52 protein-coding genes (1 of these 52 cut by a window edge) are annotated in these 56,428 nt (G+C 60.3%); 22 read left to right on the top strand and 30 right to left on the bottom strand.

Annotated elements, in window-relative coordinates:
* Positions 1 to 65 precede the first annotated feature (65 nt).
* From ACM6IN_RS21240 to ACM6IN_RS21230, 3 genes are all read left to right on the top strand, one after another.
* Positions 66 to 3,341 carry a DUF2126 domain-containing protein gene (locus ACM6IN_RS21240; RefSeq protein ID WP_414916661.1) on the top strand — a complete coding sequence of 1,092 codons (3,276 nt, stop codon included), beginning with the start codon at positions 66 to 68 and terminating at the stop codon, positions 3,339 to 3,341.
* A gap of 88 nt (positions 3,342 to 3,429) precedes the next feature.
* A complete protein-coding gene (locus tag ACM6IN_RS21235; protein WP_095113507.1) occupies positions 3,430 to 5,916 on the top strand; it encodes a circularly permuted type 2 ATP-grasp protein in 2,487 nt (828 codons plus the stop codon).
* Positions 5,916 to 6,806 carry a transglutaminase family protein gene (locus tag ACM6IN_RS21230; RefSeq protein ID WP_123376906.1) on the top strand — a complete coding sequence of 297 codons (891 nt, stop codon included), beginning with the start codon at positions 5,916 to 5,918 and terminating at the stop codon, positions 6,804 to 6,806. The genes ACM6IN_RS21235 and ACM6IN_RS21230 overlap by 1 nt, the downstream gene beginning before the upstream one ends.
* A 152-nt stretch (positions 6,807 to 6,958) precedes the next feature.
* On the opposite strand, the gene ACM6IN_RS21225 is transcribed toward ACM6IN_RS21230, so the two are convergent.
* Together ACM6IN_RS21225 and ACM6IN_RS21220 are read right to left on the bottom strand one after the other, a co-directional pair.
* Entirely contained in the window at positions 6,959 to 7,156 is a 198-nt protein-coding gene (locus ACM6IN_RS21225) for a hypothetical protein (RefSeq protein WP_095113509.1), read from the bottom strand.
* 68 nt (positions 7,157 to 7,224) lie between these two features.
* Positions 7,225 to 7,812: a TIGR00730 family Rossman fold protein gene (locus ACM6IN_RS21220; protein ID WP_095113510.1), complete on the bottom strand. Its 588-nt coding sequence runs from the start codon at positions 7,810 to 7,812 to the stop codon at positions 7,225 to 7,227.
* Between the two features lie 340 nt (positions 7,813 to 8,152).
* Here ACM6IN_RS21220 and azu point away from each other — a divergent pair, with 340 nt between their 5' ends.
* On the top strand, positions 8,153 to 8,599 hold the full coding sequence (gene azu / locus ACM6IN_RS21215) for an azurin (protein ID WP_007915878.1): 447 nt from the start codon (positions 8,153 to 8,155) through the stop codon (positions 8,597 to 8,599).
* Positions 8,600 to 8,771: 172 nt separating this feature from the next.
* Here azu and nadE read toward each other — a convergent pair whose 3' ends face one another.
* From nadE to ACM6IN_RS21200, 3 genes are all read right to left on the bottom strand, one after another.
* Positions 8,772 to 9,599: an ammonia-dependent NAD(+) synthetase gene (nadE, locus tag ACM6IN_RS21210; RefSeq protein ID WP_007915880.1), complete on the bottom strand. Its 828-nt coding sequence runs from the start codon at positions 9,597 to 9,599 to the stop codon at positions 8,772 to 8,774.
* Between the two features lie 4 nt (positions 9,600 to 9,603).
* Positions 9,604 to 10,827, bottom strand: a complete 1,224-nt coding sequence (gene pncB, locus ACM6IN_RS21205) for a nicotinate phosphoribosyltransferase (protein ID WP_095113512.1) — start codon at positions 10,825 to 10,827, stop codon at positions 9,604 to 9,606.
* A 213-nt stretch (positions 10,828 to 11,040) separates the two neighbouring features.
* The gene (locus tag ACM6IN_RS21200; protein WP_007915885.1) at positions 11,041 to 11,943 is read right to left on the bottom strand and encodes a LysR family transcriptional regulator; all 903 of its coding nucleotides are present in this window, start codon (positions 11,941 to 11,943) and stop codon (positions 11,041 to 11,043) included.
* Between the two features lie 163 nt (positions 11,944 to 12,106).
* On the opposite strand from ACM6IN_RS21200, the gene ACM6IN_RS21195 reads away from it, so the two are divergent.
* The 9 genes from ACM6IN_RS21195 (at position 12,107) to ACM6IN_RS21155 (ending at position 23,295) form a co-directional block, all read left to right on the top strand.
* Positions 12,107 to 13,597 (top strand): aldehyde dehydrogenase family protein, encoded by a 1,491-nt coding sequence (locus ACM6IN_RS21195; protein ID WP_007915887.1) that lies wholly within the window; start codon positions 12,107 to 12,109, stop codon positions 13,595 to 13,597.
* Positions 13,598 to 13,755: 158 nt separating this feature from the next.
* Positions 13,756 to 15,039: an NAD(P)/FAD-dependent oxidoreductase gene (locus tag ACM6IN_RS21190; protein WP_414916660.1), complete on the top strand. Its 1,284-nt coding sequence runs from the start codon at positions 13,756 to 13,758 to the stop codon at positions 15,037 to 15,039.
* Positions 15,040 to 15,407: 368 nt separating this feature from the next.
* Positions 15,408 to 16,541: an ABC transporter substrate-binding protein gene (locus tag ACM6IN_RS21185; RefSeq protein ID WP_007915892.1), complete on the top strand. Its 1,134-nt coding sequence runs from the start codon at positions 15,408 to 15,410 to the stop codon at positions 16,539 to 16,541.
* Between the two features lie 241 nt (positions 16,542 to 16,782).
* Positions 16,783 to 17,697 (top strand): ABC transporter permease subunit, encoded by a 915-nt coding sequence (locus ACM6IN_RS21180; RefSeq protein ID WP_007915894.1) that lies wholly within the window; start codon positions 16,783 to 16,785, stop codon positions 17,695 to 17,697.
* 3 nt (positions 17,698 to 17,700) lie between these two features.
* Entirely contained in the window at positions 17,701 to 19,002 is a 1,302-nt protein-coding gene (gene livM / locus ACM6IN_RS21175) for a high-affinity branched-chain amino acid ABC transporter permease LivM (RefSeq protein ID WP_007915896.1), read from the top strand.
* Entirely contained in the window at positions 18,999 to 19,871 is an 873-nt protein-coding gene (locus ACM6IN_RS21170; RefSeq protein ID WP_007915898.1) for an ABC transporter ATP-binding protein, read from the top strand. The genes livM and ACM6IN_RS21170 overlap by 4 nt, the downstream gene beginning before the upstream one ends.
* A complete protein-coding gene (locus ACM6IN_RS21165; RefSeq protein WP_038360430.1) occupies positions 19,868 to 20,584 on the top strand; it encodes an ABC transporter ATP-binding protein in 717 nt (238 codons plus the stop codon). The genes ACM6IN_RS21170 and ACM6IN_RS21165 overlap by 4 nt, the downstream gene beginning before the upstream one ends.
* Positions 20,585 to 21,424: 840 nt before the next feature.
* Entirely contained in the window at positions 21,425 to 22,189 is a 765-nt protein-coding gene (locus ACM6IN_RS21160; RefSeq protein ID WP_007915905.1) for an SDR family oxidoreductase, read from the top strand.
* Between the two features lie 200 nt (positions 22,190 to 22,389).
* Positions 22,390 to 23,295, top strand: a complete 906-nt coding sequence (locus ACM6IN_RS21155; protein ID WP_414916659.1) for a cation diffusion facilitator family transporter — start codon at positions 22,390 to 22,392, stop codon at positions 23,293 to 23,295.
* 109 nt (positions 23,296 to 23,404) lie between these two features.
* Here ACM6IN_RS21155 and ACM6IN_RS21150 read toward each other — a convergent pair whose 3' ends face one another.
* The 7 genes from ACM6IN_RS21150 to ACM6IN_RS21120 all read right to left on the bottom strand — a co-directional run bounded on the left by ACM6IN_RS21150 (position 23,405) and on the right by ACM6IN_RS21120 (position 28,692).
* Positions 23,405 to 24,538, bottom strand: coding sequence for an AGE family epimerase/isomerase (locus ACM6IN_RS21150; RefSeq protein ID WP_007915908.1), 1,134 nt, complete (start codon positions 24,536 to 24,538; stop codon positions 23,405 to 23,407).
* Positions 24,539 to 24,737: 199 nt separating this feature from the next.
* Entirely contained in the window at positions 24,738 to 25,310 is a 573-nt protein-coding gene (locus tag ACM6IN_RS21145) for a HupE/UreJ family protein (protein WP_007915909.1), read from the bottom strand.
* 27 nt (positions 25,311 to 25,337) lie between these two features.
* Entirely contained in the window at positions 25,338 to 25,952 is a 615-nt protein-coding gene (gene ureG, locus ACM6IN_RS21140; protein ID WP_007915910.1) for an urease accessory protein UreG, read from the bottom strand.
* Between the two features lie 12 nt (positions 25,953 to 25,964).
* Complete coding sequence (locus ACM6IN_RS21135; RefSeq protein ID WP_414916658.1) at positions 25,965 to 26,639, bottom strand: urease accessory protein UreF; 675 nt, start codon at positions 26,637 to 26,639, stop codon at positions 25,965 to 25,967.
* Positions 26,636 to 27,136, bottom strand: a complete 501-nt coding sequence (ureE, locus tag ACM6IN_RS21130) for an urease accessory protein UreE (RefSeq protein ID WP_414916657.1) — start codon at positions 27,134 to 27,136, stop codon at positions 26,636 to 26,638. Before ureE ends, ACM6IN_RS21135 begins: the two co-directional genes overlap by 4 nt.
* Positions 27,137 to 27,436: 300 nt before the next feature.
* Positions 27,437 to 28,069 carry a TetR family transcriptional regulator gene (locus tag ACM6IN_RS21125; RefSeq protein WP_007915913.1) on the bottom strand — a complete coding sequence of 211 codons (633 nt, stop codon included), beginning with the start codon at positions 28,067 to 28,069 and terminating at the stop codon, positions 27,437 to 27,439.
* A 155-nt stretch (positions 28,070 to 28,224) separates the two neighbouring features.
* Complete coding sequence (locus tag ACM6IN_RS21120) at positions 28,225 to 28,692, bottom strand: hypothetical protein (RefSeq protein ID WP_095113518.1); 468 nt, start codon at positions 28,690 to 28,692, stop codon at positions 28,225 to 28,227.
* 384 nt (positions 28,693 to 29,076) lie between these two features.
* Between ACM6IN_RS21120 and ACM6IN_RS21115 the strand changes: the two genes are divergently transcribed.
* Entirely contained in the window at positions 29,077 to 31,152 is a 2,076-nt protein-coding gene (locus ACM6IN_RS21115) for an AsmA family protein (protein WP_414916656.1), read from the top strand.
* 149 nt (positions 31,153 to 31,301) lie between these two features.
* Here ACM6IN_RS21115 and ACM6IN_RS21110 read toward each other — a convergent pair whose 3' ends face one another.
* Together ACM6IN_RS21110 and ACM6IN_RS21105 are read right to left on the bottom strand one after the other, a co-directional pair.
* Positions 31,302 to 31,835, bottom strand: coding sequence for a ferritin-like domain-containing protein (locus ACM6IN_RS21110; protein WP_007915920.1), 534 nt, complete (start codon positions 31,833 to 31,835; stop codon positions 31,302 to 31,304).
* 90 nt (positions 31,836 to 31,925) lie between these two features.
* Positions 31,926 to 32,855 (bottom strand): LysR substrate-binding domain-containing protein, encoded by a 930-nt coding sequence (locus ACM6IN_RS21105; protein WP_176472347.1) that lies wholly within the window; start codon positions 32,853 to 32,855, stop codon positions 31,926 to 31,928.
* Positions 32,856 to 32,963: 108 nt separating this feature from the next.
* On the opposite strand from ACM6IN_RS21105, the gene ACM6IN_RS21100 reads away from it, so the two are divergent.
* From ACM6IN_RS21100 to ACM6IN_RS21090, 3 genes are all read left to right on the top strand, one after another.
* Positions 32,964 to 33,602 carry an FMN-dependent NADH-azoreductase gene (locus tag ACM6IN_RS21100; protein WP_095113521.1) on the top strand — a complete coding sequence of 213 codons (639 nt, stop codon included), beginning with the start codon at positions 32,964 to 32,966 and terminating at the stop codon, positions 33,600 to 33,602.
* Positions 33,603 to 33,908 (top strand): DMT family transporter, encoded by a 306-nt coding sequence (locus tag ACM6IN_RS21095; protein ID WP_095113522.1) that lies wholly within the window; start codon positions 33,603 to 33,605, stop codon positions 33,906 to 33,908.
* A 91-nt stretch (positions 33,909 to 33,999) separates the two neighbouring features.
* Positions 34,000 to 34,878 carry an alpha/beta fold hydrolase gene (locus ACM6IN_RS21090; protein ID WP_414916655.1) on the top strand — a complete coding sequence of 293 codons (879 nt, stop codon included), beginning with the start codon at positions 34,000 to 34,002 and terminating at the stop codon, positions 34,876 to 34,878.
* 109 nt (positions 34,879 to 34,987) lie between these two features.
* On the opposite strand, the gene ACM6IN_RS21085 is transcribed toward ACM6IN_RS21090, so the two are convergent.
* Positions 34,988 to 35,875, bottom strand: coding sequence for a DMT family transporter (locus ACM6IN_RS21085; protein WP_095121883.1), 888 nt, complete (start codon positions 35,873 to 35,875; stop codon positions 34,988 to 34,990).
* 96 nt (positions 35,876 to 35,971) lie between these two features.
* Between ACM6IN_RS21085 and ACM6IN_RS21080 the strand changes: the two genes are divergently transcribed.
* From ACM6IN_RS21080 to ACM6IN_RS21070, 3 genes are all read left to right on the top strand, one after another.
* A complete protein-coding gene (locus tag ACM6IN_RS21080; RefSeq protein ID WP_414916654.1) occupies positions 35,972 to 36,766 on the top strand; it encodes an AraC family transcriptional regulator in 795 nt (264 codons plus the stop codon).
* A 63-nt stretch (positions 36,767 to 36,829) separates the two neighbouring features.
* Complete coding sequence (locus ACM6IN_RS21075; protein WP_007915930.1) at positions 36,830 to 37,135, top strand: PsiF family protein; 306 nt, start codon at positions 36,830 to 36,832, stop codon at positions 37,133 to 37,135.
* A gap of 303 nt (positions 37,136 to 37,438) precedes the next feature.
* Positions 37,439 to 38,452: an AI-2E family transporter gene (locus ACM6IN_RS21070; protein WP_007915933.1), complete on the top strand. Its 1,014-nt coding sequence runs from the start codon at positions 37,439 to 37,441 to the stop codon at positions 38,450 to 38,452.
* A gap of 123 nt (positions 38,453 to 38,575) precedes the next feature.
* Here ACM6IN_RS21070 and ACM6IN_RS21065 read toward each other — a convergent pair whose 3' ends face one another.
* A complete protein-coding gene (locus tag ACM6IN_RS21065) occupies positions 38,576 to 39,850 on the bottom strand; it encodes an Hsp70 family protein (protein ID WP_414916653.1) in 1,275 nt (424 codons plus the stop codon).
* Positions 39,851 to 40,142: 292 nt separating this feature from the next.
* Here ACM6IN_RS21065 and ACM6IN_RS21060 point away from each other — a divergent pair, with 292 nt between their 5' ends.
* Positions 40,143 to 41,093, top strand: coding sequence for a DnaJ C-terminal domain-containing protein (locus tag ACM6IN_RS21060; protein ID WP_007915937.1), 951 nt, complete (start codon positions 40,143 to 40,145; stop codon positions 41,091 to 41,093).
* Between the two features lie 23 nt (positions 41,094 to 41,116).
* On the top strand, positions 41,117 to 41,422 hold the full coding sequence (locus ACM6IN_RS21055; protein ID WP_016984795.1) for a chaperone modulator CbpM: 306 nt from the start codon (positions 41,117 to 41,119) through the stop codon (positions 41,420 to 41,422).
* Positions 41,423 to 41,610: 188 nt separating this feature from the next.
* On the opposite strand, the gene ureC is transcribed toward ACM6IN_RS21055, so the two are convergent.
* The 14 genes from ureC to ACM6IN_RS20985 all read right to left on the bottom strand — a co-directional run.
* Positions 41,611 to 43,311, bottom strand: coding sequence for an urease subunit alpha (gene ureC, locus ACM6IN_RS21050; RefSeq protein WP_007915945.1), 1,701 nt, complete (start codon positions 43,309 to 43,311; stop codon positions 41,611 to 41,613).
* A 202-nt stretch (positions 43,312 to 43,513) separates the two neighbouring features.
* Positions 43,514 to 43,819 (bottom strand): urease subunit beta, encoded by a 306-nt coding sequence (locus ACM6IN_RS21045; protein ID WP_007915947.1) that lies wholly within the window; start codon positions 43,817 to 43,819, stop codon positions 43,514 to 43,516.
* A complete protein-coding gene (locus tag ACM6IN_RS21040) occupies positions 43,819 to 44,352 on the bottom strand; it encodes a GNAT family N-acetyltransferase (protein ID WP_123376915.1) in 534 nt (177 codons plus the stop codon). The genes ACM6IN_RS21045 and ACM6IN_RS21040 overlap by 1 nt, the downstream gene beginning before the upstream one ends.
* Positions 44,353 to 44,357: 5 nt before the next feature.
* Positions 44,358 to 44,891, bottom strand: a complete 534-nt coding sequence (locus tag ACM6IN_RS21035; protein WP_095113525.1) for a GNAT family N-acetyltransferase — start codon at positions 44,889 to 44,891, stop codon at positions 44,358 to 44,360.
* 9 nt (positions 44,892 to 44,900) lie between these two features.
* Positions 44,901 to 45,203: an urease subunit gamma gene (gene ureA, locus ACM6IN_RS21030; protein WP_003221215.1), complete on the bottom strand. Its 303-nt coding sequence runs from the start codon at positions 45,201 to 45,203 to the stop codon at positions 44,901 to 44,903.
* A gap of 437 nt (positions 45,204 to 45,640) precedes the next feature.
* On the bottom strand, positions 45,641 to 46,480 hold the full coding sequence (locus ACM6IN_RS21025) for an urease accessory protein UreD (RefSeq protein ID WP_414916652.1): 840 nt from the start codon (positions 46,478 to 46,480) through the stop codon (positions 45,641 to 45,643).
* 43 nt (positions 46,481 to 46,523) lie between these two features.
* Positions 46,524 to 47,222, bottom strand: coding sequence for an urea ABC transporter ATP-binding subunit UrtE (gene urtE / locus ACM6IN_RS21020; RefSeq protein WP_414916651.1), 699 nt, complete (start codon positions 47,220 to 47,222; stop codon positions 46,524 to 46,526).
* Between the two features lie 143 nt (positions 47,223 to 47,365).
* Positions 47,366 to 48,235, bottom strand: a complete 870-nt coding sequence (gene urtD, locus ACM6IN_RS21015) for an urea ABC transporter ATP-binding protein UrtD (protein ID WP_414916650.1) — start codon at positions 48,233 to 48,235, stop codon at positions 47,366 to 47,368.
* Positions 48,232 to 49,311 (bottom strand): urea ABC transporter permease subunit UrtC, encoded by a 1,080-nt coding sequence (gene urtC, locus ACM6IN_RS21010; protein ID WP_123376917.1) that lies wholly within the window; start codon positions 49,309 to 49,311, stop codon positions 48,232 to 48,234. The genes urtD and urtC overlap by 4 nt, the downstream gene beginning before the upstream one ends.
* Positions 49,311 to 50,813: an urea ABC transporter permease subunit UrtB gene (gene urtB / locus ACM6IN_RS21005; RefSeq protein ID WP_095113528.1), complete on the bottom strand. Its 1,503-nt coding sequence runs from the start codon at positions 50,811 to 50,813 to the stop codon at positions 49,311 to 49,313. Before urtB ends, urtC begins: the two co-directional genes overlap by 1 nt.
* A gap of 331 nt (positions 50,814 to 51,144) precedes the next feature.
* Complete coding sequence (gene urtA / locus ACM6IN_RS21000; protein WP_007914554.1) at positions 51,145 to 52,410, bottom strand: urea ABC transporter substrate-binding protein; 1,266 nt, start codon at positions 52,408 to 52,410, stop codon at positions 51,145 to 51,147.
* Between the two features lie 256 nt (positions 52,411 to 52,666).
* Positions 52,667 to 54,046 carry a PepSY-associated TM helix domain-containing protein gene (locus ACM6IN_RS20995; protein WP_414916649.1) on the bottom strand — a complete coding sequence of 460 codons (1,380 nt, stop codon included), beginning with the start codon at positions 54,044 to 54,046 and terminating at the stop codon, positions 52,667 to 52,669.
* Between the two features lie 101 nt (positions 54,047 to 54,147).
* Entirely contained in the window at positions 54,148 to 56,268 is a 2,121-nt protein-coding gene (locus ACM6IN_RS20990) for a TonB-dependent copper receptor (protein WP_414916648.1), read from the bottom strand.
* A gap of 84 nt (positions 56,269 to 56,352) precedes the next feature.
* On the bottom strand, positions 56,353 to 56,428 hold the final stretch of the coding sequence (locus ACM6IN_RS20985; RefSeq protein WP_414916647.1) for a DUF2946 domain-containing protein. It continues 371 nt past the right edge of the window; 76 of the gene's 447 nt are visible here — the last part of the coding sequence; the start codon falls outside the window, past its right edge; the stop codon is at positions 56,353 to 56,355.

The following is a 56,428-nucleotide window of genomic DNA, read 5'->3' as shown; positions in this document are numbered from 1 at the left end:
CAAGCCACTGCATGGCATAAGTCTTGCGCGCTTTCGAATACGCTTAGGCTCGCAGGAGGCACGCCGTGTCGATTCATGTCGCATTGCATCACGTCACGCATTACCGCTACGACCGCGCTGTCGAACTCGGCCCGCAGATCGTTCGCCTGCGCCCGGCCGCCCACAGCCGCACGCGGATTCTGTCGTATGCGCTGAAAGTTTCGCCCGAGCAGCATTTCATCAACTGGCAGCAGGATCCGCAGGGCAACTACCTCGCCCGATTGGTGTTCCCCGAGAAGACCAATGAGTTGCGTATTGAAGTCGATCTGCTCGCCGAAATGGCCGTGTTCAATCCGTTCGACTTCTTCCTCGAACCCTACGCCGAGAAAATCCCCTTCGCCTACGCCGCCGATGAGCGCAAGGAGCTGGCGCCGTACCTCGAAACCTTGCCGCTGACGCCGAAATTCAAGGCCTATCTGGACGGAATCGACCGCACGCCGTTGCCGGCGGTGGATTTTCTGGTGGCGCTCAACCAGCGCCTGAGCGAAGACATCGGCTATCTGATTCGCATGGAACCGGGCGTGCAAACCCCGGAACACACTCTCGAACATGCCTCTGGCTCCTGCCGGGATTCGGCGTGGTTGCTGGTGCAGTTGTTGCGCAACCTCGGGTTGGCGGCACGTTTTGTCTCCGGCTACCTGATTCAACTGACCGCCGATGTGAAGAGCCTCGACGGCCCGTCCGGTACGGACGTCGACTTCACCGATCTGCACGCCTGGTGCGAGGTGTATTTGCCGGGTGCCGGCTGGATCGGCCTGGATGCGACCTCCGGGCTGTTTGCTGGTGAAGGGCATATCCCGTTGGCCTGCAGTCCCGATCCGTCCTCGGCGGCACCGATCAGTGGCTTGGTCGAGCCGTGCGAATGTGTGTTCAGCCATGAGATGTCGGTGGAACGGATCTGGGAGGCGCCGCGCGTCACCAAGCCCTACACCGATGAGCAGTGGCTGGCAATTCAGGCGCTGGGCCGGCAGATCGATGCTGACCTGCTGGCGGATGACGTGCGCCTGACCATGGGCGGCGAGCCGACCTTCGTTTCCATCGATGACCCGGATGGCGCCGAGTGGAACACCGCTGCGCTGGGGCCGGCCAAGCGTCAGCTCTCCGCCGAACTGTTCCAGCGCATGCGCAAACACTACGCGCCGAATGGTCTGGTGCATTTCGGTCAGGGCAAGTGGTACCCGGGCGAGCAACTGCCGCGCTGGTCGCTCAATTGCTATTGGCGCCGCGACGGCGTGCCGATCTGGCGCAACGGCGCGCTGATCGCCGACGAACAGCAGGATTACGGCGCCAATGGCGAATTGGCTGGGCGCTTTCTCGCAAGCGTTGCCGAACGCCTGAAATTGCCTACACGCTTTGTCTTCCCGGCCTACGAGGACAATTTCTATTACCTCTGGCGCGAAGGCACATTACCGAGCAATGTCAGCGCCGAAGACTCGCGTCTAGAGGAGCCGCTGGAGCGCGCGCGACTGCGCAAGGTCTTCAGTCAGGGCCTGAACAAAGTGATCGGCCAGGTGTTGCCGCTGGCGCGTACAGCCAAGGGCGATCAATGGCAGAGCGGGCGCTGGTATCTGCGCGACGAACATTGCCGTTTGGTGCCGGGCGATTCGCCGCTGGGTTATCGCTTGCCGCTGGGTTCGCAGCCGTGGGTGAAGGCGGCCGAGTATCCGTTTATTCATCCACAGGATCCGAATCAGGACTTCGCCGCGTTGCCAGACACCGCGCAGCTCAACAGTCCGGGAGAAGTGGCGGCGCCTGACGAACGCGCGCCGAAAATCGACGAGTCCGCCGACTGGCTGACCCGCACCGCGTTCTGCGCCGAAGCGCGCGAGGGACGTTTGTACCTGTTCATGCCGCCGCTGGAACGGGTCGAGGATTACCTGGAACTGGTGGCCGCCATCGAAGCGACGGCTGAAGAACTGCATTGCCCGGTGTTGCTGGAAGGCTACGAGCCGCCAAGCGATCCGCGCCTGAGCAACTTCCGCATCACCCCGGATCCCGGTGTGATCGAGGTCAATGTGCAGCCGTCGGCGACCTGGGACGAATTGGTCGAACGCACTGAGTTTCTCTATGAAGAGGCACGGCAAACCCGACTGACCACCGAGAAATTCATGATCGATGGTCGCCACACTGGCACCGGCGGCGGTAACCATTTTGTGCTCGGTGGTGCGACGCCGGCGGATTCACCGTTTCTGCGTCGCCCGGATCTGCTGCGCAGCCTGATCAGCTACTGGCAAAACCATCCGTCGCTGTCGTATCTGTTTTCCGGATTGTTCATCGGCCCGACGTCGCAGGCGCCGCGTGTCGACGAGGCGCGCAATGATGCACTGTACGAACTGGAAATCGCTTTCGCGCAGATGCCCGAGCCGGGTGAGGAGTGCGCGCCGTGGCTGGTGGATCGTCTGCTGCGCAACCTGCTGATCGACGTCACCGGCAACACGCACCGTGCCGAGTTCTGTATCGACAAACTGTATTCGCCGGATGGCGCCACCGGACGTCTTGGCTTGTTGGAACTGCGCGCCTTTGAAATGCCGCCCCATGCGCGCATGAGCCTGGCCCAGCAGCTGTTGCTGCGGGCGCTGGTCGCACGTTTCTGGCGCGAGCCTTATGCGCCGCCGAAACTGGCGCGTTGGGGCACCGAGCTGCACGACCGTTTCTTGCTGCCGCACTTTATCGAGCAGGACTTCGCCGACGTCATCGTGGAGCTGAACAACGCCGGTTATCCGCTGCGCGCGGAATGGTTTGCCGCGCATCTGGAGTTTCGTTTTCCCAAGGTCGGCGATTATGCCGTCAACGGCATCGAACTGGAGCTGCGTCAGGCGCTGGAGCCTTGGCATGTGCTGGGCGAGGAGGGCGCGGCAGGCGGCACGGTGCGTTACGTCGACTCATCTCTGGAGCGTCTGCAGGTCAAGCTCAAAGGGCTGCCGCCGCAGCGTTATTTGCTGACCTGTAATAGCATCGCGGTGCCGTTGCACCCGACCGGGCGCGTGGGCGAGTTCGTCGCGGGTGTGCGTTACCGTGCGTGGCAACCGGCCAACTGTCTGCAACCGACGATTCCCGTGCACGCACCGCTGGTGTTCGATTTGCTCGACACCTGGATGGGCCGTTCGCTGGGCGGTTGCCAGTACCACGTTGCCCATCCGGGCGGGCGTAATTACGAGACGTTGCCGGTCAACGCCAACGAAGCGGAGAGCCGGCGCATGGCGCGATTCTTCCGCGTCGGACACACGCCGGGGAAACTTCCTATACCCAACGTGGAAATCAGTGACGAGCTACCGATGACAATCGATTTGCGACGTTTCTAGATCGCACGCGACATGCGGATTTTTCGTATATCCGCATGTCATGTGCCTGCGTTAGTCTGACCGTTCTTTGCTGTCTGCCGAGCTTTCCATGCCTGACCTGCTAGACCGCTACCCGCTGACGGCGGGCACTTATCACGAACTGCTCGACGGCAGTGGCGCGGTGCGCCCGCACTGGCGGCGGCTGTTCGATCAGTTGCAGCGCAGCACCCCGGCGCAACTGATGCAGCGACAGTCTTTGCTGGCGCGGCAGATTCAGGAAAACGGTGTCACCTATAACGTCTATGCCGATCCCAAAGGCGCGGATCGGCCGTGGGAGCTGGATCTGTTGCCCCACGTGATTGCCGCAGATGAATGGCAGCATTTGTCGGCGGGCATCGCTCAACGTGCACGCCTGCTCAATGCGGTGTTGGCTGATTTGTACGGGCCGCAACGATTGATCAGCGAAGGCCTGTTGCCGGCTGAACTGGTGTTTGGACACAACAATTTCCTATGGCCTTGTCAGGGCATTGCACCGCCGGAAGACGCGTACCTGCATCTGTATGCCGTGGATCTGGCGCGCACGCCGGATGGGCGCTGGTGGGTCACGGCGGATCGCACACAAGCACCGTCGGGCGCCGGTTATGCTTTGGAAAACCGCACCATCGTGTCCCGCGCCTTTCCTGAGTTGTACCGGGATCTGAAGGTGCAGCATCTGGCCGGGTTTTTCCGCACATTGCAGGAAACCCTTGCACGGCAGGCACCGAGTGACGATGAGGCGCCGCTGGTGGTGCTGCTCACGCCTGGGCGCTTCAACGAAAGCTATTTCGAACACTTGTATCTGGCTCGTCAGCTCGGTTACCCCCTGGTCGAGGGCGGTGACCTGACGGTGCGCGATGCCACGGTCTACCTGAAAACCCTCAGCGGACTGCGTCGGGTGCACGCGATCATGCGCCGGCTCGATGATGATTTCTGCGATCCGCTGGAGCTGCGTACGGATTCGGCGCTCGGCGTGCCCGGTCTGCTCGAAGCCGTGCGTCAGGGGCGAGTCCTGGTTGCCAACGCGTTGGGCAGCGGCGTTCTGGAATCGCCGGGTTTGCTGGGTTTTCTGCCGAAGATCAACCAATACCTGTTCGGCGAAGAGCTGATCTTGCCGTCAATCGCGACGTGGTGGTGCGGCGAGCCACCGGTACTGGCGCAGGCCTTGGAAAAACTACCTGAGCTGTTGATCAAACCGGCGTTTCCCTCGCAAAGCTTCACGCCTGTATTTGGCCGTGATCTGAGTGAAAAACAGCGTCACACGCTTGCCGAGCGCATGCAGGCGCGCCCTTATGCTTATGTGGCGCAAGAATTGGCTCAACTGTCCCAGGCGCCGATCTGGCAGGCCGAAAACGGTCAACTGCAACCGCGTGCGATCGGCATGCGCATGTACGCCGTGGCGGGTGGTGATGGTTATCGTGTGCTCCCCGGTGGTCTGACCCGGGTGGCCGCCGAGGCTGATGCCGAAGTGGTATCGATGCAGCGCGGCGGGGCGAGCAAGGACACTTGGGTAATTGGCGATCGTCCACCCAGCGGCGAGCAATGGAAGAGCCAGCGTAATGTAGGGGTGCACGATCTGGTGCGGCGCGATCCATATCTACCCTCGCGAGTGGTGGAAAACCTGTTCTGGTTCGGCCGTTACTGCGAACGCTGTGACGACAGTGCGCGGCTGCTGCGCATCATGCTTGCGCGGTATGTCGATGGTGATGACCCGCAAGCGTTGCAGGCGGCGGTCGATCTCGGTGAGCGGTTGACGTTGTTGCCGGATGAAGGAGAGCTGCCCGAGCGCTTGCTCGCTGCATTGCTCGGTGAAGACTGGTCATTCAGCCTGCGTTCCAACCTGCAACGCTTGCAGTGGGCGGCGTCACAGGTGCGCGGCAAGCTTTCGCGGGAGAACTGGCAGGCGCTGGTGGAGTTGCAGCGCGAAGCGATGGAACTGGACACCGACGAGCCTGACTTCGGCGAACTGCTGGATTTCCTCAACCGGCTGGTGATGTCGCTGGCGGCGTTGTCCGGGTTTGCCCTCGACGACATGACCCGCGACGAAGGCTGGCGCTTTCTGATGATTGGCCGGCGTATCGAGCGACTGCAGTTTCTCAGCAGTAGCCTCGCGGCGTTTCTGCGTGGCGCCGGTGCTTTCGATCAGGCGGGCCTGGAGTGGTTGCTGGAGTTGGGCAACAGCAGCATCACCTATCGCTCACGTTATCTGGCCGTGGCGCAATTGATTCCGGTGCTCGACCTATTGCTGCTGGACGAGCAGAACCCGCACGCGGTGTTGTTCCAGTTGAAACTGGTCACGCGCACGTTGAAACGTTTGAACGATGATTTTGGCGCGCCACGGGAAGCGGGGTTGCCGCGACTGGTCGAGCGTCTGGCACGGTTCGATCTGGGTTGTCTGGAGAATCCATTGTTCGGTGAGTCCAGCGTACGAGCGGCTTTGAGCGGTCTGGCGGATCTGCTGCAAGAGATTGCCGAGGCCAGTGGGCAGGTCTCGGATCGCTTGGCTCTGCGTCATTTCGCTCATGTCGATGACGTTAGCCAACGCACGGTGTCCGTCTGATGAATGCTCGATACCAGATTTTCCACGACACCTGTTATCACTACGACAGCCCGGTTTCCCTGGCGCAGCAACTGGCGCACTTGTGGCCGCGGAAATGCGATTGGCAGCGTTGTACCGATCAGCAATTGCTGATCAGCCCGGATCCGACAGCGCGGCGCGATGAGCTGGATGTGTTTGGCAATCCTTTGACCCGACTGGCCTTCGAACGCCCGCATGACGAATTGCAGGTCAATGCACAACTCACGGTGGAAGTGCTGGCGCGGCCTGCGCTGGATTTCAATCAGTCGCCCGCCTGGGAGCTGACCCGCGATGCGCTGACCTACAGCAGCCAGCCGTTGTCCGCTGAGTTGCTCGAAGCCTGTCGCTACCGCTTCCAGTCACCGTACGTGCATTTGAAGCGCAGCTTCGTCGAGTTCTCTCAGAGTTGTTTCCCGCCGGGCCGACCGTTGCTGTTGGGCGTGCAGGACTTGATGCAGAAGATCTTCAGCGAGTTCACCTTCGATGCCGAAGCAACCCAAGTGGCGACCCCGCTGGTGGAAGTGCTGGAGCGGCGACGCGGGGTGTGTCAGGACTTCGCGCACTTGATGCTGGCGTGCGTGCGCTCGCGAGGGCTGGCGGCGCGCTACATCAGTGGTTATTTGCTGACGCAGCCGCCGCCGGGGCAGCCACGCTTGATCGGCGCCGACGCATCGCATGCGTGGGTGTCGGTATTTTGTCCGGTGCTGGGCTGGGTGGATTTTGATCCAACCAACAATGTGCAACCGGCGCTGGAGCACATCACATTGGCGTGGGGGCGGGATTTCTCTGATGTGTCGCCGTTGCGTGGGGTGATCCTCGGTGGCGGCAATCACGACCCGGAAGTGCGCGTCACCGTAATGCCTCTGGATTAACGCCGATCAAACTGTAGGAGTGAGCCTGCTCGCTCCCACATTGGGAATTTGGGTGTGCTTGGGAAGGGGGAGGGCTGTGAGGGCCAGCAGTGAAACTGCCAGCCCCGTCACAAATCCGCAGGGCCTGATTCGATCATCAAACCCGGTGGGGTTCAGGCGTCGGGCGCCTGATCTTTCGGTGTTTCAGTCGCATCGGTTGCATCAACATCATCTTGCGTCGCCACTTCACCGTCAGGGTTCAGTGCTGCTTCTTCAGCGGTTTGTTTCTTGCGCTGAAGCTTTTCCTCTTTCTTCTGTTCCTTTGCCAGGTCTCGTTGACGTTTGGCGAAGGAGTAATTGGGTTTGGCCATGGGCGATCCTCTTGGGTCGAAGGTGAGGTTGAGCGGCGCATATTCTGCCCTGTATCGGTGCCTCGTGGTTAGCCGGGTTTTTGGTCGACCCACTTGGGCGTGATGGTCGGCTTCCAGTTATCCAGGGCATCGAGCAGTGTTTGCGGCGATTCGCTCACTTGCAGCATGTCACGGTGTGGCGCGCGAACGAAGCCTTCGCCGACGATATGGTCAAGAAAAGCGGTGAGTTTGCTGTAAAAGCCGTTCACTTCCAGCAGGCCCAGCGGCTTGCCGTGGTAGCCGAGCTGACCCCAGGTCCAGACTTCGAACAGCTCTTCCAGCGTGCCGAGACCGCCGGGCAGGGCGATAAACGCATCGCTGAGTTCAGCCATGCGCGCCTTGCGCGCATGCATGCCGTTGACCACTTCCAGGCGTGTCAGGCTTTTGTGGCCGATTTCCTTGTCCATCAGGCTCTGCGGGATGATGCCGATCACTTCGCCGCCAGCGGCCAGCGCCGCATCGGCAACAATGCCCATCAGACCCACAGCACCACCGCCGTAGACCAGGGTCAACTTGCGTTCAGCCAAGGCCCGGCCAAGGGCGATGGCGGCTTCGGTGTAAGCCGGATCAGTGCCCGCATTGGCACCGCAAAATACACAAACGGATTTCAGAGACATGCCTTCCTCCTGGGTCAATCCGTCACAGGGTAATGGCTGGCACGCCTTGATCCAAGGGCTAAACTTCGCGTTCCGGCGATTCAAAGGTGCCGCTGGCACCACAGGCGTAGGCGGCGAGCAAACTGCACAACAGACCGTTAAAGAACATGACAGGCACTCCGTCTCAGTAGATGCGCCGATCATAGGCCGGGCCCGGAATTCTGGCCGTTAGATTGTCTCGATGAGTGTCATAGCCTGAAAGTTGTATACAATTTTTGACTCAAGTCATAGGAACTTGCGAAGATTTCAGGCAGTCTTTCCACCATTCGTGTTTTTGTTAACCCTGCCTTGGAGATTCACCATGTTTTCCAAAGTTGTTGCGGTATCCCTGCTGGCGCTGGCCAGCAGCCAATTGATGGCTGCCGAGTGCAAAACCACCGTTGACTCCACCGATCAGATGTCCTTCAACACCAAGGAAATCGTGATCGACAAGAGCTGCAAGACTTTCACCGTTGAACTGACTCACTCCGGCAGCCTGCCGAAGAACGTCATGGGCCATAATCTGGTAATCAGCAAAGAAGCGGACATGCAGCCAATCGCCACTGATGGCCTGGCTGCTGGCATCGACAAAAACTACCTGAAAGATGGCGATGCTCGCGTGATCGCGCACACCAAAATCATCGGTGCCAAGGAAACTGACTCGGTAACCTTCGATGTGTCGAAGCTGGCCGGCACTGATAAATACGGCTTCTTCTGCTCGTTCCCAGGCCACATCTCGATGATGAAAGGCACCATTACTGTCAAGTAAGCCGGTCAACCGCGTCATCGTTCTTCGCGAGCAGGCTCGCTCCCACAGGTTTGCGCCATCAATGTGGAAGCGAGCCTGCTCGCGAAGGGGCCATCCGCATCAATGAAAGCAATGGCCAAAGAAAAGCCCGCTGAGGATCACTCCTCAGCGGGCTTTTTCATTCCGTCAGCGCTTAAGGCGCAAACGGCATCACGCGTTTGTGATGAGTCTTGTTGTAGGTCGCGACGATGATGTCGAACGCTTCCTGACGCACCGGCTCACCGTGCAGGAACGCATCGATCTCGGCATAGGTCACGCCGTGCGATGCTTCATCCGGTTTGCCTGGCGACAGATCTTCCAGATCCGCCGTTGGCACTTTCTCGACCAGCGACTCCGGCGCGCCAAAGCTGCGGGCAATCGCGCGAACCTGATTCTTCACCAGACCGCTGAGCGGTGCCAGATCGCAGGCGCCGTCACCAAACTTGGTGAAGAAACCCATCACCGCTTCCGCCGCGTGATCGGTGCCGATTACCAACCCGTGCGCCGCGCCGGCGATGGTGTACTGCGCGACCATGCGCATGCGCGCCTTGGTGTTGCCCAATACGAAGTCCACCGACACCGCGTGCTTGCCTTCAAACGCCGCCACTTCACTGGCCAGCGATTTCACCGCTGGGCCGATGTTGACCGTGTGACGTTCGTCCGGGGCGATGAAATCCACCGAGGCTTGGGCGTCGTGCTCGTCGAACTGGGTTTCGTACGGCAGGCGCACGGCGATGAATTTGTAGCTGTTGTCGCCGGTCTGGTCGCGCAGCTCACGCATCGCCCGCTGGGCCAACAGGCCGGCGGTCAGCGAGTCGACGCCGCCGCTGATGCCCAGCACCAGCGTCTTGAGCCCGGAATTGACCAGACAATCCTGAATAAAGGTAATGCGCCGGGCGACTTCGGCCTGCAGGGCCTGGTAGTCGGCGAACGGCGGTTGCACCTTGAGCTGTTCAGCAATCTCACGCTGTACGGCTTGCATGAATTCACTCCTTGCTAGATAGACTGGAATCGGCAGGAACCTGGAAAACGTGTCGCAAATAGGCGACGAAATTCGGGTCTTTGCAGTGGGACTTGCCCGGCTCGTCGGAGATCTTCGCCACCGGTTGGCCGTTGCAGGCGGTCATTTTAAGCACGATGCTCATCGGTTCGACACCCGGAATGTCACAGGTGAGGTTGGTGCCGATGCCGAAGCTGACATTGATCCGGCCGTGCAGGGCGCGGAAGATCTCCAGCGACTTGGGCAGGGTCAGGCTGTCGGAGAACACCAGGGTCTTGCTCATCGGGTCGATGCCGAGCTTGTGATAGTGCGCAATGCATTTTTCGCCCCACACCACAGGATCGCCGGAGTCATGGCGCAGGCCGTCAAACAGCTTGGCGAAGAACAGGTCGAAGTCGCCGAGAAATGCATCGGTGGTGATGCAATCGGTGAGCGCGATCCCCAGCAGGCCACGGTATTCGCGGACCCAGCAATCGAGCGCGGCGATCTGGCTATCGATCAGCCGTGGGCCGAGTTGCTGGTGCGCCATGATCCATTCGTGGGCCATGGTGCCCAGCGGTTTCATGTCCAGTTCTCGCGACAGATGCACGTTACTGGTGCCGACAAAACGGCCGGGGAAGTCGTGCTTGAGCACGTTCACCACTTCTGCCTGCACGCCGAACGAAAAGCGCCGGCGGGTGCCGAAGTCGGCGACCTGCAGCTGCGATAACTCGTCGGCCGAGGCGTTGGCGGTCAGCCAGTCGAACTTGCGATAGAGCTGTTCGCGCGCTTGTTCAAGCACGGTTTCGCGGTAGCGATAGCGATTGCGCACTTCGCTGACGATCGCCAGCAACGGCACTTCGTAGAGAATCACATGCAGCCACGGCCCGCGCAGACGGATGAACAGTTCGCCGTTCTCGATACCGGTGTGCAGATAGCGCAGGTTGAAGCGGAACAATCCGAGAAAACGCAGGAAATCCGGTTTGAGGAAGCTGATCCGCTCAAGGAAACTCAGTTGATCGGCGCTCAGGCTCAGTTCGGCCAGACGCTCGATCTGAAAACGGATCTCGGCCAGATACGGGCGCAGATCTTCGCTATTACGGCAACGAAACTCCCATTCGACTTCGACGTTGGGGTAGTTGTGCAGCACCGCCTGCATCATCGTCAGTTTGTAGAAGTCGGTGTCGAGCAGGTTCTGCACGATGCGATCGGCAAACACGCTCTCGCTCATAACGGGGTCTCCAGGTGCGCCGCGCCTGTGCGCGGTCTCAAACAATGGCGCTAGTGGCGCATATCAGGGACGAAGATTGCCAGCAATTTTTTAGATCACCGCAGAACCCTGGTGGGAGCGAGCCTGCTCGCGAAGGCGTCAATTCAGTCGAAATAGGTATTGCATGTGCCGGCCTCTTCGCGAGCAGGCTCGCTCTCACATTTTTCAATCGGGTCAGTCATTCGGGCTATCGATCTGCTCCAGCATCCATTTCACAAAATCCCGTACCTTTGGCACTTCCGCCGCATGCTCTGGATACGCCAGGTAATAGGCGTCGGAACTGGGCATTGCATGCTGCCAGGGAATGACCAGTTTGCCGTCGGCCAATTCCTCTTCCACCAGAAACCGTGGCAACAACGCCACACCGCAACCGACCTGCGCGGCGCGGATGCACATATAAAAGGTTTCGAAACGCGGCCCGTGGTAGCTGTGTTCGGTCTGGTAACCCTGACTGTCGAACCAGTCGTGCCAGGCTTGCGGGCGCGAGGCATTTTGCAGGAGGACCAGATCGGTAAGTTGCGTCGGATCAGTGAACGGCGTGTCCGGCAGGCTGCCCGGCGCGCACACCGGCACCAGTTCTTCGCCGAACAACTTCAGGCATTCAGTGCCGGGCCGTGAGCCCTGACCAAAATAGAACGCCAGATCACTGCGCCCTTGCAGCAGGTCATCCGCTTCTTGCTCGTTGCACAAATCCAGGTGAATGGAAGGATGACGTAGCCGCCAGCCTTTCAGGCGCGGCACCAGCCAGCGCGCGCCGAAGGTCGATGGCGTCGACACGCGCAGGACTTCAGTTTCGCCGCCGTAGGAACGCAGGTAATGCGTCGACATTTCCACTTGGGTGAGGATTTTTCTTACTTCAACCAAGTACAAATCCCCAGCCGGGGTCATCTGCAAGCGCCGCCGCACCCGGCGGAACAACAAGTGCTGCAACAGCTCTTCAAGCTGCGCGACCTGTTTGCTCACTGCGCTCTGGGTCAGGTTCAGCTCCTCGGCGGCGCGGGTGAAACTCAGGTGACGGGTCACGGCCTCGAAACACTGCAATGCGGTGATCGATGGCAGGTGGCGTTTGTTCAGCATGGCTGATCCTTTTCTTGTCTTTCTATGCCCAGCATGAATAAACGGAATGATATCTCGCGTAAAGGTCGTTTGTTGCCTTGCCATTGTGACGCTACAACTAAAGGCCTGCCCGGTCGCGAAAAAGCGTCCGCACACATTCAGTTTTTTGCTTGAGGAGTGACCCATGGTTGCCGCATTGCTTGATCGTCTTGGTGTGAACCCGGCCCTTTATCAGAACGGCAAAGTGCCGGTGCATTCGCCGATCGACGGCAGCCGCATCGCCGCCGTCAACTGGGAAGGCCCGGCCGAAGTCGAGCAGCACATCAGTCGCGCAGATCATGCGTTCGAGCAATGGCGCAAGGTGCCGGCCCCGCGTCGCGGCGAGCTGGTGCGTCAGTTTGGTGAAGTGCTGCGCGAATACAAGGCTGATCTCGGTGAGCTGGTTTCCTGGGAGGCCGGCAAGATCACCCAGGAAGGTCTCGGTGAAGTGCAGGAGATGATCGACATCTGCGATTTCGCCGTCGGCCTGTCCCGCCAGTTGTACGGTTTGACCATCGCCTCCGAACGTCCGGGCCACCACATGCGTGAAACCTGGCACCCACTGGGCGTGGTCGGGGTGATCAGCGCCTTCAACTTCCCGGTCGCAGTGTGGGCGTGGAACACCACGCTGGCGCTGGTCTGCGGCAACCCGGTGGTGTGGAAGCCGTCGGAGAAAACCCCGCTGACCGCACTGGCCTGTCAGGCACTGTTCGACCGCGTGGTGAAGAACTTCACCGATGCCCCGGCGAACCTGTGCCAGGTGATCATCGGTGGTCGCGATGCTGGCGAAGCGCTGGTCGATGACCCGCGTGTTGCGTTGATCAGCGCCACTGGCAGCACACGCATGGGCCGCGAAGTGGCGCCGAAAGTCGCCGCACGTTTCGCTCGCAGCATTCTGGAATTGGGCGGTAACAACGCGATGATCCTCGGCCCGAGCGCGGATCTCGACATGGCGGTACGTGCGATTCTGTTCAGCGCCGTGGGTACGGCTGGGCAGCGTTGCACCACCCTGCGTCGACTGATTGCCCATGAGTCGGTGAAGGAAGAAATCGTCACCCGTCTCAAGGCTGCCTACTCGAAAGTGCGCATCGGCAACCCGCTGGAAGGCAATCTGGTCGGCCCGCTGATCGACAAGCACAGCTTCGAAAACATGCAGGACGCGCTGGAACAGGCATTGAGCGAGGGCGGCCGGGTGTTCGGCGGCAAGCGCCAACTCGAAGATCAATTCCCTAACGCTTACTACGTTTCGCCGGCCATCGTTGAAATGCCGGAGCAGAGCGACGTGGTCTGCAGTGAAACTTTTGCGCCGATCCTCTACGTGGTCGGCTACAGCGATTTCCAGGAAGCGCTGCGCCTGAATAACGCTGTACCGCAAGGTTTGTCGTCGTGCATTTTCACCACGGACGTGCGTGAAGCCGAGCAGTTCATGTCGGCGGTGGGCAGTGATTGCGGTATCGCCAACGTCAACATCGGCCCGAGCGGTGCCGAAATCGGCGGCGCTTTTGGTGGCGAGAAGGAAACCGGTGGCGGTCGTGAGTCCGGCTCCGATGCGTGGCGCGCGTACATGCGCCGCCAGACCAACACCGTGAACTACTCGCTGGAGCTGCCGCTGGCGCAGGGCATCACCTTCGACTGATAGGTTGAGATCGATCGTTCCCTCGCTCTGCGTGGGAATGCCTCAGCGGACGCTCCGCGTTCGCTTTTGGGACGCAGAGCGTCCCTGACTGCATTCCCACGCAGAGCGTGGGAACGATCATTTTGCAGTGTTCGTTAGGTTTCTGTTGGAGTCTGGCAATGCCGTTACGCGAAGAATGTCTGTGGGAAAAGCTCACGCCGCAAAGGCCGGATAACACCGCGCTGAAGGGCGAAGTCAAAGTCGAGGTCTGTGTGATCGGCGCCGGGTTCACCGGATTGTCGGCGGCGCTGCATCTGTTGGAGAAAGGCAAAAGCGTCTGCGTGCTGGAGGCTCATCGCGCCGGTCACGGTGGTTCCGGGCGCAACGTCGGGCTGGTCAACGCCGGCATGTGGATCCCGCCGGACGAGATCGAAGCCGGTTTCGGCGAAGCGGTGGGCAGTCAGCTCAATCGCATGCTCGGCGCGGCGCCGGCACTGGTCTTCAGCCTTGTGGATAAGTACAACATCGATTGTCAGTTACGCCGCGAAGGCACCCTGCACATGGCGCACAACGCCAAGGGCGAAGCGGATCTGCGCAGTCGTGAACAACAATGGAAACGCCGTGGCGCGCCAGTCGAATTGCTCACTGGCAAGGCGTGCGAGCAAGCCACTGGCACGCAAAAAATCGCCGCGGCTTTGCTCGATCGCCGCGCCGGTACGCTCAATCCGATGGCGTATGTCACCGGGCTGGCCAACGCGGTGAAAGGTCTTGGCGGGCAGATGTTCGATCATTCGCCAGTCACTCGCCTCGAGCGGCAGGGCTCGAACTGGTCGGTGCAGACCGAGCACGGTTCGGTACTGGCCGGGCAAGTGGTCATAGCCTCCAACGCCTACACCGAAGGTGACTGGACCGAACTCAAGCGCAACTTCTTCCCCGGTTACTACTATCAGGTCGCTTCGGTGCCGCTGACCGAAGACGCCGCGCAGGAAATTCTCCCGGGCGGGCAGGGCTCGTGGGATACGCGGCAGGTGCTGAGCAGCATCCGTCGCGACAAAGAAGGGCGCTTGTTGCTCGGCAGCCTCGGCAACGGCAATCAGAAACCGACCTGGTTTCTCAAGGCTTGGGCCGACCGCGTGCAGCAGCATTACTTCCCCAATCTGAAACCTGTCGAGTGGGAATGCACCTGGACCGGGCGCATTGCGTTCACGCCCGATCACCTCATGCGTTTGTTCGAGCCGGCGCCGGGACTGGTGGCCGTCACCGGTTACAACGGCCGTGGCGTCACTACCGGCACCGTGGTCGGCAAGGCTTTCGCTGATTATCTGTGTAACGGCAATCCGCAAGCCCTGCCGATTCCCTTCGCACCGATGCAGCCCTTGGCCGGCGTGGGCTTGCGCAGTTGCCTGTACGAGGCCGGTTTCTCGCTGTATCACGCGGGCCAGTGCCTGCGCATCGTCATTTGAGTGTTGAAATATGTTGCCGGAAGCGGCGCTTTTCGATGCAGCGACTAGCCTGTAATGGTGCGGGTTGTAGCAGTCCCGCACCAGCAGTGTGCAGTTCGGTGACGCGGGCTGTTACAGGCTGGTTGCACGTCGTTTGGCGCCGCGGTTGCAATGATGGCGCGTGCGGGTTGCGCCTGAAAAAATAAATGGTTTCACCTTCCGCGGTTTAGACGGTTGCACGCCCAATGAAAATGGGAACGAAACAGTCGAAATAACAAGAAAGCAGCGACTTTTTGAAGAATAAAAAACCGATGGCACGGCCCTTGCTCTGAGCATTCAGTGAAGTGAAGTCGCAGTGCCAACTAAAAAAAACCTTGGAGCACCACCTCATGTCCCAGACGTTTTACAAGAAAGGCTTTCTGGCCCTCGCAGTGGCTACTGCGTTGGGTGTTTCTGCGTTTGCTCAAGCTGATGTGAAAATCGGTGTAGCGGGTCCAATGACGGGCGCCAACGCGGCATTTGGCGAGCAGTACATGAAGGGTGCACAGGCAGCGGCTGATGCAGTCAACGCGGCGGGTGGCGTCAACGGGGAGAAAATCGTTCTGGTCAAGGGCGATGACGCCTGCGAGCCGAAGCAGGCCGTGACGGTCGCCAAGGACCTCACCAACCAGAAAGTCGCCGGCGTGGTCGGTCACTTCTGCTCCTCTTCGACCATTCCAGCGTCGGAAATCTATGACGAAGCCGGGATCATCGCGATCACCCCGGGTTCGACCAACCCACAAGTCACCGAGCGTGGCCTCAGCGCCATGTTCCGTATGTGCGGGCGTGATGACCAGCAAGGCATCGTGGCCGGCGACTACATCGTTGATGTGCTCAAGGGCAAGAAAGTCGTTGTGCTGCACGACAAAGACACCTACGGCCAAGGCTTGGCGGATGCCACCAAGGCACAACTGGTCAAGCGCGGCGTGACGCCTGTGTTGTACGAAGGCCTGACCCGTGGCGAAAAAGACTTCAGCACCATCGTCACCAAGATCCGTGGCGCCGGCGCCGACGTCGTCTACTTCGGCGGTCTGCACCCGGAGGCCGGCCCGCTGGTTCGCCAGCTGCGTGAACAAGGCCTGAAAGACGTCAAGTTCATGTCCGATGACGGCATCGTGACTGACGAACTGGTGACCACCGCCGGTGGCCCGCAATTCGTCGACGGCGTGCTGATGACCTTCGGCGCCGACCCGCGCCTGCTGCCAGACAGCAAGACTGTGGTAGACGCTTTCCGCAAGGCCGGTACCGAGCCTGAGGGTTACACCCTGTACGCCTACGCTTCGGTGCAGACCCTGGCTGCCGCGTTCAACGGTGCCAAGTCCAACAAGGGCGAAGAGGCCGCAGCCTGGCTGAAGAAAAATCCGGTGAAAACCGTCATGGGCGAAAAAACCTGGGACTCCAAGGGCGACCTGAAAGTCTCCGACTACGTGGTTTACCAGTGGGACAAGGACGGCAAATATCACCAGCTGGAAAAACAGAAGTAAGGGCTGACGCGACCGTTTGAACTCCGCAAATCCCTGTGGGAGCGGGCTTGCCCGCGATGACGGCCTGACAGTCGACAACTGTGTTGAATGTTCTACCGCTATCGCTGGCAAGCCAGCTCCCACAAGGTCCTGCGGTGATCGAACTGTTCGCGCTCTGACATTGCTCCGACGTAAATCTGTATTTTTCCTAGAAGAACCGCACATCACAGGTGTGCAGGTTCTCACTGCGTGAGATTGCGTTATGGATGGTATTTTCCTGCAGCAACTGGTCAACGGCCTGACCCTCGGGTCGGTCTATGGCCTGATCGCCATCGGCTACACAATGGTCTACGGCATCATCGGCATGATCAACTTCGCCCACGGCGAGGTTTACATGATTTCTGCTTACCTGGCGGCAATCAGTCTGGCTCTGCTGGCGTACTTCGGTATTGAATCCTTCCCGCTGCTGATGCTCGGCACCCTGATTTTCACCATCGTGATCACGGCGGTGTATGGCTGGGTCATCGAGCGTGTCGCTTACAAACCCCTGCGCAACTCGACCCGACTGGCACCGTTGATCAGCGCCATCGGCATCTCCCTGATTTTGCAAAACTACGCACAGATCGCCCAAGGCGCCAAACAACAGGGTGTGCCTACCCTGCTGACCGGGGCGTGGCGTGTTGAAGTCGGTACTGGCTTCGTGCAACTGACCTACACCAAAGTCTTCATTCTGGTGGCCGCGTTCGTCGGCATGGGCCTGCTGACCTACGTCATCAAGTACACCAAGCTCGGACGCATGTGCCGTGCGACCCAGCAAGACCGCAAGATGGCTTCGATCCTCGGCATCAATACCGATCGGGTCATTTCCTATGTGTTCATCATCGGTGCAGCCATGGCGGCGCTGGCCGGCGTGCTGATCACCATGAACTACGGCACTTTCGACTTCTATGCCGGCTTCATCATCGGCATCAAGGCGTTCACTGCGGCGGTGCTTGGCGGGATCGGTTCGCTGCCCGGGGCCATGCTCGGCGGGATCATCCTCGGCATTTCCGAGTCGCTGTTCTCCGGTCTGGTCAACTCCGACTACAAAGACGTGTTCAGCTTCTCGCTGCTCGTACTTGTTCTGGTCTTCCGGCCGCAGGGCCTGTTGGGCCGTCCTCTTGTGTCGAAGGTGTAAGCGATGTCTTCAACCACTCAAAAAAGCATTGATATCAAAAAAAGCCTGGTTGAGGCGATTCTGGCCGGCCTGATTGCCCTGATCGTATTCGGGCCGATTGTCGGCGTCGTACTCGAGGGTTACAGCTTCAATCTTGAGCCGACCCGCGTGGCGTGGATTATCGGCATTGTCATGATCGGCCGCTTCGCCCTCAGCCTGTTCCTGCAAACACCCAAGGGCCTGAAAATCCTCGACGGATTCGAGAGCACCGGTTCCGGTGTGCATGTGCTGCCAAGCGACCATAAATCGAGCCTGCGCTGGATCATCCCGCTGCTGATTGTGCTGGCGATCATCGTGCCGTTTGTTTCCAACTCCTATCTGCTGGGCGTGGTGATCCTCGGATTGATCTACGTGCTGCTGGGGTTGGGGTTGAACATTGTGGTCGGTCTGGCCGGTCTGCTCGATCTGGGTTACGTGGCGTTCTACGCCATCGGTGCCTACGGTCTGGCGCTCGGTTATCAGTATCTCGGTCTGGGCTTTTGGACGGTGTTGCCGCTGGCGGCGATCACTGCCGGGCTGGCCGGGTGCATCCTTGGCTTCCCGGTGTTGCGTCTGCACGGCGACTATCTGGCAATCGTGACCTTGGGCTTCGGTGAAATCATTCGCCTGGTCCTCAACAACTGGTTGTCGCTGACCGGCGGCCCGAACGGTATGCCGGCGCCACTGCCGACGTTCTTCGGTCTGGAATTCGGCAAACGGGCGAAGGATGGCGGGGTGCCGTTTCACGAGTTCTTCGGCATCGCCTACAACCCGGACGTGAAGTATTACTTCATCTACGCGGTGTTGTTCCTCGTGGTGTTGGCTGTGCTGTACATCAAGCATCGGCTGGTGAAAATGCCGGTCGGTCGCGCCTGGGAAGCCTTGCGTGAAGATGAAATCGCCTGCCGCTCGATGGGCCTCAACCACGTGCTGGTCAAGCTCTCGGCGTTCACTATCGGTGCATCGACCGCAGGTCTGGCCGGGGTGTTTTTCGCCACCTACCAGGGCTTCGTCAACCCGACCTCGTTCACCTTCTTCGAATCGGCACTGATCCTCGCCATCGTCGTGCTCGGCGGCATGGGCTCGACCATCGGCGTGGTGATTGCGGCATTCGTACTCACCGTCGCCCCGGAACTGCTGCGCGGCTTCGCTGAGTATCGCGTGCTGCTGTTCGGCATCCTGATGGTGTTGATGATGATCTGGCGACCACGCGGGCTGATTCGCATCAGCCGTACCGGGGTCACTCCACGCAAAGGTGCCATTCACTATGAGAGGACTGCGCCATGAGTGAAGTCGTACTCTCTGTTGAAAAACTGATGATGCATTTCGGTGGCATCAAGGCCTTGAGCGATGTCAGCCTGAAGGTCAAACGCAACTCGATCTTCGCCCTGATCGGCCCCAACGGCGCCGGCAAGACCACGGTGTTCAACTGCCTGACCGGGTTCTACAAAGCCACCGGCGGCAAGATCGAACTCAATGTGCGCGGCCAGCAGACCAACGTCATTCAGTTGCTGGGCGAGTCGTTCAAACCGACGGATTTTGTCTCGCCGAAATCCTTCCTCAGCCGCATGTACTACAAGATGTTCGGCGGTACGCACCTGGTAAACCGTGCAGGCCTGGCGCGGACATTCCAGAACATTCGTCTGTTCAAGGAAATGTCGGTACTGGAAAACCTGCTGGTGGCCCAGCACATGTGGGTCAACCGCAACATGCTCGCCGGCATCCTCAACACCAAGGGCTATCGCAAGGCCGAAAGCGACGCGCTGGACTGCGCCTTCTACTGGCTGGAAGTGGTCGATCTGGTCGACTGCGCCAACCGGCTCGCCGGTGAACTCTCCTACGGCCAGCAACGCCGTCTGGAGATCGCCCGGGCCATGTGCACGCGGCCACAGATCATCTGCCTCGACGAACCGGCTGCCGGCCTCAACCCTCAGGAAACCGAAGCGCTGAGCGCGATGATCCGGCTGCTGCGCGACGAGCACGATCTGACCGTGGTGCTGATCGAACACGACATGGGCATGGTTATGAGTATTTCCGATCACATCGTGGTGCTGGACCACGGCATCGTCATCGCCGAAGGCGGACCTGAAGCGATCCGTAACGATCCGAAAGTGATCGCTGCCTATCTGGGCGCCGACGAAGAGGAGCTGGTATGACGCAACCGATCCTCGAACTCAAAGACCTCGACGTCTTCTACGGTCCGATCCAGGCCCTCAAAGGTGTGTCGCTGCAGATCAATGAAGGGGAAACCGTCAGCCTGATCGGCTCCAACGGGGCGGGGAAATCGACGTTGCTGATGTCGATCTTCGGCCAGCCACGGGCCGCAAGCGGGCAGATCCTTTATCAAGGCGTCGATATCACCCACAAGTCCTCGCACTACATCGCCTCCAACGGCATTGCGCAGTCGCCGGAAGGGCGGCGGGTGTTTCCCGACATGACCGTCGAGGAGAACCTGCTGATGGGCACCATCCCGATTGGCGACAAGTACGCCAAAGAGGACATGCAGCGCATGTTTACGCTGTTTCCACGGCTGGAAGAGCGACGTAACCAACGGGCGATGACCATGTCTGGCGGTGAGCAGCAAATGCTCGCCATTGCTCGGGCACTGATGAGTCGACCGAAGCTGTTGCTGCTCGATGAACCTAGCCTCGGGTTGGCGCCGATTGTGGTGAAGCAGATCTTTGCGACCCTGCGTGAACTGGCGAAAACCGGCATGACCATTTTTCTGGTCGAGCAGAACGCCAACCATGCGCTGAAACTGTCTGACCGCGCGTATGTGATGGTCAACGGCGAGATTCGCCTGACCGGCACGGGTAAAGAGTTGCTAGTGAATGAGGAGGTGCGTAACGCCTATCTGGGCGGGCACTGATTCTTCCAGCGTTATGCACAGCCCCGGCGACGCAAGTCCCGGGGCTTTTTCATTCCGCGAACATACCGCACGCCTGTGTAGGAGCTGCCGAAGGCTGCGATCTTTTGATGTTGTCTTTAAAGATCAAAAGATCGCAGCCTTCGGCAGCTCCTACAGGGAATTGATCAGTGATTTCAAGTCTTGCGTGGAATTGTGGAAAACAAATTCCCATAGCTGCCAAAGCGCGACATATAGACGCTGCAAATGGCTGTTTTTCCACAGTTTTGACTTGTCCCCGGTTACTGTGGAGCTGGCTGTGAATAACGTGGGTGTATCTGGCTGCGCGCCTTGTAAGCCGTGGCCTGCAAGGATGTGGTTGTTTTTTGATCAGGCATTTTTACGAGAGCGGGAGACGTCGTTGTCAACCTTTTTTTGGGTGCCGCCTCAGCGGCCATTGCATGTCAACAAGCCTGTGGATAAGTCTGTGATTAAACTCTGGAAAGACTGCGCTGAGGGCCGTAATTACTGGCCTCGCGCAATCACTGTGTTGACTGTCCGCTCGTGCAAAATGCCATGTCCCGCACATCCGCCACTTCAGGGTCAAGCAAAAAACTTTCTATTTCGCCCGCAAAGCCTTGTGTGGCGCGGCTTTGCGCGTTTGCACTTGCCCCCGGAAACTGTGGAAGGGACTGTGGATAACATGCGTGCACATGGCTACAGGCCACGGTTGCTATAGCGTTGGTGCGACTGGTTGTTTTTTGTACAGCTTGTGGGTGTTGCCCGTGAATGCGCGGGCGGGCATGCTGCCTGCTGATTTTCTATTCCAAGGGCTGCCCCGGCGGTCGAAGCAAGGAGAACACGATGTCCAACACCCTGTTTATCACCGGCGCGACGTCCGGATTTGGTGAAGCCTGTGCCCGCCGTTTTGCCGAGGCTGGCTGGAAACTGGTGCTGACCGGTCGTCGTGAAGAACGCCTCAATGCGCTGTGCGCCGAGCTGTCGAAGCAGACCGAAGTGCATGGCCTGGTGCTCGATGTGCGCGATCGCAAGGCGATGGAGGAGGCGATTGCCAACTTGCCGCCATCGTTCGCCAAGCTGCGTGGCCTGATCAACAACGCAGGTCTGGCACTGGGCGTGGACCCGGCGCCGAAGTGCGATCTGGACGATTGGGACACCATGGTCGACACCAACGTCAAAGGCCTGATGTACGCAACCCGCCTGCTGCTGCCGCGCCTGATTGCCCATGGCCGTGGCGCCGGCATCGTCAACCTTGGCTCCATCGCGGGCAACTATCCGTATCCGGGCAGTCATGTTTACGGCGCGACCAAGGCGTTCGTTAAACAGTTCTCGCTGAACCTGCGCTGCGACTTGCAGGGCACCGGCGTGCGGGTGAGCAACATTGAGCCGGGGCTGTGCGAAAGCGAGTTCTCGCTGGTGCGTTTTGCTGGCGATCAGGAGCGTTACAACGCGACTTACGCCGGTGCCGAGCCGATCCAGCCGCAGGACATCGCCGAAACGATTTTCTGGGTGATGAATGCGCCGGCGCACATCAACATCAACAGCCTGGAATTGATGCCGGTGAGCCAGACCTGGGCCGGGTTTGCCATTGAGCGCAATAAGGCCTGACACCGCGTTAAGGCCAATCGCTGGCAAGCCAGCTCCCACAGGTTTATTGGCGTACACAAATCTTGTGAACGGCTCGATACTTGTGGGAGCTGGCTTGCCAGCGATGAGGCCAGAACAGGCAAAAAATGGCGATAAGGTAAACTCCCCTCGCAACAACCCAACCGCACCCCGCGGTTTTCAAGGTTTTTCGAGGAGTCAAAGTGAGTAACCGAGGTGAGCAGGCACTGCTCAAACAATCGACCATTCTGATGTTGGCTGTGGCGATTGCCGGGATCGTCACCGGTTTTGTTTCTGGTTCGCAATCCATCCTGTTCGATGGTTTTTTCTCGCTGATCGCAACGTTCATCAAAGTCCTGATGTTGATCACGGCCAAGTTGATCGCCAAGGAAAGCAATCACCGTTTCCAGTTCGGTTTCTGGCACCTGGAGCCGATGGTGCTGCTGATCGAAGGCAGCTTCCTGATGTTGATCGCGATCTACGCGTTTCTCAACGGCGTGTTTGGCATCATCAACGGTGGTCGCGAGATCGAACTGGGGCTGGTGATCATTTATGCGGCGGTGTTTACCGTTGTCGAGTTCGCTTATTTCTTCTACGTGCGTCGGCGTAACCGCAAGCTCAAATCCAGCCTGATCCAGTTCGACAACATCAGCTGGCTGGTGGACGCGATGCTGTCCGTGGGCCTGTTGATCAGTTTCCTCGCGGCGTTGCTGCTCAAGTCCCAGGGCTATGGCGAGTGGGCGGTGTATGTCGACCCGTTGATCCTGATCGTGCTGGCGCTGACCATGTTGCCGCCAGCGTTCAAGATCCTTGGCCCGGCCTTACGCGATGTGCTGGGGATTGCGCCGGATACACTGGATGATCAGGTCCGGCAGGTGATGGAGGCGGCGAAAACCGAGCATGGTTTCGATGATTACGTGTCGTACGTGCAGAAGCACGGACGGGCACGGTTTATCGAGATTCATGTGGTGTTGCCGGCGGATTATGCGTTGAGCAATGTCGGACAGCTGGATGCGTTGCGCGAGGAGATTTCGGCGAAACTGGGCAGGCCGGATGCGGCGCGCTGGTTGACCATCAGTTTTACCGGGGACAAGAAATGGATTGCCTGAAGACCGCGTAACGGCCATTCGTCGGATCGCCGCCCGGAGCAGGCTCACTCCTACATTTGGAATGCGTTCCCCTGTAGAAGTGAGCCTGCTCGCGAAAGCTATTTATCCGTCAGCGCAGATATTCAGCCAGGCCGCTATAGCAAGTCGCCAAGTGATACGGCGTAGTCGAAGGCATGTCCTTGCGGCTAACCTCGCCCAACTCATCCCGACACTCATGCCAGCCACCCGCATGCAGGAATCGCTGCTGCAACGCCTGCAACTGGCGCAGCACCACCGCTTCACTGCCCTGACGCAAGGTCAGCGCGCGCAGATATTCCGCCTGAGCCCAGATCCGCTGGGTCGAGTCTCGCGGGCGTCCGTCCATTTCCAGATCGAGCATTGCCCGCACCGCGCCGGATGGCTGCACCACACCGTATTGCTCGGTGAACGCAAACGCCCGATCCAGTGCGGCGTGCAGTTTTGAACCGCGCAGCAACGGCGACGACTCGAGCAGGAAATACCATTCGAACTGGTGCCCCGGCTCATACCAGTTATCCACAGCGCCGAGCGGCTTCTCCATCAACACGCCATATTGCGGATCGACGAACCGCTTGTGCATGGCTGTGCATAACTCCAGCAGTGCTTTCTGCGTCTGGGCATCTTCGCGCACGGCAAGGGTCGCGAGGAATGCTTCGGCCAGATGCATCAACGGGTTTTGCAGCGGACCGGTTTGCAGGGTGATCCAGTCGCGTTCCAGGCAGGCTTCGTACAATCCATCGCCGGTGGCGAAGCGTCGGCCAATGATTTCCAGGGCCGCGTTCAGCGTCGACTCGACCAGCGGATCGCCGGACTTTGCCCAGTAATGCGCGCAGGCAAACAGGATAAACGCGTGGGTGTAGAGATCCTTGCGCTGATCCAGCGGCTTGCCCTGGGCATCGATGCTATAGAACCAGCCGCCATGATCGGCATCATGAAAGTGCCGTTGCAAGGAGCGGAACAGCGCCGCCGCACGGACTTCAGCGTTATCCACAACTCCGATCAGACTGGAAAACAGATACAGCTGTCGCGCACAGGCCATCGCCCGGTAGCGCTGCGGTGGCAGCGGCTGATGCGCGGCGTCCAGCGCCTCATAGGGCAACGCCATGTCGGCGTTCCAGCCCGGGCCTTGCCAGAGCGGCACGATCACGTCGACGAAGTGCTGTTGCACAGCGCCAAACAGGGCGGTCAATTCAGGCAGGGAGGTGGAGCGGGAAGCGTGGGGCATGGGCGGACGTCGTCACGGCTGGGGCGATTGCGCGACATGGTAGCAGAGCGGCGGCCGTTAGAGTCTTGGTGTCTGATCGGCCGTCATCGCCGGCAAGCCAGCTCCCACAGGTGATTGGGTCAGTCCACAATTGTGTGAACACCAAATATCCTTGTGGGAGCTGACTTGCCAGCGATGAGGCCGGTACAGGCGATGGAGATTAGCCTGCTAGCAGCCAGGCGCCTGTTATTGCTGAGGCAGCACCTGCAAGGCGCACCAACGGTGCCGCAGCCTTAGGCAGGAAACGCACTACGGCATAACCCGCCGCATGCAGTGCAGCTGTCGCGGCCACAAAACCCGCCGCATACGCCCAAGGACTGCTCATGTCCGGCAGTTCCAAGCCATGCGCCACGCCATGGAACAGCGCAAATACCGCCGTCGCCACCACCGCCATGACCAACGGCGGACGCACCGCCAGCGCCACCGCCAGACCCAACGCCAGCACCGACGCGGCAATCCCGCTTTCCAGTGCCGGCAATTCCAGCCCTTCAAACCCAAGCATGCCGCCAATCAACATGGTGCCGACAAATGTGCACGGCAGCGCCCAGCGCGCCGCGCCTTGCTGCTGCGCCGCCCACAAGCCAACCGCCACCATCGCCAGCAAATGGTCGAGGCCGCCGATCGGGTGGCTGATACCGGCAATCAAGCCACTGTCGCCATGCCCCGGGTGTGCGAAAGCCAATGCCGGCGTCAGCAGCAGCGCCACAGCGCCAAGAATACGTTTGAGTGTCATGGATAAGCTTCCTTGTTGAGCAGTGAATCAGGCTGCGGTCAGCAGGCCCTGGCGTTCGATGAAGGCGATGATTTGCTCAAGGCCCTGACCGGTTTTCTGGTTGCTGAAAACGAACGGCTTGCCGTTGCGCATGCGTTTGGTGTCGCTGTCCATCATCTCCAGCGAGGCGCCCACCAGCGGTGCGAGGTCGATCTTGTTGATCACCAGCAGATCGGATTTGCAGATCCCCGGTCCGCCCTTGCGCGGCAGCTTGTCGCCGGCCGAGACGTCGATCACGTAGATGGTCAGGTCGGACAGCTCCGGGCTGAAAGTCGCCGAGAGGTTGTCGCCGCCGGATTCCACCAGAATCAGATCCAGCCCCGGAAAACGCCGGTTCAGTTGATCGACCGCTTCAAGGTTGATCGAGGCGTCTTCGCGGATCGCCGTGTGCGGGCAGCCGCCGGTTTCCACGCCGATGATCCGCTCCGGTGCGAGAGCTTCGTTGCGCACGAGGAAATCGGCGTCTTCGCGGGTGTAGATATCGTTGGTGACCACGGCGAGGTTGTAGCGCTCGCGCAGGGCCAGGCACAGGGCCAGGGTCAACGCGGTTTTGCCGGAACCGACCGGGCCGCCGATGCCGACGCGCAGAGGTTGTGTGTTCATCGAGTGTTTCTCCTAAGAACGGAAGAGTCGGCTGTACTGGCGCTCGTGGGCCATGCACGCCAGGGACAGACCAAACGCGGCGCTGCCCATGTGTTCGGGATCGATTCGGCTGGCGTCCTGCTGCGCCTGTTGCAGCAGCGGCAGCAGTTCGCTGGTCAGGCGTTGCGCGGCTTGCTGACCCAGCGGCAGGGTTTTCATCAATACGGCGAGCTGGTTTTCCAGCCAGCTCCACAACCACGCGGCGAGCGCGTCCTGCGGCTTGATACCCCAGGCGCGCGCGGCCAGCGCCCAGCACAGGGCCAGATGCGGTTCAGTGCATTGATCGAGAAAGCTGCGGGCGGATGCGTCGAGTTCTGGCAAGCCATTGAGCAGTTGCTGCAACGAATAGCCCATCTGCCGGCTCTCCAGATGCAACTCGCGCGTCTCGCGACTGGCGCGATGGCTTTCGCAAAGGATCTGCAAATCAGCCCACTGTTCATCCGCCGCCGCCTGGCAATGCGCGAGCAATAGCGGCGCTTCGAAGCGAGCGAGGTTGAGCAGCAACTGATCGCTGATCCAGCGCCGCGCGCTGTCCGGATTGTTGACGCGGCCGTTATCCACGGCCATTTCCAGGCCTTGTGAATAGCTGTAGCCACCAATCGGCAGCTGCGGACTGGCCAGGCGCAGCAGCGCCCAGGCCGGATTCACAGGCGTACGCCGAACTGATGGAGTTTCGGCGCGTAATTGAAGTCTTCGTCGCCGTGGCGTGAATGGTGATGGCCGCCGCCATAGGCGCCGTGCTCCGGCTGGAATGGCGCTTCGATCGCTTCGACCTGCGCACCAAGCTGTTCCAGCATGGCTTTGAGCACGTAGTCGTCGAGCAAACGCAGCCAGCCATCGCCGACTTGCAGGGCGACGTGGCGGTTACCCAAGTGATAGGCAGCGCGGGTCAGTTCGAAGGCGTTGGCGCAGGTGACATGCAACAGGTGTTCGGGACGGGCGCAGACGCGGACGATGCGGCCGTCTTCAGCCTGTAGGCATTCGCCGTCATACAGCGGCGACTGACCGCGCTCCAAAAACAACCCGACGTCTTCGTCCTCGGCACTGAAACAGCGCAAACGGCTTTTGCTCCGTGCTTCGAAGGTCAGGTGCAACTCGGCGGCCCAGACGGGTTGAGGGTCGATTCTGCGGTGAATCACCAGCATCGGAAAGCTTCCAGCTATGGACAATACTCTGGCTAGAGCAAGGGCCTTGCCAATCGGACGAGATGTAGGAAATCCCTGTCGGAGCGTAGTGGATGTTTCAAGATGTTGCGGGAATATGAAAGGTTTTGGTGCGTGAAGATTTTTTAATGCACCAAATGGAGGCTGTGACACCGCACCTTTGTAGGAGTGAGCCTGCTCGCGATAGCGCAGTGTCAGTCAGCAAATATGTAGCTGTTAAACCGCTATCGCGAGCAGGCGAAGGGCTACAGGGGACCGGATGTATCAGTAAGGAAGAGGTTGTTACTCGGTACTGCCTAGCCCTTGCCAGTGCTTGAGGCCGATAAAGATAAAGCGCAGTTGCTGGGTAATCTTCGCCTGCGGCGTCAGATGCTCCGGCAGGGCTTCGGCGGGCGGGTCGATGATGTCGGGGAGGGTAGCGAACACCGATTTGACGATCAGGTCAGCCATCACGCTCAAACCGGCGGCATCCAGATGCTGCAGTTTGGGCATCATCGTCAGGTCGGCCGCGAGGTCGGAACTGATGTTCTCGCGCAAGCGCCCGATCGCCTGGCGCACCGGCAGCGAACCGCCGTACTGCTCGCGCGCAAGAAACAGAAATTGCGAGCGATTGGCGCTGACCACGTCGAGGAAAATCCGCACCGAGGCGTCGATAATGCCGCCCATGACGAATTCGTTGTGGCGCACCAAGCGAATGGTTTCGCGGAAGGTCTGGCCGACTTCGCTGACCAGCACCAGGCCTAACTCGTCCATATCGGCAAAATGCCGGTAGAAACCGGTGGGCACAATCCCGGCGGTTTTCGTCACTTCGCGCAGGCTCAGGCTGCCGAATCCTCGGCCGCTTTCCATCAGGTGGCGGGCAGCGTCCATCAAGGCGTTGCGGGTCTGTTGTTTCTGTTCGGCGCGGGGCAGCATCGCAGGGTGTGTTCTTTGGCAGGACAAGCGCCGCACTCTAGCAAATCGGCTTTGTCGGCGTCGAACGGGAGGGCATGCAGCGGAAGATTTTATCGGGCCGGAAAAGTCAAAAGCCCAATCCGTGGATTGGGCTTTTTTTCGAGGCCGCCATGGGCTTAGCTCAAAGCGCTGTTGCGTTCGATCACACGGTCACCACCACCTTCGGCAAGGGTCTGGCCTTGTGGAGTGCGGTCGCCGCCATCGGAAGCCAGGGTCTGGCCTTGTGGGGTGCGGTCGCCGCCGTCAGAAGCCAGGGTCTGGCCTTGTGGAGTGCGGTCGCTACCGTCGGACGCCAGGGTCTGGCCTTGTGGAGTGCGGTCGCTACCGTCAGACGCCAGAGTTTGACCTTGAGGAGTCTTGTCGTAGCCGTCTTGAACCAGACCTTTCTCTTCCAGGCGATCGCGGCCGCCTTCAGCCAGGGTCTGGCCTTGTGGAGTACGGTCCGAACCATCAGCTGCTACGGTTTGGCTGAATACCGAGTGGCTGGATTTAACTTGCGGAGTCGCTTGGTCGGCAGCGGGCAGGGCGAAAGCAGTGCTGGCTAGCATCGACAGGGTAAGGCTGAGCAGTAATTGGCGTTTCATGATGGGTTGCTCCTTGAGAGGGCGATAAAGTGGGTACGAGGGCAATGCTACTCTCGATAAGTCGATATAAAAGTTCATAAACGCAATGGTAATAATCAACAGAATTGATTGTTCTGCCGGGAGGCTCTAGATCGCGGCTTTCCGGCCGACGGTTTTGCACCGAGGTGGGTATTTCCGACTCACTCGCGCCTCGCAAAAGTGCGGTCGCGGTAACACTGTTCGACTGATTGGTCAGATTTCGCGCGACTTTTTGCGCAGTAATAGGCCTTTCGATTAAACCTGCGGCTGGTTTGCCAGTCGTAGATTTCATGAGGGCCGCTTTGGCCCGCCGTTTCAGCCGTGCGCTGCAGTCTTTGCGTGCGGTCGTGATCAGGAGCTTTGTGCATGACGCGCACTGGAAAAATCTTCAGCTGGACCTTCGCCATCCTCGTGCTGCTACTGGCCGTGCTGGTATTGATCATCGTGTTCTTCGACTGGAACCGGATCAAACCGCCGCTCAACGCCAAAGTCTCGGAAGAACTGCACCGACCGTTTGCCATCAACGGCAATCTCGCGGTGATCTGGCAGCGCGAGCCGGACGAGGGTGGCTGGCGCGCGTGGGTGCCGTGGCCGCACGTGGTCGCCGAGGACTTGAGCCTGGGCAACCCGGACTGGTCGAAGCAACCGCAGATGGTCACGCTCAAGCGCGTTGAGCTGCGTATCTCGCCGCTGGCGCTGTTGGCGCAACGGGTGGTGATTCCGCGCATCGACCTGACCGAGCCCAATGCCCAGTTGCAGCGTCTGGCCGATGGCCGCGCCAACTGGACGTTCAAGTTCGACCCGAAAGATCCGAACGCTGAACCGTCGGACTGGGTGGTCGACATCGGCGCGATCGGGTTCGACAAGGGGCACGTCACCCTCGACGATCAGACACTCAAGACCAATCTCGATGTGCTGATCGATCCGCTGGGCAAGCCGATCCCGTACAGCGACATCGTTGGTGCCAAGGCGGCGAAAACCGCGCAGGACAAGGGCGGTGCGCCGCAGGATTATGCATTTGCCTTGAAGGTCAAAGGCCAATACCACGGGCAGAACCTCACCGGCCAAGGCAAGATCGGCGGGTTGCTCGCCTTGCAGGATGCGCGCAAGCCATTCCCGCTGCAGGCCCAGGCGAAGATCGGCGACACCAGCATCGAACTGGCTGGCACGCTGACCGATCCGCTCAATCTCGGCGCCCTCGATCTGCGCCTGAAACTGGCCGGCGCCAGCCTCGGCAATCTCTATCCGCTGACCGGCGTGACCCTGCCGGATACGCCACCGTACGCCACCGACGGCCATTTGATCGCCAAGCTGCATGACGAGGCCGGGGCGAAATTTACCTATGAGCAGTTCAACGGCAAGATCGGCAGCAGTGATATTCATGGCGACCTGACCTACGTCGCCAGCCAGCCGCGACCAAAACTCAGCGGCGCGTTGCTCTCCAATCAACTGTTGTTTGCTGACCTCGCACCGCTGATCGGCGCCGACTCCAATGACAAGCAAAAGGCCCGCGGTGGCGAGAGCAAACAGCCGGCCGATAAAGTGCTGCCGGTGGAAGAGTTCAAGACTGATCGCTGGCGCGCGATGGACGCCGACGTCGAGTTCACCGGCAAGCGCATCGTCCACAGCGAGAAACTGCCGTTCAACGATCTTTATACCCACCTGAAACTCAACGACGGCGAACTCAGCCTGGAGCCGCTGCGCTTCGGTGTCGCTGGCGGTAATCTCGATGCACAGATTCGCCTCAATGGCCGCACCGAACCATTGGAAGGCCGGGCGAAGCTGACTGCGCGCAGGTTCAAACTCAAAGAGCTGTTCCCGACTTTCGAACCGATGAAGACCAGTTTTGGTGAGCTGAATGGCGACGCCGATATCACTGGTCGCGGCAACTCGGTGGCCAAGCTGCTGGGCGGCGCCAACGGCAAATTGAAGATGTTGATCAACGACGGCGCGATCAGCCGTGAGCTGATGGAACTGGCCGGGCTCAACGTCGGCAACTATGTGGTCGGCAAGATCTTTGGCGACAAGGAAGTGAAGATCAACTGCGCAGCGGCCGACTTTGACATCAAGACCGGTCTGGCGACCACGCAGTTGTTTGTCTTCGATACCGAGAACGCGATCATCTATATCGACGGCACGGCGAACATGGCCACCGAGCAACTGGATCTGACGGTAACGCCGGAATCCAAGGGCTGGCGTTTGATCTCCCTGCGTTCGCCGCTGTATGTGCGGGGCAAGTTCATCAAGCCGGATGCCGGCGTGAAGGCCGTGCCGCTGATGTTGCGTGGAGCGGGGATGGTTGCGTTGGGCGTGATTGCCGCACCGGCGGCGGGGCTGTTGGCGCTGGTGGCGCCGAGTGGCGGTGAGCCGAATCAGTGTGCGCCGTTGCTGGAGCAGATGAAGGCGGGCAAGGCGCCTGTCACCGTAAAACCGACCAAGTAATCGGTGCTCGCGAAGGCGATTTCCTGATCGTTCCCACGCTCTGCGTGGGAATGCCTCAACGGACGCTCCGCGTTCGGCAATAAAAAGGCACGCGGAGCGTGCCGGGCTGCATTCCCACGCGGAGCGTGGGAACGATCAGTCGTCAGGGGTTACAGGTCGTTCAGGATGTCAGCCATGTCATCGGCATGTTCTTCTTCCTGCGCCAGAATATCTTCGAAGATACGCCGCGTAGTCGGGTCTTTCTCGCCGATGTACTGAATGATCTCGCGATAGCTGTCGATGGCGATCCGCTCGGCAACGAGGTCTTCGTAGACCATCTCTTTGAGGGTGTTGCCGGCCACATATTGCGCGTGGGACATTTTCGACAGCAGGTCGGGGTTGAACTCAGGCTCGCCGCCTAATTGCACGATGCGCTCGGCCAGACGGTCGGCGTGCTCGGCTTCCTGGGTGGCGTGCTCGAGAAACTCTTCGGCGGCCACATGGGCTTTCACGCCATTGGCCATGAAATAGTGGCGCTTGTAGCGCAGCACGCAGACCAGTTCAGTGGCCAGCGATTCATTGAGCAAGCGCAGCACCTCTTCACGGTCGGCGCTGTAGCCCTCGGTGACGGCGCCATTCTCGACGTGTTGGCGCGCACGGTCGCGCAAGGTTTGAACATCTGACAGATGCAGGTCGTCGCTCATTTCGATCTCCTGGAGGCTAATCCGATTGTCGCCACGTTCTGCGGACGCGGTCGCTACCTAAGCTGTGAGTCATGAGCGTTGCAAAAAGTTTTACCCGATTTGCTGCGACCTTGGCACCAGTCCCGAGCGCTGCGCTTCGTCGCGCAACCAGGCAAAAAACGCCCGCACCGGCGGATGCCGCTCACGCCCCGGCACACACAACGCGCTGTAACCGGCGCCATCGACCTGAACCTCGCCCTTGTACGGCACCAGCAAACCGCTGGCGACGCTCTCCGACACCAGAATATTGCTCGCCAGCACCAGCCCTTGCCCGGCGATCGCCGCTTGCAGGGCGTAATGTTCTTCGTCGTATTCGCGGATCGCCGGTTGCTGGTTCAGCCAGTTTTCCTCGGCCTTGGCGCACCACGCTTCCCAGCCATGGGCATACAGTTTCGAGTTGTGCCAGCGCACGCTGATCAACGTTGGCGTACGCCGCGCGGCCAGCGCCACTTGCTCGGGCGAGCCATAAACGCCGAACGATTCATCGAACAGGCACAGACCGTACAGGTTCGGGTAGTCGTCGAGGCTGTAGCGCAACACCAGATCGACGCTGGCGTCCTGATGCAGATCGATGACTTCGCAGTGGGTGTCGAGGCGCACGTTGATGTTCGGATGCTGCGCATAAAAGCGTCCGAGGCGCGGCACCAGCCACAGCGCGGCAAACGCGGCGGTGGTCGATAGCGTCAGCGTGCTGGCGTTGCGCTGCGGGCGCAGGGTATCGACGCTCTGCGCCACTTCCAGCAATGCGCCGTGCAGGCTGCGAAACAGGCGCTCGCCGCCCTCGGTCAGGCGCACCTGGCGTGGCAGGCGTTCGAACAACGCGAGGCCGAGCCAGTCTTCCAGCGACCGGATCTGGTGAGAAATCGCCGTGGGCGTGACCGACAGTTCTTCGGCGGCAGCCTTGAAACTGAGCAGCCGTGACGCCGATTCAAAAGCGCGCAGGGCGGTGAGAGGCAGCGAGGCGAACATTGAAAACTCCATGGATGAAATAAACTCATCCAGACTGACTTTTGCTCATTTGAGGCTTAGGGGTGACACCTGCAATCTGCAACGACACGCCAACTCAAGTCTAGCCTCAAGGAGTTTCAGATGAGCAAAATTCTTGCGATCCATGCCAGCCCACGTGGCGACCGTTCCCATTCGCGGCGTCTGGCGGAACATTTTCTCAGTGCCTGGCAGGTGCGTCATCCGCAGGCGCAAGTGACTCGCCGCGAGGTCGGGCGGGCACTGATTCCGGCGGTCAACGAAGCCTTTGTCGCCGCCGCGTTTTATCCACAGCCTGAAGCACGCCCACTGTCGATGCAGGCCGATCTGGCCCTGAGCGATCAATTGGTCGGCGAGTTGTTCGAGCACGACCTGCTGCTGATTTCCACACCGATGTACAACTTCAGTGTGCCCAGCGGCCTCAAGGCCTGGGTCGATCAGATCGTGCGCCTGGGGCTGACCTTCGATCACACGCTGGACAATGGCGTCGCCCAGTACACGCCTTTGTTGCAGGGCAAGAAAGCCTTGATCGTCACCAGTCGCGGTGGCTTCGGCTTCGGTCCGGGTGGTGAACTGGAAGCCTTGAACCACGCCGATCCATGGTTGCGCACGGCGCTGGGTTTCATCGGCATCAATGACGTCAGCGTGGTCGCAGCCGAGGGCGAAGAGTCCGCCGAACGCACTTTCGCGGTATCGGTGGCCGAGGCGGAGCAGCGTTTGCTCAGCCTTGCCCGGGAGTTCTAGGTGGCCTGGCTGTTCCTGCTGATCGCCGCCGGGTTTGAAGTGACCTTCGCCATGGGCATGAAGTACGCCGAGGGCTTCACCCGGCTGTGGCCCTCGTTGATCACGGTGATTGCGGCGCTCGGCGGGATCTACTTCCTGACCCTGGCGATGCGCGAGCTGCCGGTGAGCATCGCTTACCCGATCTGGACCGCGATTGGTTCGCTGGGTACGGTGTTCCTCGGCTTTGCCCTGTTGGGTGAGAGCCTGACGCTGGTCAAACTGGTTTCGGTAGGGCTGATTGTGGCGGGGGTGGTGGGCCTGAAGTAGGCTGGTCGTTGAGTTGTCATGATCAGGGAGGATGCTTGGCGGGCGTTTTGCACGTCTGGCATCCACTCACCGACCACAAGGATGTTTGCCCATGTCGACGCGTTATCCATTGGTGTTGGTGCCCGGAATGCTCGGGTTTATCCGGCTGGTGCTCTATCCGTACTGGTACGGCATCGTCAAGGCACTGCGCCGGGGTGGTGCGACGGTGATTGCGGTGCAAGTGTCGCCGCTCCATTCGACTGAGGTGCGCGGCGAGCAGTTGCTGGCGCGCATCGATGAGATCTTGCGCGAAACCGGGGCGCAAAAGGTCAACCTGTTCGGCCACAGTCAGGGCTCATTGACGGCGCGCTATGCGGCGGCGAAGCGGCCGGATCTGGTGGCCTCGGTGACGTCGGTCGCCGGACCGAATCATGGTTCGGAACTGGCCGACTATCTGCAAAAACATTACCCGGCGGACAGCGCCAAGGGTCGTGTGCTTGAGGCATTGCTGCGTTTTGTCGGCTGGCTGATGGCGCTAATGGAAACCGGTTACCACGGGCCGAAACTGCCGGTGGATATTCACGCCTCGCATCAATCGCTGACCACTGAGGGCGTGGCGCTGTTCAACCAGCGTTATCCCCAGGGCTTGCCGGAAACGTGGGGCGGGCACGGGCCGGAAGAGGTCAACGGTGTGCGCTATTACTCGTGGTCGGGGACATTGCAGCCGGGCAAGACGGATCGTGGCGGCAATCTGTTTGACGGGACGAATCGAAGTTGCCGGTTGTTTGCGAAAACGTTTGTGCGTGAACCGGGGCAGTGCGATGGGATGGTCGGGCGGTATAGCTCGCATCTGGGCACGGTGATTGGTGATGACTATCCGCTGGACCACTTCGATATCGTCAATCAGTCGCTGGGGCTGGTCGGCAAGGGTGCAGATCCGGTGCGACTGTTTGTCGAGCATGCGGCGCGGCTGAAGGCTGCAGGCCTTTAGGATCAAAAGATCGCAGCCTGCGGCAGCTCCTACGGGTTCAGTGTCGAACACAAATTTTGTGAACGCCCCGAACTCATGTAGGAGCTGCCGCAGGCTGCGATCTTTTCCATCAGGCAACGCTGATTCGGCGGCCCAACACGGTCGTCCAGCGCTCGGAAAGAATCACCCCGCCCAATGTCAACAACCCGCCCACCAAGTGATACATCGCCAACTGCTCCTTCAACACCACCGCCGCAATCAGCGCGGTAATCAATGGCAGCAGGTTAAAGAACAACGTCGTGCGGCTCGGCCCCAGACGCTGCACAGCTTGCATCCACGCCAGCGGCGCGAGCATCGACGCCAGCAGGCACGCATACAGCACCAGCGGAATGTTCTGCAGAGTCAGCCCGGTCTTCGGCGAAGCTGCGTATAGCGGAAACAACACGACAATCGCCACCAGCACCTGCAAATACAGCAACACCAGCGGCGGCAGGCGCAGCTGCCATTTTTTCAGCAAAGTGCTGTAGATCGCATAGGCCAGGGTGGCGATCAACATCATCGCATCACCCATGTTCACGCCGTGTTGCAGCAAAGCGCCGAGGCTGCCGGAGGACACCACCACCAGCACACCGGCAAACGACAACACCGCACCGACCAGTGCCCCCGCCGTCAGGCGCTGACCGAGACTGATGATTGCCATGGCCAGCGACATCAACGGCATCAGCGACAGGATGATGCCCATGTTGGTGGCGGTGGTCAGGGTTGCGGCGAAGTAGGCGAGGCTTTGATACACCGCCATGCCGAGTACGCCGAGGATGAAAATCTTGCCCAGGTTCGGGCGGATCTGCGGCCAGTGCGCGATCACCGCTTTGAGCATGAACGGGGTGAACAGCAAACCGGCGAGGAGCCAGCGATAGAAACCGATCTCGGCGGGGAAGATTGCCCCGACCGCGAGTTTGTTGATCACGGTATTGCCGGCCCAGATAAAAATCGCCAGCAGCGGAAACGCGTATTGCATGAGTTGAAACCATTACGTTGATGAAGGGCGATTATCCCTTGTCTGGATGCAGGCCTATACTTCGAACCGGACAACCTGCCTCTGAAACCGGACAGCATGAACAGCAAACACATCGATCTGCTGGATTTCAGCGAACTGCCATCGGCGGTGTACTTCCGCTACGCCGACTTCAATGCCCATGAATACGCCGCGCCGCATCGCCATCCGTGGGGCACGCTGGAGTACGCCGCTCATGGCGTGCTGCACATGGACGTCGACGGCAGCCGCTTCATGTCACCGCCACAGTACGCGGTGTGGGTACCGCCGCAGGTCGAGCACAGTTTCTACAGCCATCAACCGGTCAACTATCGTGCGGTTTGCCTTGACCCCAAGGTCTGCGCCGAACTGCCCAAGCGCGCCTGTACCCTGGCGATCAGTGACATTCTCAAGGCGATTCTCAAAGACTTCGCCGCCCGCGACGTGAAGATTCCCGAACGGGATGCCGATCAGCGTCTGGCGCAGGTGCTGGTCGATCAATTGCAGCAGGCACCCGTGCACGAATGTTATCTGCCGTACGCGAGCAGTCCGGGGTTGCTGGCAATCCTCGAAACCTTGCAGTCCGAACCGGGCAACAATCAGCCGCTGGCGCATTGGGCGCCGCAAGTGCACGTCAGTGAGCGCACGCTGGCCCGGCAATTCGTTCGGGAGTTGGGGATGAGTTTCGGCGAGTGGCGCCAGCGTCTGCGTTATCTCGCGGCAATCGAGGCGCTGGAGACGTCGCGCAGCGTACAGGAAATCGCCTTCGATCTTGGTTACAGCAGCGGCTCGGCATTTATCGCCATGTTCGCGCGGCAGGCCGGTTGCACGCCGGAGCAGTATCGCCGTAGCCATCTGGAAGGCAGGAAGGTGTAACAAGATTTGGCTACACTCCAGCAGAGGCCGCCCCCATCGGTGCGGCGACAAGGAGAAAACTCCATGAAGATGTTGCGTGTGCCGTTGTTGATGATTGGTTTGCTCCTGTGTTCCCAGGGTTTCGCCGCCACGGCGCAACAGAACAAAATGACCACCTGCAATGCCGATGCGACCGCCAAGAGTCTGAAAGGCGATGAGCGCAAAACCTTCATGAGCACCTGCCTCAAGGCAACGCCAGCGGCCAACGATGCCAAGGCCCTGACCCCGCAGCAGGAAAAAATGAAAACCTGCAACGCCGACGCGAAAACCAAAGCCCTGACCGGCGATGCGCGCAAGACGTTCATGAGTGATTGCCTGAAGAAAAAATAACCTGGTTCTGTGGGGGGCGCCCTCACCCTAACCCTCTCCCAGAGGGAGAGGGGACTGACCGCGGTGTTTTCAGATATCCATCGACCTGAACTATCCGGCCGATTCTGGATTCAATACAGCACTGGCAGGTCACCGGATTTCTTCGCCACTCCTCGATCGGTTCCCTCTCCCTCCGGGAGAGGGCTAGGGTGAGGGCTGGATCTCAAGCCGTGCAGCAAAACCCGAAACACCGCATATACCTAGTGCTCCCCCGGGAACGCTGGCAGACTGCCAATCCTTTTACGCCGTTCGTTTTGAGGCTGTATGCCAACGTTTTCTGAGCGTCATGTAGTGTTCTGGGTCAGTTGCATCATCATTTTCGGCGGTTTGCTGCTGGTGCTACCGTTGCGCTTGTTGCCGAGTCTGCTGGCCGGGCTATTGGTATTTGAACTGGTCAACATGCTCACCCCGCAACTGCAACGGCTGATCGAAGGCCGCCGCGCGCGTTGGCTGGCGGTGGCGTTGCTCGGCACTTTGGTGGTGAGTGTGCTGGCGTTGATCTTCGCCGGCGCGATCAGTTTTCTCCTGCATGAAGCGGAAAACCCCGGCGCTTCCCTCGACAAATTCATGGGCGTGGTCGACCGCGCGCGCGGGCAATTGCCGCCGTTCATCGACGCCTATCTACCGGCCAGTGCTGCCGAGTTTCGCGTGGCGATTGGCGAGTGGATGAGCAAGCACCTGTCTGACCTGCAACTGGTCGGCAAAGACGCCGCACACATGTTCGTCACGCTGCTGATCGGCATGGTGCTCGGCGCGATCATTGCCTTGCAGCGCATCCCCGACGTGACCAAACGCAAACCGCTGGCGGCGGCGCTGTTCGACCGTTTGCACCTGTTGGTGCAGGCCTTCCGCAACATTGTCTTCGCGCAGATCAAGATTTCCCTGCTCAACACCTTCTTCACCGGGATCTTCCTCGCGGTGATCCTGCCGATGTTCGGCATCAAGTTGCCACTGACCAAAACCCTGATCGTGCTGACCTTCCTGCTCGGCCTGTTGCCGGTGATCGGCAACCTGATGTCGAACACGCTGATCACCATCGTCGGCCTGTCACTGTCGATCTGGGTGGCGATTGCCGCGCTGGGCTATCTGATTTTTATCCACAAGCTCGAGTACTTTCTCAACGCGCGCATCGTTGGCGGGCAGATCAGTGCCAAGTCGTGGGAGTTGCTGTTGGCGATGCTGGTGTTCGAGGCCGCGTTCGGCCTGCCGGGGGTGGTGGCGGGGCCGATTTATTATGCGTACCTGAAGAGTGAGTTGAAGTTGGGCGGGATGGTCTAACCACTCCGTGATCGTTCCCACGCTCTGCGTGGGAATGCATCCCGTGACGCTCCGCGTCACAACCTCAACAGCGGACGCAGAGCGTCCATGGCGGCATTCCCACGTAGAGCGTGGGAACGATCATCAGTTCATGGCGCCGTAGCGTTTCATCGCTTCAATCGCCAGACCGCTACCAATGCTGCCAAAGATATTCCCTTCAACATGCCGCGCATTCGGCAACATCGCCGAGACGCTGTTGCGCAGCGCCGGAATCCCGCTCGAACCACCGGTGAAGAACACGGTGTCGACCTGATCGACCGCCACACCGGCATCGTTCAACAGCTGCGTAACACTGCCGCGCACCCGCTCCAGCAACGCGTCGATCGCCGACTCGAACAGCGCGCGCGTCAATTCCACGCTCAGTCCGGCCTCGATCCGGTCCAGCGGCACGTGGCGGCTGTCGGTGTGGGTCAGCTGGATCTTGGTTTCTTCGACTTCCATCGCCAGCCAGTGCCCGGCGCGTTGTTCGATCAACTTGAACAGGCGATCGATGCCGCCAGTGTCTTCGATGTCGTAGCGCATGCTGCCCAGCGCCAGGCTGGATTTCTGCGAGTACACCGAGTTGATGGTGTGCCAGGTCGCTAGGTTCATGTGGTGGCTGGTCGGCATGTAGGCGCCGCTCTTCATGCGGCTGCCGTAGCCGAACAGCGGCATCAGACCTTGCAGGCTCAGCTGTTTGTCGAAATCGGTCCCGCCGATGTGCACACCGCCGGTGGCGAGGATGTCATCGTGACGGTTATCGAGGCCACGACGCTCGGGCGACAGGCGCACCAGCGAGAAGTCGGAGGTACCACCGCCGATGTCGACGATCAGCACCAGCTCTTCTTTTTCGATGGTCGACTCGTAGTCGAAGGCGGCGGCGATCGGTTCGTACTGGAACGACACGTCCTTGAAGCCGATCTTGCGCGCCACTTCGACCAGGGTGTCTTCCGCTTCCTGGTCAGCCAGCGGATCGTCATCGACGAAGAACACCGGACGCCCGAGCACCACCTGCTCGAATTCCCGACCAGCGGTGGTTTCCGCACGGCTCTTCAACTGGCCGATGAACAGGCCGAGCAGGTCCTTGAATGGCATCGCCGTGCCGAGCACGCTGGTGTCGTGCTTGATCAGCTTGGAACCGAGCAGGCTTTTCAGCGAGCGCATCAGCCGGCCTTCGTAGCCTTCCAGGTACTCGTGCAGCGCCAGACGGCCGTAAACCGGGCGGCGTTCCTCGATGTTGAAGAAGACCACCGACGGCAGGGTGATCTTGTCGTCTTCCAGCGCGATCATCGTTTCCATGCCGGGGCGCAGCCAGCCGACGGTGGAGTTGGACGTGCCGAAGTCGATGCCGCAGGCACGGGCTGGAGAGGCGTCTTTCATGTCTTTCGGTTCCGGTCAAAAAAACGGCCGCGCAGTGTATGTCAGTGCGCGCCAGAATCGAAGGCCGGTCATCTGCTATTTCACGACTAAACTGCCTTGAAACCTCAAGCTTTGCCCCAAACTTGCTGGCATGGGCCGGCAGAACCACCGGCGGTCGCAAGAACCGCCGTCCACTGCCGATAAACTTCTGCTGCGCCACCCGGTCACAACCTTGAGATCGGTCAACCCGGCACGCGCGAATCGGCGCATGCTGGCATCGGCGCGAAATCGATAACGGATGGTGATTCCTTCGATGGACTTCAAAGACTATTACAAGATACTTGGCGTGGAGCCGACAGCAGACGACAAGGCAATCAAGGCTGCCTATCGCAAGCTGGCGCGCAAATACCACCCCGATGTCAGCAAGGAAAAAGACGCCGAGGCCAAGTTCAAAGACGCCTCGGAAGCCTATGAAGCGCTGAAAAGCGCCGACAAACGCGCCGAATATGACGAGCTGCGCCGTTATGGCCAGCACGGTCAGCCGTTCCAGGGGCCACCGGGCTGGCAGAGCCGTGGTGGCTTTGGCGGCGGCGGTGCTGACACCGGCGACTTCTCGGACTTCTTCAGTTCGATCTTCGGCAATCGCGGCCCCGGTTTCGGTGGCGGCGAAGGTCGGCAACAACGCAGTGCTGGGCGCCGAGGGCAAGACGTGGAAATGGAACTGCCGATCTTCCTCGAGGAGACGCTCGCTAACGAATCGAAGAAAGTCACCTTCCAGGTGCCGCAATACAACGCCAACGGCCAGCACGTCAGCAATACCAGCAAGAGCCTGAACGTGAAAATTCCGGCGGGCGTGACCGACGGCGAACGCATCCGCCTCAAAGGCCAGGGCGCACCGGGCGTCGGTGGCGGGGCGAATGGCGACCTGTACCTGACCATTCGTTTTGCGCCACACCCGAAATTCGATGTTGAAGGCGAAAACCTGATCATCACCTTGCCGCTGGCACCGTGGGAACTGGCGCTGGGGGCTGAAGTGGCGGTGCCGACCCTGACCGGCAAGATCAACTTGAAGGTGCCGGCCGGCAGCCAGAACGGCCAACGCATGCGCGCCAAAGGTCATGGCCTGAAAAACAAGGCGGGCGAGCGCGGTTACCTGTTCGTCCAGCTCAAAGCCGTGATGCCGAAAACCTCGGACGACGAGGTCAAGGCGCTGTGGCAGGAACTGGCGAAGAAAGCCGCGTTCAACCCGCGCGAGAACTTCTGAATTCGACGACGGAGTAGCCCATCATGAGCAGCCCCCTGATCGTTCAACTGGACCTGGCAGAATTCTGTGAGGCGGCCGATTTGTCGGACGTCTACGTGATCGAAATCGTCGAGCACGGCATCCTCGAACCTCAGGGCGCGCAGCCCCGGGAGTGGCGCTTCACCGATTACGAATTGGCGTTGGCCAAACGGGCGGCGAAGTTGCGCCGTGATCTGGAACTGGAGTGGGAGGGCGTTGCGCTGGCGCTGGACCTGCTGGAGGAGGTGCGTGAGTTGCGTGCCGAGAACCGTATGTTGCGGCAGCGTTTGGGGCGGTTGGTGGTGGAGTAGTCAGCCTGAAAATCTTGTTGTGGCTGAGCTGGCCTTATCGCTGGCAAGCCAGCTCCCACAGGGTTTTGCGTTGGAATGTAGATCTCGGATCGGCGCAGAACCTGTGGGAGCTGGCTTGCCAGCGATGAACGATAACGCGGAGTTTCTGACTCAACATTGAAAAGGCCCCGAAGGGCCTTTTTTTGTGGTCAGAACAAAAAGTACCGCTGCGCCATCGGCAATGTTTCCGCCGGTTCACACCACAGCAACACCCCGTCAGCCTTGACCTGATAGGTCTGCGGATCAACATCGATGTTCGGCAGATAGTCGTTGTGAATCAGATCGGTTTTCTGCACGTCACGGCAGCCCTTCACTACGCCAATCTTTTTCTTCAAACCCAACGCTTCCGGCAGCCCGGCTTCCTGCGCAGCCTGACTGATAAAGGTCAGGCTAGTGGCATGCAGCGAGCCGCCGTAGCTGGCGAACATCGGGCGGTAGTGCACCGGTTGCGGTGTCGGAATCGAGGCGTTGGCATCGCCCATAAGGCTGGCGGCAATTGCACCGCCCTTGAGGATCAGCGTCGGTTTCACACCAAAGAATGCCGGGCGCCACAGCACCAGATCCGCCCATTTGCCGACTTCGATCGAACCGACTTCATGGCTGATGCCATGGGTGATCGCCGGGTTGATCGTGTATTTGGCGATGTAGCGTTTGGCGCGGAAGTTGTCGTTGCCTGCGCCGTCCTGCGGCAGTGGGCCGCGCTGTTTTTTCATCTTGTCGGCGGTCTGCCAGGTGCGCGTGATGACTTCGCCGACGCGGCCCATGGCCTGGCTGTCGGAGCTGATCATCGAGAATGCGCCGAGGTCGTGAAGAATGTCTTCGGCGGCAATCGTTTCGCGGCGGATGCGGCTTTCGGCGAAGGCGACGTCTTCGGCAATGCTCGGGTCGAGGTGGTGGCAGACCATCAGCATGTCGAGGTGTTCGTCGATGGTGTTGCGGGTGAACGGCCGGGTCGGGTTGGTCGAGCTCGGCAATACGTTAGGGAAGCCGCAGGCCTTGATGATGTCCGGTGCGTGACCGCCACCGGCACCTTCGGTGTGATAGGTGTGAATGGTGCGGCCCTTGAACGCGCCGAGGGTGGTTTCGACGAAACCGGATTCGTTGAGGGTGTCGGTGTGGATCGCTACCTGCACATCGAACTGGTCGGCGACGTTCAGGCAGTTGTCGATGCTCGCCGGCGTGGTGCCCCAGTCTTCGTGCAATTTCAAGCCGATGGCGCCGGCCTTGACCTGCTCGATCAACGGCTCCGGCAGGCTGGCGTTGCCTTTGCCGGTGAGGCCGATGTTCATCGGGAAGGCGTCGGCGGCCTGAAGCATGCGCGCCAGGTGCCAAGGCCCGGAGGTGCAGGTGGTGGCGTTGGTGCCGGTGGCGGGGCCGGTGCCGCCACCGATCATGGTGGTGACGCCGCTCATCAGCGCTTCTTCGATCTGCTGCGGGCAGATGAAGTGGATGTGCGTGTCGATGCCGCCGGCGGTGAGGATCATGCCTTCGCCGGCGATCACTTCGGTGCCGGCGCCGATGGCGATGGTCACGTTCGGCTGCACGTCGGGGTTGCCGGCCTTGCCGATCGCGGCGATGCGCCCGTCCTTGAGGCCGACGTCGGCTTTGACGATGCCCCAGTGGTCGATGATCAGCGCGTTGGTGATCAGCGTGTCGACGACTTCGGCCGCGAGCAGTTGGCTTTGGCCCTGGCCGTCGCGGATAACTTTGCCGCCACCGAACTTCACTTCTTCGCCATAGGTGGTGAAGTCTTGTTCGACTTCGATCCACAGTTCGGTGTCGGCCAGGCGCACCTTGTCGCCGACGGTGGGGCCGAACATGTCGGCGTAGGCTTGACGGGAAATCTTCATGCTGCGTCCTTCAGGAAAATAGTGGTGAGCCATCGACCCTCACCCTAGCCCTCTCCCAGAGGGAGAGGGGACTGTGCGCGGTGGGCCGGCTATCGGTGATCAGCTCCGCAGAGGGGACTGTTCGCGGTGGGTCGGCTATCGGTGATCGGCTCCCTCTCCCTCGGGAGAGGGCTGGGGTGAGGGGCAGCGGTGCACGCAGATATCAGAGATCACCCATGACCCGTCCGGCAAACCCGAACACCCGCCGATGCCCGGCGTAATCGACCAGCTCGACTTCGCGACTCTGCCCCGGCTCGAAGCGCACCGCCGTCCCCGCCGGAATATTCAGGCGCATGCCACGGCTCGCTGCACGATCAAAGGTCAGCGCGTCATTGGTTTCAAAAAAGTGATAGTGCGAACCGACCTGGATCGGCCGGTCGCCGCTGTTGGCGACTTTCAGGCTGACGGTGCGGCGACCGACGTTGAGTTCGATGTCGCCGGGCTGGATCTGGTACTCGCCAGGAATCATCACTGGGCTCCTTGCAGAATCTTGTAATAGAGGGCGGTCGGTCGATAGGTACCGTGCGGGTCGCAGGCGTAATCGGGAATCTGGCCCGCGCGGGTGTAACCCAACGCCTTGTAGAAATCTTCGGCGGGCGAGCCGGCCTCGGTGTCGAGGTAGAGCATGCCGCGCTTGTGTTTGGGCGCTTCGAGTTCCAGCGCACTCATCAATTGCTGACCGAGACCGCGACGCCGTGCGTGTTCGCGCACCAGCAGTTTCTGCACCTCGGCGCGGTTAAGACCGTTGGTCTTCTGGCACAGGCCCAACTGCACACTGGCCAGCACCTGCTCGTCCTTGACCACCACCCAGAGCAGCACGCTGCCTTTGTTGACGTTGTCCTGCACCTCATCGAAATAGGCGCGCGCCTGAGCCGCATCGAGGTCGGCCATGAAGCCGACACTGGCGCCGTAACCGACCGCATCAAGCAGCAGATCAATCAGGCCCTGACGGTAGTGGGCAAAACTTTCAGCATTGACGCGGCGCAGTTGGGCGGCGTTCATCGGTGTCACTCCTTGTTGGCGTCAGGCGGCTCCGCGCCAGGGTTGAGGGTCAGTTGCATGAAGGTCAGGTCGAGCCAGCGGCCGAACTTGGTGCCGACCTGCGGCATCTGCCCGGTGATGCTGAAACCGGCGCGCTCGTGCAGGCGAATCGAGGCGGCGTTGCCGCTTTCGATGGCGGCGACCATCACGTGTTTGTCGCAGGTTCTGGCGCGCTCGATCAGCGCCGCCATCAATTGCGGGCCGAGGCCGTTGCCGCGCTGGTCGCTGCGCACATAAACCGAGTGTTCGACGGTATGGCGAAAGCCGTCGAACGGCCGCCAGTCACCGAATGAAGCGTAGCCGAGTACGCTGTTGTCACCGTCGATGATTACCAGAATCGGATAGGCCTGGGCCTGACGCGCGCTGAACCACGCCTGGCGGTTGCCGAGGTCGACGGCCTGTTCATTCCAGATCGCCGTGGTGTTGAGCACGGCATCGTTGTAGATGTCGCGGATCGCCGGCAGGTCGGCGTGGACGGCGTCGCGAATGGTGTAAGTCATGGCGTAGCCTCAGACGATCGGTTGGTGGACGGTGACCAGTTTGGTGCCGTCGGGGAACGTCGCTTCGACCTGGATCTCCGGAATCATTTCCGGGATGCCTTCCATCACTTGCTCGCGGCTGAGCAGGGTGGTGCCGTAGTGCATCAGCTCGGCCACGGTCTGGCCGTCACGCGCGCCTTCAAGCAGAGCGGCGGAGATGTAGGCCATGGCTTCCGGGTAATTGAGTTTCACGCCGCGCGCCAGACGCCGCTCGGCGACGAGGCCGGCGGTGAAGATCAGCAGCTTGTCTTTTTCGCGTGGGGTCAGGTCCATTGTGGGGTTCCATCAGGGCAGATTTGTGAGGTTCTTGCCGGTGTGGGGTGCCAGTTGGAGCAGCCCCTCACCCTAGCCCTCTCCCGAAGGAGAGGGGACTGATCTCGGTTGTTTTCAATGGCCGGTTCAGTCAGCGGTATTCGTTCAGTCAGTTAAATTCATTTCAAGCGACTCGGTCAGGCTCCCTCTTGCGAGGGAGAGGGGACTGATCTCGGTTGTTTTCAATGGCCGGTTCAGTCAGCAGTATTCGTTCAGTCAGTTAAATTCATTTCAAACGACCCGGTCAGGCTCTCTCTTTCGAGGGAGAGGGGACTGATCTCGGTTGTTTGCAATGGCCGGTTCAGTCAGCGGTATTCGTTCAGTCAGTTAAATTCATTTCAAGCGACTCGGTCAGGCTCCCTCTCCCTCCGGGAGAGGGCGGGGGGTGAGGGGCTTTTTCAGGTACTCCATATTCTGGGAGATACCGCCTCACGGCCCAGCAGCACCGGACGCAGCAAGCGCCATAAATCGATGAGCCAGGCGCGTGCCAACAGCGCTTCGCTTGCCAGGCAACGAGCAACCAACAACCCCGGCAACTGGGTCAGATCCCCGCGCACGTCATGGCCCAGCGAGCGGCAACGCTCCAGCAACTCAGCCTCAATCTCACCGGTGACCAACAACGTTGCAAACACCGGATTGCCATCCAGGCCAATCGGCGAATCAAGCAAACCGTCATCACCGACAATGCGCTGGCGCTCGTGCCAGAGCAATCGGCCATCGCGGCGAATATCCAGGTGCGCCTGAAAATGCCCGTGGTCAAAACGTTCGCCACTGGCCGGGCGACCCAGCGCCACCACATCCCAGTAAAACAGCCGTGCATCACCCTCAAGTTCAATCGAAGTGCTCAGCTCAGCCTGCGCGGCGCTATAGACGATGGTCTCCTGCGGCAGCCATTCCAGCGTCCCGCCGGCTGCCACTTTCAAATCCAGTTTTTGATACGCCGGCCCACCCGCGCGATACCACTTGGCGGCACCGGGGCTGGTGATCTGCGCCCAGGCGTCGGCTTCGACGCGCGCGCTGATGTCCAGCCGATCACCGCCGGCAATCCCGCCCGGCGGGTGGACGATGATGTGCTGACAGACTTCAGGGCCTTCGGCGTACAGGTGCTTTTGCACCCGCAGCGGCCCGAGGTGTCGGCGCATGACCGGGCGCGTGCAGTCGCCGAAACGGGCATAAGCGAGTTCCAGCGCGGCGTGCCAGCTCGGGGTAAACAGGGCAGGTGCAACAGTCGAATTCATGGTGTGTAATTATCGTTAGGAAGCTACAGATTAATTCGTTGTACTAGATCGTTACCAGCCCGCGTACACCCTCGGCCTCCATATTTTTACCGCGACCCTGCTGGACGATCTCGCCCCGGGACATCACCAGATACTGATCGGCCAGTTCCGCGGCGAAATCGTAGAACTGCTCGACCAGCAAAATCGCCATATCACCGCGCGCCGCGAGTTTCTTGATTACCGCGCCGATCTCCTTGATCACCGAAGGTTGAATGCCTTCGGTAGGCTCGTCGAGGATCAGCAAGCGCGGGCGGCTGGCCAATGCGCGACCAATCGCCAACTGCTGTTGCTGACCACCGGAGAGGTCACCGCCGCGACGCTGCTTCATTTGTAGCAGCACCGGGAACAATTCGTAGATGAAACTTGGGACTTCCTTGGCTTCACTGCCGGGAAAACGCGACAGGCCCATCAACAGATTCTCTTCCACCGTCAGGCGTCCGAAGATCTCGCGGCCCTGCGGCACATAGGCAATCCCGGCGTGAACACGCTGGTGTGGCTTGAACGTGGTGATCGGTTTGCCTTCCCAATTGACTGCGCCTTCTTTGGCCGGCAGCAGGCCCATCAGGCATTTGAGCAGGGTGGTTTTGCCGACACCGTTACGGCCGAGCAGGCAGGTGACTTCGCCGACTTTCACGTCGAACGAGAGGCCACGCAGGATGTGGCTACCGCCGTAGTACTGGTGCAGCTTGTCGACTTGCAGCATTTCCAAATTCTCCCTGTTGCACACAGAACCCTGTGGGAGCTGGCTTGCCAGCGATAGCGGTGGATCAGTCGGCATTAATGCTGGATGTGCCGGCCTCATCGCTGGCAAGCCAGCTCCCACAGTTTTGATGAGTGTTTGCAGCTTCAGCGGCCGAGGTAAACCTCAATCACGCGCTCGTTTTCCTGCACTTGCTCAAGCGAGCCTTCCGCCAACACGCTGCCCTGATGCAACACGGTGACGTGGTCGGCAATCGAGCCGACAAAGCCCATGTCATGCTCCACCACCATCAGCGAATGCTTGCCCGCCAGCGACTTGAACAGTTCAGCCGTGAACTCGGTTTCTGCATCGGTCATGCCCGCCACCGGCTCATCGAGCAGGAGCAATTGCGGGTCCTGCATCAGCAACATGCCGATCTCGAGAAACTGCTTCTGACCGTGGGAGAGCAAGCCTGCCTGACGATTGACCGAGGTGGTCAGGCGAATCGTCTCCAGCACTTCGCTGATTCGATCTTTTTGCTCGCCGTTCAAGCGCGCACGCAAACTGGCCCACACCGACTTGTCGGTTTTCTGCGCCAGTTCCAGGTTTTCAAACACGCTCAGCGCCTCGAACACCGTCGGCTTCTGAAACTTGCGGCCGATGCCGGCCTGAGCGATTTGCACTTCACTCATTTGAGTCAGATCCAGCGTTTCGCCGAACCAGGCTTTGCCGTGACTCGGCCGAGTCTTGCCGGTGATCACGTCCATCAGCGTGGTTTTACCCGCGCCGTTAGGGCCGATGATGCAGCGCAATTCGCCGACGCCGATGTACAGGTTGAGATTGTTCAGCGCACGGAAGCCGTCGAAGCTGACGCTGATGTCTTCCAGCGTGAGGATCGTGCCGTGACGGGTGTCGAGGCCCGGGCCGACGCGCTGGCCGAGGCCGATCGAGTCGCGGCTGGTGCCGGCGTCCTTGTTCGGTTCGACGGGAAAGAAGGCCGGTTCCAGCATGAATTCAGCGCTCGCCGTGACTCTCATTGTTCACCTCGTTTCTTCAGCAGACCGATCACGCCTTTGGGCAGGTACAGCGTCACGACGATGAACAGCGCGCCGAGAAAAAACAGCCAGTACTCCGGGAAGGCCACGGTGAACCAGCTCTTCATGCCGTTGACCACACCGGCGCCGAGCAGCGGGCCGATCAGCGTGCCGCGACCGCCAAGGGCAACCCATACCGCTGCTTCGATGGAGTTGGTTGGCGACATTTCGCTCGGGTTGATGATGCCCACTTGCGGCACGTACAACGCCCCGGCCAGGCCACACAACACCGCACTCAACACCCACACGAACAACTTGAAACCGCGCGGATCGTAGCCGCAGAACATCAAGCGGTTTTCCGCATCGCGCAGCGCTGTCAGCACGCGGCCGAACTTGCTCTGCGCCAAGCGCCAGCCGATGAACAGGCTCGCCACCAGCAACAACACCGTCGCAAGAAACAGCACCGCACGGGTGCCCGGTTCGGTGATACCGAAACCGAGAATCGTGCGGAAATTGGTAAAGCCGTTGTTGCCGCCAAACCCGGTCTCGTTGCGGAAAAACAAGAGCATGCCGGCGAAGGTCAGGGCCTGGGTCATGATCGAGAAATACACGCCTTTGATCCGCGAACGGAAAGCGAAGAAACCGAAGACCAGCGCCAGCAAGCCCGGCGCCAACACCACCAGACACATCGCCCAGATAAAACTGCTGGTGCCGGTCCAGTACCACGGCAGTTCGCTCCACGACAGGAAGGTCATGAACGCCGGCAGACCATCGCCGGCGGCCTGACGCATCAGGTACATGCCCATCGCATAACCGCCGAGAGCGAAGAACAGGCCGTGACCCAGCGACAGCAAACCGGCGTAACCCCAGACCAGATCCAGCGCCAGGGCGACGATGGCGTAGCAGAGGATTTTGCCAACCAGCGTCAGCGTGTACGCCGAGATGTGCAGCGCATTGTCGGGCGACAACAACGACAGCAGCGGCAGGGCGATCAGCAGAGCGAGGATTACCGCGCCAATCGCGAGGGTGATTTTCGGCCCGGCCTTTTGCGTGGCCGTGACTAACAGAGGCTGGTTCATCAGTCGATCACCCGTCCTTTCAGTGCGAAGAGGCCTTGCGGACGTTTCTGGATAAACAGAATGATCAGCGCGAGGATCAGGATCTTGCCGAGCACCGCACCGATCTGCGGTTCGAGAATCTTGTTGGCGATACCCAGGCCGAAGGCTGCGAGCACGCTGCCGGCCAACTGGCCAACACCGCCGAGCACCACCACCAGAAATGAATCGATGATGTAGCTTTGGCCGAGGTCCGGGCCGACGTTGCCGATCTGACTCAGCGCTACGCCGCCGAGGCCGGCGATGCCCGAGCCGAGGCCGAAGGCGAGCATGTCCACGCGACCGGTCGGCACGCCACAGCAGGCGGCCATGTTGCGGTTCTGGGTAACGGCACGGACATTGAGGCCGAGGCGGGTTTTATTCAGCAGCAGCCACGTCAGCACGACGACGAACAATGCGAAGGCGATGATCACGATGCGGTTGTACGGCAGCACCAGATTTGGCAAAACCTGAATTCCGCCGGACAGCCACGCCGGGTTGGCCACTTCAACGTTCTGCGCGCCGAACAACAGGCGCACCAGTTGAATCAGCATCAGGCTGATGCCCCAGGTGGCGAGCAGGGTTTCCAGTGGGCGGCCGTAGAGGTGGCGAATCACCGTGCGCTCTAGCGCCATGCCGATCGCCGCCGTGACAAAGAACGCCACCGGCAGCGCAATCAACGGATAAAACTCAATCGCTTGCGGTGCGTAACGCTGGAACATCAACTGCACCACGTAGGTCGAGTAGGCACCGAGCATCAGCATTTCGCCGTGGGCCATGTTGATCACGCCGAGCAGGCCGAAGGTGATTGCCAGACCGAGCGCTGCCAACAGCAGAATCGAACCGAGCGACATGCCGCTGAACGCCTGGCCGAGGATCTCGCCGATCAGCAGTTTGCGTTTGACTTGGGCGAGGCTGGTTTCGGCCGCCGTGCGTACGCCGGCATCGGCTTCGACGCCGGGTTCGAGCAAACCTTCGAGGCGCGTGCGCGCCAGTGGGTCGCCGGTTTCGCCAAGCAATCGCACCGCCGCGAGTCGTACGGCCGGATCAGTGTCGACCAGTTGCAGATTGGCCAGCGCCAGGCTCAGGGCGGCATGGACGCTTTCATCTTTTTCGCCAGCGAGTTGCTGGTCGAGGAATTTCAGCTGCGCGGGTTTCGCGCTTTTCTGCAATTGCTGCGCGGCAGTCAGACGGATTTTGGCGTCGGCGGCGAGCAATTGATGGCTGGCCATGGCGGTGTCGATCAGACCCCGCAGGCGATTGTTCAGGCGCAGGGTTTTCGGTTGGCCGTCGATCGTCAGCTCGCCTTGTTGCAGGGCGTTGAGCAATTCGATACGCGCCGGGTCGGGCTGCGCGGCCCAGGTTTCCAGCAGTTTGGCTTGCTGCACAGGATTGGCCGCGACGAAGTCTTCGGCGTCGCCGGCATGGGCCAGCATTGGCAGCAATAGTGCGATGGCTATGAGAAAGCGGTGTATGGCAGTGGGCATTAGTGGTGTCCTGTTCAACCGCCCCCTCACCCTAACCCTCTCCCAGAGGGAGAGGGGACTGACCGAGGTGTCTGGACGATGTGCTGCGACCTGCGAATTCGAGTCGAACTCAGGCTTTGAAAAGCATGAAGATCGGCTCCCTTTCCCCCTCTCCCTCTTGAAATTGAGGGGACTGACCGAGGTGTTTGAACGATGTGCTGCGACCTGCGAATTCGAGCCGAACTCAGGCTTTGAAAGGCATGAAGATCGGCTCCCTTTCCCCCTCTCCCTGAGGGAGAGGGCTGGGGTGAGGGGGGGGAATCTAAAGCCCGCCTCAAAAACTGAATCCGCCTCAGTTGCTCTTCACCGCATAATCCGGCTTCTTGTCGTTGCCCTGAATGAACGGGCTCCACGGTTGCGCACGGATCGGCCCTTCGGTCTGCCACACCACGTTGAACTGACCATCAGCCTGAATCTCGCCGATCATCACCGGTTTGTGCAGGTGGTGATTGGTCTTGTCCATGGTCAGCGTGTAACCCGACGGCGCGGCAAAGGTCTGGCCGGCGAGGGCTTCGCGGACTTTGTCGACGTCGGTGGATTTGGCTTTTTCCACCGCCTGCGCCCACATATGAATGCCGACATAAGTGGCTTCCATCGGGTCGTTGGTCACGGCTTTGTCGGCGCCCGGCAGGTTGTGTTTCTTCGCGTAGGCCTTCCAGTCAGCGACGAATTTCTTGTTCTGCGGGTTCTCCACCGACTCGAAGTAGTTCCACGCCGCGAGGTTGCCCACCAGCGGTTTGGTGTCGATGCCGCGCAGTTCTTCTTCGCCGACCGAGAACGCTACAACCGGTACGTCGGTGGCTTTCAGACCCTGGTTGGCCAGCTCTTTATAGAACGGCACGTTGGAGTCGCCGTTGACGGTCGAGATGACCGCAGTCTTGCCACCGGCGGAGAATTTTTTGATGTTGGCAACAATGGTCTGATAGTCGCTGTGGCCGAACGGCGTGTAGACCTCTTCGATGTCTTTGTCGGCGACGCCTTTGGAGTGCAGGAACGAGCGCAGGATCTTGTTGGTGGTGCGTGGGTAGACGTAGTCGGTGCCGAGCAGGAAGTAGCGTTTGGCGCTGCCACCTTCTTCGCTCATCAGATATTCAACCGCCGGGATCGCCTGCTGGTTTGGCGCGGCGCCGGTGTAGAAGACGTTCGGCGACATCTCTTCGCCTTCGTATTGCACCGGATAGAACAACAGGCCATTGAGCTCTTCGAACACCGGCAATACCGATTTGCGCGACACCGAGGTCCAGCAGCCGAACACCACGGCGACCTTGTCCTGGGTCAGCAACTGCCGGCCCTTTTCGGCGAACAGCGGCCAGTTCGACGCGGGGTCGACCACCACCGGCTCAAGCATCTTGCCGTTCACACCGCCCTTGGCGTTGATCTCGTCGATGGTCATCAGCGCCATGTCTTTGAGCGACGTTTCGGAGATCGCCATGGTGCCGGACAACGAATGCAGAATCCCGACCTTGATGGTCTCGGCGGCCTGGACAGTCCAGGTCATGCCCATCGCGGCAATGGATGCCGTGAGTGTGAAAGCCTTGATCAAACTGCGACGCTTCATTGTGCGATCTCCATGAACGTTTGAAGTTTTTTTTGGTTGGCAGATGCGAACGACTGAAGGGTGTTTTGCAAGGGCTGTGCCCGGTCGGGTTTTGGCAAGAAAATGTCGTGTTAGAGCGGTTGACTGCATGGCGCATGCACCACGAAGGAACGCCCATGGCGCGTTGGTGCAGGCTGCCGCGCCAGATTGGGGCGCAAAAAAAACCCGTGCAGGTGACCCTGCACGGGATTGGCGTTGAAGAAGATCGAGTGCGGGTTCAGGAAGAAGTCGAGGCAGACCCGGTTGGTCGGTTCATCCGCGCCAGCAGCAATCGATCCAGCAACCACACCACCACCAGCGAAGCCCCCACCAGCGGAAACACCACCGCCAGCGCCAACATGATCACCACGCCGGTTTTCCATTTCGGCAGGTCATGACGCAGCGGCGGCACACCCAATTTGCCTTGCGGCCGACGCTTCCACCAGATCACTACACCGCTGACGGCACTGAGCAGAATCATCAGGCAGATCAGCAGCACGACGATCTGGTTGACGGTGCCGAACATTTTGCCTTCGTGAAGCATCACGCCGATTTCCGTGGCGCGGGCGACGCTGCCGTACTGCTCGAAACGCACATCGGCGAGCACTTTGCCGGTGTATTGATCGACGTGCAGGGTCGCATCGTTGCGCGGGTCATCGGCGAACACAGCGATGGTGAACACGCCGGTGGCAGTGGTCGGCAGGGTGATGCTGTAGCCCGGCTCGACTTTGCGCTGGGTGGCGATGTTTTGCACGTCTTGCAGGCTGATGGCGGGTGCTGCGGGGCCAGCGTTGGTGGCGCCGTGGTTCATGTGTTCGGCGTGATCGCCGGACATCGGCATCGGCGTGTTTTCCATCGCCCAAGGCACGGTCTGGCGGGTGGCGCTGTTAAGGGTTCGAGCCTCGACGTCGGAGGTCGGCACGTTGTCCCACATCGCCGCCGGGAACACGTTCCACACCTGCGCGTATTGCTTGCCCCAGAAGCCGGTCCAGGTCATGCCACTGAGCAACATCACCAGCAGCAAGGTCGCGCCCCAGAACCCGGTGACCGCGTGCAGGTCACGCCACAACACGCGACCGCGACTGTTCAACCGCGGCCACAGAATCCCCGCGGCCTGACCGCGCGGCCACCACAGGAACAGGCCGGACACCACCAGCACCACGCCCCAACCGGCGGCCATTTCGATAAGGCGGTCACCGACGGTGCCGATCATCAATTCGCCGTGGATCGCCCGGGCAATGGCCTGCAGGTTTTGCTTGGCATCCTGTTCGCCAAGGATGTCGCCGTGGTACGGATCGACGAAGATGTTGAGTTCCTGGCCGGCGTTTTTCACCACAAACTGTGCGCTGCGTTCGGCGTTCACTGGCGGCAGGTACTGGGTGACCTGGCCTTGCGGATAGGCACTTTTCACTCGTTGCAGCAGGTCATCGGCCGGGACAGTGTGATGCCCTGCGGGGACGTTGAGCAGGCTGCTGTACATCAGCGAATCGAGTTGCGGTTTGAACAGGTAAATGATGCCGGTCAGGGCCAGCATCACCATGAAGGGGGCGACGAAGAGACCGGCGTAAAAATGCCAACGCCAGGCCAGGTTGTAGAAATTCGGTTTGGGCTGTTTCATCACGTGTGCTCCGCTGGGCGAATTTTTCTAGATCAAGAGATCGCAGCCTTCGGCAGCTCCTACAGGGGTACATGCGGGCTGCGATCTTTTGACTTTTCTTGTTAGAAACTCATGTCGACCTTGGTCCAGAGCGTGCGCCCCGGCTCATTGATCGCTTGCTGGTCATTGGCCGGGTAGCCGAACCCGGCGTTGCCCGCCAGGTTCAGGTGTTCGGCGTAAGCTTTGCCGAACAGGTTGTCGACGCCGCTGCTGACCTTCCAGTTCTTGTTGATCCGATAGGCACCGTTGAGTGAGAACACGCCGAAGCCCGAACTCTTGTCGTAATCCTTGCCGACCACGTTGCCCTTGTTCTGGTCGATACGGTTCTGCGCGGCAACCACCCTCCACAGTGCGCCGGCGCTCCAGTTGTCTTCGCTATAGGTCAGACCGAAGCGTGCATCCAGTGGCGGCATTTGCGGCAGGGCCGTGCCGTCGCTGCTGTTCTTGCCCCAGGCGTAGGCCAGGGTCGCATCGGCTTTCCAGTTATCGGTGAGTTTGTACGCGGCACCGAGTTCACCGCCCATGATTCGCGCGTCGATGTTCTCGGCGCGCGAGGTGCTCATGCCCATCATTCCCGGGGAGTAGTCGAAGAGGATGTAATCGCGGACTACACCGATGTAACCCGAGGCCCAGGCTTCGAGGTCGGCGCGCTTGTAGTTCACGCCGAAGTCGAACTGGGTGGTCTTCTCCGGTTTGATCGAATCGAACGCGTTGACCGATCCCGCCGGGCCGGACTTGGGCGAAAACAGCTCCCAGTAATCCGGGAAGCGTTGCGCGTGGCCGAGGCCTGCATAGAGCGTGGTCGGGCTGTCGGCGAGGTCATGCTCGTAACGGACGAAACCGCTCGGCAGGGTATCGGCACGGGTGTCGTCGGCGGTCGGGTTCGGGCGAGTCATCATGCCCGAGCCGGTGGTTTGCCGGTAATCCTTGGCCGAAGCGCGGTCGACGCGGGCGCCAGTGATCAGGCGATCACGGTCGGCGGCGTACCAGGTCATTTCGCTGAACACGCCGTAGTTATGGAAATCGGCGTCCTTGCTGTACGGCTGATCCTTGTAGGTGTCGATGCCCATGCCGCTGCGCTGGCGGTGCTCGTTGGTCTGCGCGTCGAGGCCGGTGATCAACTGAATATCAGCCCAGCGCCAGGTCGCTTTGATCCGCGCGCCGAGGGTGCGGCGGTCGACATTGGACGCCATCGGCCCCGCCATCATGCCGGTGCCGGACGGCGTGCGCAGGGTGTAGTTGTCCATAACGTGGTCAGCGTAGTTGTAGTAGATCTGCGCTTCGAGTTTCTCCAGCACGTCCGTGATATTGGATTTTTCGAAACGCAAACCGAGGCTCTCGCGCAGGAACTGCGAGCCGTCCATGCCGCGTCCGGCGTAGCGCGCTTCGCCATCGCCCTTGCCGGCGGTGAGTTCGATCAGAGTGTCGGCGTCCGGGGTCCAGCCGACCGCAATGTCGCCGTTCCACTTGTCGTAGCGCGAGGCGACGATGTCGTTGTTGCCGTCGCGGTAGTCGTCGGAATGCGCGGTGTTGCCGATTACTCGCACGTAGCCCAACGGGCCACCGGCAGCGGCGTCGACAACCTTGTCAAAACGTCCGTGGGAGCCAGTCAGAATGCTTGCGTTCACGCGGGTGCCGAGTTCGCCGAAGCTCTCTGGCTCACGGTCGAACAGCACGGTGCCGGCCGAGGCGCCCGGCCCCCACAGCACAGTTTGCGGGCCTTTGATCACGGTGAGTTTGTCGTAGGTTTCCGGCGAGATGTACGAAGTCGGCGCGTCCATCCGGCCCGGGCAGGCACCGAGCATCATGCTGCCGTTGGTGAGAATGTTCAGGCGTGAGCCGAACATGCCCCGCAGCACCGGATCGCCGTTGGTGCCGCCATTGCGTACCAGTGCGAAGCCCGGAATGGTTTTCAGATAATCGCCGCCGTCACTGGCCGGCACTGGTTGGCGTGGATCTTTTGGATTGGTGACGATGGTCAGCGGCGAGCTCGGGGCGATTGCGGTAATCACCGTCGGGCTGAGTTCTTCGTTGTGCGCGGCGTGATCATCGGCCAGCACCAGCGGGGACAGCAGAACGCCGCAAAGGACGGCGGTAGCGTGCCTGAAACGAACCCGCGATTCGTTCAGAGCGAAGGACGCCGGGGCAGAACCCAAGCGTGGAACAGCAGTAAACCTGGACATGACAATTTCCATCAAACAGTCGTAAACGACACGGCCGGCAGCCTGAAGCTGTCTTCTCCACCGTGTGCAATCAAAGGTGCGTGTTTACGTGGCGATGGGTGGGGCGCGGCTGCGGGCGCCGGGGAAGAAGGTCTGCCGGGCGTGGCCCAGGCGTGGGGAG

Origin of the sequence: Pseudomonas sp. IT-P395 (assembly GCF_949767675.1) — a bacterium.
Lineage (GTDB): Bacteria > Pseudomonadota > Gammaproteobacteria > Pseudomonadales > Pseudomonadaceae > Aquipseudomonas.
The sequence above is the reverse complement of the archived record's forward strand: the minus strand, read 5'-3'. Positions and strand labels throughout refer to the sequence as shown.

What these genes read in the sequence shown, in the direction of transcription:
- ACM6IN_RS21045 (WP_007915947.1), bottom strand. Translation starts at nt 43,819, where the DNA reads ATGATTCCTGGCGAGTACCAGATCCAGCCCGGCGACATCGAACTCAAC.
- ACM6IN_RS21035 (WP_095113525.1), bottom strand. Translation starts at nt 44,891, where the DNA reads ATGACTTACACCATTCGCGACGCCGTCCACGCCGACCTGCCGGCGATC.
- azu (WP_007915878.1), top strand. Translation starts at nt 8,153, where the DNA reads ATGTTTTCCAAAGTTGTTGCGGTATCCCTGCTGGCGCTGGCCAGCAGC.
- ACM6IN_RS21190 (WP_414916660.1), top strand. Translation starts at nt 13,756, where the DNA reads ATGCCGTTACGCGAAGAATGTCTGTGGGAAAAGCTCACGCCGCAAAGG.
- ACM6IN_RS21075 (WP_007915930.1), top strand. Translation starts at nt 36,830, where the DNA reads ATGAAGATGTTGCGTGTGCCGTTGTTGATGATTGGTTTGCTCCTGTGT.
- ACM6IN_RS21040 (WP_123376915.1), bottom strand. Translation starts at nt 44,352, where the DNA reads ATGAACGCCGCCCAACTGCGCCGCGTCAATGCTGAAAGTTTTGCCCAC.
- ACM6IN_RS21100 (WP_095113521.1), top strand. Translation starts at nt 32,964, where the DNA reads ATGAGCAAAATTCTTGCGATCCATGCCAGCCCACGTGGCGACCGTTCC.
- ACM6IN_RS21200 (WP_007915885.1), bottom strand. Translation starts at nt 11,943, where the DNA reads ATGCTGAACAAACGCCACCTGCCATCGATCACCGCATTGCAGTGTTTC.
- ACM6IN_RS21105 (WP_176472347.1), bottom strand. Translation starts at nt 32,855, where the DNA reads ATGGAGTTTTCAATGTTCGCCTCGCTGCCTCTCACCGCCCTGCGCGCT.
- livM (WP_007915896.1), top strand. Translation starts at nt 17,701, where the DNA reads ATGTCTTCAACCACTCAAAAAAGCATTGATATCAAAAAAAGCCTGGTT.
- ACM6IN_RS21150 (WP_007915908.1), bottom strand. Translation starts at nt 24,538, where the DNA reads ATGCCCCACGCTTCCCGCTCCACCTCCCTGCCTGAATTGACCGCCCTG.
- ureC (WP_007915945.1), bottom strand. Translation starts at nt 43,311, where the DNA reads ATGAAGATTTCCCGTCAAGCCTACGCCGACATGTTCGGCCCCACCGTC.
- ACM6IN_RS21180 (WP_007915894.1), top strand. Translation starts at nt 16,783, where the DNA reads ATGGATGGTATTTTCCTGCAGCAACTGGTCAACGGCCTGACCCTCGGG.
- ACM6IN_RS21225 (WP_095113509.1), bottom strand. Translation starts at nt 7,156, where the DNA reads ATGGCCAAACCCAATTACTCCTTCGCCAAACGTCAACGAGACCTGGCA.
- ACM6IN_RS21145 (WP_007915909.1), bottom strand. Translation starts at nt 25,310, where the DNA reads ATGACACTCAAACGTATTCTTGGCGCTGTGGCGCTGCTGCTGACGCCG.
- urtD (WP_414916650.1), bottom strand. Translation starts at nt 48,235, where the DNA reads ATGAGAGTCACGGCGAGCGCTGAATTCATGCTGGAACCGGCCTTCTTT.
- ACM6IN_RS21090 (WP_414916655.1), top strand. Translation starts at nt 34,000, where the DNA reads ATGTCGACGCGTTATCCATTGGTGTTGGTGCCCGGAATGCTCGGGTTT.
- ureE (WP_414916657.1), bottom strand. Translation starts at nt 27,136, where the DNA reads ATGCTGGTGATTCACCGCAGAATCGACCCTCAACCCGTCTGGGCCGCC.
- ACM6IN_RS21125 (WP_007915913.1), bottom strand. Translation starts at nt 28,069, where the DNA reads ATGCTGCCCCGCGCCGAACAGAAACAACAGACCCGCAACGCCTTGATG.
- nadE (WP_007915880.1), bottom strand. Translation starts at nt 9,599, where the DNA reads ATGCAAGCCGTACAGCGTGAGATTGCTGAACAGCTCAAGGTGCAACCG.
- ACM6IN_RS21085 (WP_095121883.1), bottom strand. Translation starts at nt 35,875, where the DNA reads ATGCAATACGCGTTTCCGCTGCTGGCGATTTTTATCTGGGCCGGCAAT.
- ACM6IN_RS21065 (WP_414916653.1), bottom strand. Translation starts at nt 39,850, where the DNA reads ATGAAAGACGCCTCTCCAGCCCGTGCCTGCGGCATCGACTTCGGCACG.
- urtA (WP_007914554.1), bottom strand. Translation starts at nt 52,410, where the DNA reads ATGAAGCGTCGCAGTTTGATCAAGGCTTTCACACTCACGGCATCCATT.
- ACM6IN_RS20995 (WP_414916649.1), bottom strand. Translation starts at nt 54,046, where the DNA reads ATGAAACAGCCCAAACCGAATTTCTACAACCTGGCCTGGCGTTGGCAT.
- ureG (WP_007915910.1), bottom strand. Translation starts at nt 25,952, where the DNA reads ATGAACACACAACCTCTGCGCGTCGGCATCGGCGGCCCGGTCGGTTCC.
- ACM6IN_RS20990 (WP_414916648.1), bottom strand. Translation starts at nt 56,268, where the DNA reads ATGTCCAGGTTTACTGCTGTTCCACGCTTGGGTTCTGCCCCGGCGTCC.
- ACM6IN_RS21230 (WP_123376906.1), top strand. Translation starts at nt 5,916, where the DNA reads ATGAATGCTCGATACCAGATTTTCCACGACACCTGTTATCACTACGAC.
- ACM6IN_RS21120 (WP_095113518.1), bottom strand. Translation starts at nt 28,692, where the DNA reads ATGAAACGCCAATTACTGCTCAGCCTTACCCTGTCGATGCTAGCCAGC.
- ACM6IN_RS21170 (WP_007915898.1), top strand. Translation starts at nt 18,999, where the DNA reads ATGAGTGAAGTCGTACTCTCTGTTGAAAAACTGATGATGCATTTCGGT.
- pncB (WP_095113512.1), bottom strand. Translation starts at nt 10,827, where the DNA reads ATGAGCGAGAGCGTGTTTGCCGATCGCATCGTGCAGAACCTGCTCGAC.
- ACM6IN_RS21115 (WP_414916656.1), top strand. Translation starts at nt 29,077, where the DNA reads ATGACGCGCACTGGAAAAATCTTCAGCTGGACCTTCGCCATCCTCGTG.
- urtC (WP_123376917.1), bottom strand. Translation starts at nt 49,311, where the DNA reads ATGAACCAGCCTCTGTTAGTCACGGCCACGCAAAAGGCCGGGCCGAAA.
- urtE (WP_414916651.1), bottom strand. Translation starts at nt 47,222, where the DNA reads ATGCTGCAAGTCGACAAGCTGCACCAGTACTACGGCGGTAGCCACATC.
- ACM6IN_RS21070 (WP_007915933.1), top strand. Translation starts at nt 37,439, where the DNA reads ATGCCAACGTTTTCTGAGCGTCATGTAGTGTTCTGGGTCAGTTGCATC.
- ACM6IN_RS21235 (WP_095113507.1), top strand. Translation starts at nt 3,430, where the DNA reads ATGCCTGACCTGCTAGACCGCTACCCGCTGACGGCGGGCACTTATCAC.
- ureA (WP_003221215.1), bottom strand. Translation starts at nt 45,203, where the DNA reads ATGGACCTGACCCCACGCGAAAAAGACAAGCTGCTGATCTTCACCGCC.
- ACM6IN_RS21220 (WP_095113510.1), bottom strand. Translation starts at nt 7,812, where the DNA reads ATGTCTCTGAAATCCGTTTGTGTATTTTGCGGTGCCAATGCGGGCACT.
- urtB (WP_095113528.1), bottom strand. Translation starts at nt 50,813, where the DNA reads ATGCCCACTGCCATACACCGCTTTCTCATAGCCATCGCACTATTGCTG.
- ACM6IN_RS21195 (WP_007915887.1), top strand. Translation starts at nt 12,107, where the DNA reads ATGGTTGCCGCATTGCTTGATCGTCTTGGTGTGAACCCGGCCCTTTAT.
- ACM6IN_RS21055 (WP_016984795.1), top strand. Translation starts at nt 41,117, where the DNA reads ATGAGCAGCCCCCTGATCGTTCAACTGGACCTGGCAGAATTCTGTGAG.
- ACM6IN_RS21080 (WP_414916654.1), top strand. Translation starts at nt 35,972, where the DNA reads ATGAACAGCAAACACATCGATCTGCTGGATTTCAGCGAACTGCCATCG.
- ACM6IN_RS21110 (WP_007915920.1), bottom strand. Translation starts at nt 31,835, where the DNA reads ATGAGCGACGACCTGCATCTGTCAGATGTTCAAACCTTGCGCGACCGT.
- ACM6IN_RS21165 (WP_038360430.1), top strand. Translation starts at nt 19,868, where the DNA reads ATGACGCAACCGATCCTCGAACTCAAAGACCTCGACGTCTTCTACGGT.
- ACM6IN_RS21185 (WP_007915892.1), top strand. Translation starts at nt 15,408, where the DNA reads ATGTCCCAGACGTTTTACAAGAAAGGCTTTCTGGCCCTCGCAGTGGCT.
- ACM6IN_RS21060 (WP_007915937.1), top strand. Translation starts at nt 40,143, where the DNA reads ATGGACTTCAAAGACTATTACAAGATACTTGGCGTGGAGCCGACAGCA.
- ACM6IN_RS21160 (WP_007915905.1), top strand. Translation starts at nt 21,425, where the DNA reads ATGTCCAACACCCTGTTTATCACCGGCGCGACGTCCGGATTTGGTGAA.
- ACM6IN_RS21025 (WP_414916652.1), bottom strand. Translation starts at nt 46,480, where the DNA reads ATGAATTCGACTGTTGCACCTGCCCTGTTTACCCCGAGCTGGCACGCC.